The sequence below is a fragment of the Kouleothrix sp. genome, from assembly GCF_046328425.1.
Lineage (GTDB): Bacteria > Chloroflexota > Chloroflexia > Chloroflexales > Roseiflexaceae > Kouleothrix.
Genome location: NZ_JAXLWP010000006.1, coordinates 230687 through 287583 on the forward strand (window position 1 = coordinate 230687; position 56897 = coordinate 287583).

At 68.7% G+C, this 56897-nt stretch carries 49 protein-coding genes and 1 riboswitch (2 of these 50 running past the window's edge); of the genes, 13 read left to right on the forward strand and 36 right to left on the reverse strand.

From position 1 onward, the window contains the following. From U0177_RS07110 to corA, 9 genes are all read right to left on the reverse strand, one after another. Positions 1 to 268, reverse strand: partial view of a DUF58 domain-containing protein gene (locus U0177_RS07110; protein ID WP_409569898.1) — the start only. 1061 nt of this gene lie to the left of the window's left edge; the window shows 268 of its 1329 coding nt (coding positions 1-268); the start codon lies at positions 266 to 268; its stop codon lies beyond the left edge, outside the window. Positions 269 to 542: 274 nt separating this feature from the next. Then, on the reverse strand, positions 543 to 1490 hold the full coding sequence (locus U0177_RS07115; RefSeq protein WP_409569899.1) for an AAA family ATPase: 948 nt from the start codon (positions 1488 to 1490) through the stop codon (positions 543 to 545). A 56-nt stretch (positions 1491 to 1546) separates the two neighbouring features. Continuing rightward, positions 1547 to 2476: a hypothetical protein gene (locus U0177_RS07120; RefSeq protein WP_409569900.1), complete on the reverse strand. Its 930-nt coding sequence runs from the start codon at positions 2474 to 2476 to the stop codon at positions 1547 to 1549. Between the two features lie 13 nt (positions 2477 to 2489). Then, a complete protein-coding gene (locus tag U0177_RS07125) occupies positions 2490 to 3323 on the reverse strand; it encodes a hypothetical protein (RefSeq protein ID WP_409569901.1) in 834 nt (277 codons plus the stop codon). Between the two features lie 8 nt (positions 3324 to 3331). After that, entirely contained in the window at positions 3332 to 4489 is a 1158-nt protein-coding gene (locus U0177_RS07130; RefSeq protein ID WP_409569902.1) for a DUF4350 domain-containing protein, read from the reverse strand. Between the two features lie 28 nt (positions 4490 to 4517). After that, on the reverse strand, positions 4518 to 5516 hold the full coding sequence (locus U0177_RS07135; RefSeq protein WP_409569903.1) for a DUF4129 domain-containing protein: 999 nt from the start codon (positions 5514 to 5516) through the stop codon (positions 4518 to 4520). Next, positions 5513 to 6481, reverse strand: a complete 969-nt coding sequence (locus U0177_RS07140; RefSeq protein ID WP_409569904.1) for a glycerophosphoryl diester phosphodiesterase membrane domain-containing protein — start codon at positions 6479 to 6481, stop codon at positions 5513 to 5515. The genes U0177_RS07135 and U0177_RS07140 overlap by 4 nt, the downstream gene beginning before the upstream one ends. 43 nt (positions 6482 to 6524) lie before the next feature. Continuing rightward, positions 6525 to 7562, reverse strand: coding sequence for a glycosyltransferase family 4 protein (locus tag U0177_RS07145; RefSeq protein WP_409569905.1), 1038 nt, complete (start codon positions 7560 to 7562; stop codon positions 6525 to 6527). A 21-nt stretch (positions 7563 to 7583) separates the two neighbouring features. After that, on the reverse strand, positions 7584 to 8597 hold the full coding sequence (corA, locus tag U0177_RS07150; RefSeq protein ID WP_409569906.1) for a magnesium/cobalt transporter CorA: 1014 nt from the start codon (positions 8595 to 8597) through the stop codon (positions 7584 to 7586). Between the two features lie 724 nt (positions 8598 to 9321). Between corA and U0177_RS07155 the strand changes: the two genes are divergently transcribed. After that, entirely contained in the window at positions 9322 to 11451 is a 2130-nt protein-coding gene (locus U0177_RS07155; RefSeq protein ID WP_409569907.1) for a hypothetical protein, read from the forward strand. Between the two features lie 229 nt (positions 11452 to 11680). Here the strand turns inward: U0177_RS07155 and U0177_RS07160 are convergent, their stop codons facing one another. The 7 genes from U0177_RS07160 to U0177_RS07190 all read right to left on the reverse strand — a co-directional run bounded on the left by U0177_RS07160 (position 11681) and on the right by U0177_RS07190 (position 18507). Then, the gene (locus U0177_RS07160; RefSeq protein ID WP_409569908.1) at positions 11681 to 12997 is read right to left on the reverse strand and encodes an Nramp family divalent metal transporter; all 1317 of its coding nucleotides are present in this window, start codon (positions 12995 to 12997) and stop codon (positions 11681 to 11683) included. Between the two features lie 290 nt (positions 12998 to 13287). Then, positions 13288 to 14562, reverse strand: a complete 1275-nt coding sequence (locus U0177_RS07165; protein WP_409569909.1) for a magnesium transporter — start codon at positions 14560 to 14562, stop codon at positions 13288 to 13290. A gap of 270 nt (positions 14563 to 14832) precedes the next feature. Next, a riboswitch (M-box (ykoK) riboswitch) is annotated at positions 14833 to 14995 on the reverse strand. 20 nt (positions 14996 to 15015) lie between these two features. Further along, entirely contained in the window at positions 15016 to 15618 is a 603-nt protein-coding gene (locus U0177_RS07170) for an HD domain-containing protein (RefSeq protein ID WP_409569910.1), read from the reverse strand. 98 nt (positions 15619 to 15716) lie between these two features. Then, a complete protein-coding gene (locus U0177_RS07175; RefSeq protein WP_409569911.1) occupies positions 15717 to 16961 on the reverse strand; it encodes a zf-HC2 domain-containing protein in 1245 nt (414 codons plus the stop codon). Continuing rightward, positions 16951 to 17523, reverse strand: a complete 573-nt coding sequence (locus U0177_RS07180) for an RNA polymerase sigma factor (protein ID WP_409569912.1) — start codon at positions 17521 to 17523, stop codon at positions 16951 to 16953. Before U0177_RS07180 ends, U0177_RS07175 begins: the two co-directional genes overlap by 11 nt. Before the next feature lie 38 nt (positions 17524 to 17561). Further along, a complete protein-coding gene (locus tag U0177_RS07185; protein ID WP_409569913.1) occupies positions 17562 to 17927 on the reverse strand; it encodes a c-type cytochrome in 366 nt (121 codons plus the stop codon). Beyond that, positions 17920 to 18507 (reverse strand): hypothetical protein, encoded by a 588-nt coding sequence (locus tag U0177_RS07190; RefSeq protein ID WP_409569914.1) that lies wholly within the window; start codon positions 18505 to 18507, stop codon positions 17920 to 17922. Before U0177_RS07190 ends, U0177_RS07185 begins: the two co-directional genes overlap by 8 nt. A gap of 421 nt (positions 18508 to 18928) precedes the next feature. Between U0177_RS07190 and U0177_RS07195 the strand changes: the two genes are divergently transcribed. Next, positions 18929 to 20209, forward strand: coding sequence for a hypothetical protein (locus U0177_RS07195; RefSeq protein ID WP_409569915.1), 1281 nt, complete (start codon positions 18929 to 18931; stop codon positions 20207 to 20209). A 45-nt stretch (positions 20210 to 20254) separates the two neighbouring features. On the opposite strand, the gene U0177_RS07200 is transcribed toward U0177_RS07195, so the two are convergent. The 4 genes from U0177_RS07200 to U0177_RS07215 all read right to left on the reverse strand — a co-directional run bounded on the left by U0177_RS07200 (position 20255) and on the right by U0177_RS07215 (position 23857). After that, positions 20255 to 21334, reverse strand: a complete 1080-nt coding sequence (locus U0177_RS07200) for a DUF4097 family beta strand repeat-containing protein (protein WP_409569916.1) — start codon at positions 21332 to 21334, stop codon at positions 20255 to 20257. Positions 21335 to 21460: 126 nt separating this feature from the next. Next, on the reverse strand, positions 21461 to 21703 hold the full coding sequence (locus tag U0177_RS07205) for a hypothetical protein (protein ID WP_409569917.1): 243 nt from the start codon (positions 21701 to 21703) through the stop codon (positions 21461 to 21463). Between the two features lie 12 nt (positions 21704 to 21715). Further along, positions 21716 to 22627: a helix-turn-helix domain-containing protein gene (locus U0177_RS07210; protein WP_409569918.1), complete on the reverse strand. Its 912-nt coding sequence runs from the start codon at positions 22625 to 22627 to the stop codon at positions 21716 to 21718. A gap of 129 nt (positions 22628 to 22756) precedes the next feature. Continuing rightward, entirely contained in the window at positions 22757 to 23857 is a 1101-nt protein-coding gene (locus U0177_RS07215; RefSeq protein ID WP_409569919.1) for an ArsR/SmtB family transcription factor, read from the reverse strand. Between the two features lie 531 nt (positions 23858 to 24388). Between U0177_RS07215 and U0177_RS07220 the strand changes: the two genes are divergently transcribed. Beyond that, entirely contained in the window at positions 24389 to 24877 is a 489-nt protein-coding gene (locus U0177_RS07220) for an NYN domain-containing protein (protein ID WP_409569920.1), read from the forward strand. On the opposite strand, the gene U0177_RS07225 is transcribed toward U0177_RS07220, so the two are convergent. Beyond that, complete coding sequence (locus U0177_RS07225; protein WP_409569921.1) at positions 24874 to 25698, reverse strand: hypothetical protein; 825 nt, start codon at positions 25696 to 25698, stop codon at positions 24874 to 24876. The genes U0177_RS07220 and U0177_RS07225 overlap by 4 nt on opposite strands. Before the next feature lie 212 nt (positions 25699 to 25910). Between U0177_RS07225 and U0177_RS07230 the strand changes: the two genes are divergently transcribed. The 4 genes from U0177_RS07230 (at position 25911) to U0177_RS07245 (ending at position 31055) form a co-directional block, all read left to right on the forward strand. Continuing rightward, a complete protein-coding gene (locus U0177_RS07230; RefSeq protein WP_409569922.1) occupies positions 25911 to 26675 on the forward strand; it encodes an inositol monophosphatase family protein in 765 nt (254 codons plus the stop codon). Between the two features lie 12 nt (positions 26676 to 26687). Next, positions 26688 to 27740 carry a radical SAM protein gene (locus tag U0177_RS07235; protein ID WP_409569923.1) on the forward strand — a complete coding sequence of 351 codons (1053 nt, stop codon included), beginning with the start codon at positions 26688 to 26690 and terminating at the stop codon, positions 27738 to 27740. A 398-nt stretch (positions 27741 to 28138) separates the two neighbouring features. Next, entirely contained in the window at positions 28139 to 30583 is a 2445-nt protein-coding gene (locus tag U0177_RS07240) for a penicillin acylase family protein (RefSeq protein WP_409569924.1), read from the forward strand. Between the two features lie 76 nt (positions 30584 to 30659). Continuing rightward, positions 30660 to 31055: a hypothetical protein gene (locus U0177_RS07245; RefSeq protein WP_409569925.1), complete on the forward strand. Its 396-nt coding sequence runs from the start codon at positions 30660 to 30662 to the stop codon at positions 31053 to 31055. Positions 31056 to 31059: 4 nt separating this feature from the next. Here U0177_RS07245 and U0177_RS07250 read toward each other — a convergent pair whose 3' ends face one another. From U0177_RS07250 to U0177_RS07300, 11 genes are all read right to left on the reverse strand, one after another. Continuing rightward, positions 31060 to 31887 carry a Vms1/Ankzf1 family peptidyl-tRNA hydrolase gene (locus tag U0177_RS07250; protein WP_409569926.1) on the reverse strand — a complete coding sequence of 276 codons (828 nt, stop codon included), beginning with the start codon at positions 31885 to 31887 and terminating at the stop codon, positions 31060 to 31062. Positions 31888 to 32179: 292 nt separating this feature from the next. Continuing rightward, complete coding sequence (locus tag U0177_RS07255; protein WP_409569927.1) at positions 32180 to 32848, reverse strand: HAD family hydrolase; 669 nt, start codon at positions 32846 to 32848, stop codon at positions 32180 to 32182. 44 nt (positions 32849 to 32892) lie between these two features. Further along, a complete protein-coding gene (locus U0177_RS07260; protein ID WP_409569928.1) occupies positions 32893 to 33330 on the reverse strand; it encodes a LysM peptidoglycan-binding domain-containing protein in 438 nt (145 codons plus the stop codon). A gap of 425 nt (positions 33331 to 33755) precedes the next feature. Beyond that, the gene (gene xerD / locus U0177_RS07265; RefSeq protein WP_409569929.1) at positions 33756 to 34697 is read right to left on the reverse strand and encodes a site-specific tyrosine recombinase XerD; all 942 of its coding nucleotides are present in this window, start codon (positions 34695 to 34697) and stop codon (positions 33756 to 33758) included. Between the two features lie 449 nt (positions 34698 to 35146). Beyond that, on the reverse strand, positions 35147 to 36184 hold the full coding sequence (locus tag U0177_RS07270; RefSeq protein WP_409569930.1) for a dihydrodipicolinate reductase: 1038 nt from the start codon (positions 36182 to 36184) through the stop codon (positions 35147 to 35149). Positions 36185 to 36250: 66 nt separating this feature from the next. Next, entirely contained in the window at positions 36251 to 37261 is a 1011-nt protein-coding gene (gene dusB, locus U0177_RS07275) for a tRNA dihydrouridine synthase DusB (protein ID WP_409569931.1), read from the reverse strand. A gap of 201 nt (positions 37262 to 37462) precedes the next feature. Beyond that, positions 37463 to 39280, reverse strand: a complete 1818-nt coding sequence (locus U0177_RS07280) for a TolB family protein (RefSeq protein ID WP_409569932.1) — start codon at positions 39278 to 39280, stop codon at positions 37463 to 37465. A gap of 81 nt (positions 39281 to 39361) precedes the next feature. Next, positions 39362 to 40048, reverse strand: coding sequence for a LuxR C-terminal-related transcriptional regulator (locus U0177_RS07285; protein ID WP_409569933.1), 687 nt, complete (start codon positions 40046 to 40048; stop codon positions 39362 to 39364). A 245-nt stretch (positions 40049 to 40293) separates the two neighbouring features. Further along, positions 40294 to 41274: an AAA family ATPase gene (locus U0177_RS07290; protein ID WP_409569934.1), complete on the reverse strand. Its 981-nt coding sequence runs from the start codon at positions 41272 to 41274 to the stop codon at positions 40294 to 40296. A 233-nt stretch (positions 41275 to 41507) separates the two neighbouring features. After that, positions 41508 to 43325 (reverse strand): bifunctional metallophosphatase/5'-nucleotidase, encoded by a 1818-nt coding sequence (locus U0177_RS07295; protein ID WP_409569935.1) that lies wholly within the window; start codon positions 43323 to 43325, stop codon positions 41508 to 41510. Positions 43326 to 43964: 639 nt separating this feature from the next. Then, complete coding sequence (locus U0177_RS07300) at positions 43965 to 44585, reverse strand: CGNR zinc finger domain-containing protein (protein WP_409569936.1); 621 nt, start codon at positions 44583 to 44585, stop codon at positions 43965 to 43967. Positions 44586 to 44918: 333 nt separating this feature from the next. On the opposite strand from U0177_RS07300, the gene U0177_RS07305 reads away from it, so the two are divergent. Further along, entirely contained in the window at positions 44919 to 47024 is a 2106-nt protein-coding gene (locus tag U0177_RS07305; protein ID WP_409569937.1) for an ABC transporter permease, read from the forward strand. Positions 47025 to 47123: 99 nt separating this feature from the next. On the opposite strand, the gene U0177_RS07310 is transcribed toward U0177_RS07305, so the two are convergent. The 3 genes from U0177_RS07310 to U0177_RS07320 form a co-directional block, all read right to left on the reverse strand. Then, on the reverse strand, positions 47124 to 47618 hold the full coding sequence (locus tag U0177_RS07310) for a zinc-binding dehydrogenase (RefSeq protein ID WP_409569938.1): 495 nt from the start codon (positions 47616 to 47618) through the stop codon (positions 47124 to 47126). Then, entirely contained in the window at positions 47612 to 48067 is a 456-nt protein-coding gene (locus U0177_RS07315) for an alcohol dehydrogenase catalytic domain-containing protein (RefSeq protein ID WP_409569939.1), read from the reverse strand. The genes U0177_RS07310 and U0177_RS07315 overlap by 7 nt, the downstream gene beginning before the upstream one ends. 335 nt (positions 48068 to 48402) lie before the next feature. Continuing rightward, the gene (locus tag U0177_RS07320; protein WP_409569940.1) at positions 48403 to 49287 is read right to left on the reverse strand and encodes a GNAT family N-acetyltransferase; all 885 of its coding nucleotides are present in this window, start codon (positions 49285 to 49287) and stop codon (positions 48403 to 48405) included. A 63-nt stretch (positions 49288 to 49350) separates the two neighbouring features. On the opposite strand from U0177_RS07320, the gene U0177_RS07325 reads away from it, so the two are divergent. From U0177_RS07325 to U0177_RS07340, 4 genes are all read left to right on the forward strand, one after another. Then, complete coding sequence (locus U0177_RS07325; protein ID WP_409569941.1) at positions 49351 to 50511, forward strand: glycosyltransferase; 1161 nt, start codon at positions 49351 to 49353, stop codon at positions 50509 to 50511. A 340-nt stretch (positions 50512 to 50851) separates the two neighbouring features. Beyond that, positions 50852 to 52519: an anaerobic glycerol-3-phosphate dehydrogenase subunit GlpA gene (glpA, locus tag U0177_RS07330; RefSeq protein WP_409569942.1), complete on the forward strand. Its 1668-nt coding sequence runs from the start codon at positions 50852 to 50854 to the stop codon at positions 52517 to 52519. Positions 52520 to 52593: 74 nt separating this feature from the next. After that, entirely contained in the window at positions 52594 to 53829 is a 1236-nt protein-coding gene (glpB, locus tag U0177_RS07335) for a glycerol-3-phosphate dehydrogenase subunit GlpB (RefSeq protein ID WP_409569943.1), read from the forward strand. A 60-nt stretch (positions 53830 to 53889) separates the two neighbouring features. Further along, positions 53890 to 55170: an anaerobic glycerol-3-phosphate dehydrogenase subunit C gene (locus U0177_RS07340; protein WP_409569944.1), complete on the forward strand. Its 1281-nt coding sequence runs from the start codon at positions 53890 to 53892 to the stop codon at positions 55168 to 55170. Between the two features lie 250 nt (positions 55171 to 55420). On the opposite strand, the gene U0177_RS07345 is transcribed toward U0177_RS07340, so the two are convergent. Beyond that, positions 55421 to 56305, reverse strand: a complete 885-nt coding sequence (locus tag U0177_RS07345) for a hypothetical protein (RefSeq protein ID WP_409569945.1) — start codon at positions 56303 to 56305, stop codon at positions 55421 to 55423. Positions 56306 to 56479: 174 nt separating this feature from the next. Here U0177_RS07345 and tpx point away from each other — a divergent pair, with 174 nt between their 5' ends. Next, positions 56480 to 56897, forward strand: partial view of a thiol peroxidase gene (gene tpx / locus U0177_RS07350; RefSeq protein ID WP_409569946.1) — the 5' portion only. The gene runs 95 nt beyond the window's last position; 418 of the gene's 513 nt are visible here — the first part of the coding sequence; its start codon is at positions 56480 to 56482; its stop codon lies off the right edge, out of view.

Genomic DNA, 56897 nt, shown 5'->3' on the forward strand with positions numbered 1-56897 from the left:
GCACCTGCAGGCTCAGCGCGCGCGGGCTGCGGTTGGCCAAGAGCAGCGTCACCAGGTTGTCGGCGCCGATCGAGAGCTTGGTGTCGTTGATCCGCTCGGCCTCGATCGCGTCGGGCCTGGGCGTCACGAAGTAGTCGGCCGCCACCAGCGCGCCGACGGCCAGGGTGTAGGCCAGCGCCAGCCACAGCAGCGTGGGGGCCAGCGCCACGCCGGCCACCAGCAGCGACCCAAGCAGCAGAAATATGAGCAGGCGGAAAGTGGGGATCATACACGCTCTGAGCTGTGAATATCCATTAGGAGTTACGCACTTGCGTGATTCGGCTTCCTTATGGTACGGGATTGAGCCTACGGCAGCGTGGTACTTGTTCATCTTCTGTGTCCATTTTCCGCACTCCGCGCGGAAAATGGACACGATATGGAGATTATAGTATCGCTCTGCCGAAGGCTGAGGGCGCCAACTGCGTAGGTTCTAATCGAGTTGCGAGCTACGATACCAGGCGAGCCTGGCGACGTTCTGCGCCGAAGCCAACAGGCGGCACGCGCTACCTCGGCACCTCGATCTTCGCCAGAATGCGGGTTATCGCCGTGTCGGCGTTCATGCCTTCGATCTCGGCCTCGGGCTTGAGGATGACGCGGTGGCGGTACACCGGCCGCACCAGGAACTTGACATCGTCGGGGACGGCGAACGCGCGGCCTTGCATGGCCGCCCAGGTCTTCGCCGCGAGCAGCAGCCCGATCGAGGCGCGCGGCGACCCGCCCAGCAGCAGGTCGAGGCTTTTGCGGCTGGCGAGGGCGATATCGGTGATATATTTCAAGATCCCATCGTCGACCTGCACGGCGGCGATCTCGGCGCGGCACTGCGCCAGCAGGTCGGGGGTAAGCACTGGCTCAAGCCGGGCAGCCTCGAGCCGGCGCGCGTCGAAGCCCTGGTGGTAGCGCCGCAGCACCTCAATTTCCACGTCTTGCGGCGCGTAGCTCACCAGCACTTTGAACAGAAAGCGGTCGAGCTGGGCTTCGGGCAGCGGGTAAGTGCCCTCGTACTCGATCGGGTTTTGGGTGGCGGCGACGAAGAATGGCTCGGGGAGCGCCAGCCGCTGGCCCTCGATCGTCACCTGGCGCTCCTCCATAGCCTCGAGCAGCGCGCTCTGGGTTTTGGCCGGCGCGCGGTTGATCTCGTCGCCCAGCAGCACGTTGGTGAACACCGGGCCTTTGCGCAGGCGGAACTGGCTGCTGGCGAGCTCGAACACCTGGGTTCCGATCACGTCGGAGGGCATCAGGTCGGGCGTAAACTGCACGCGCTTGAACTCGGCCTGCGTGAGCGCCGCCAGCGTCTTGGCCATCAGCGTCTTGGCGGTGCCGGGCACGCCTTCGAGCAGCACGTGGCCGCCGCTGAGCAGCGCGATCAGCATATGGTTGAACGGCTCTTCCTGGCCTACCAGCACCTTGCCGGCCTCGGCGCGGATGCGCGTGGCGATGTCGTGTGTGAGCATATTTCCCCCCGAAAGCCAGCAGCCAGAGGCGCGCGGGCTGGCTTCTCATGTCCGTTCTACACTGAAGCTTCGGCCTTGCACCACTCATTCACCTTGGCCTGCAGGTCGTCGCCGTCGAAGGCGGCGCGGTTGTGGCGGTAGAGCAAGGCCATCCAGATCGGCAGCGGCGGCAGGATCACCATGAGGCCGAGCGCCCAAGCCACGGCCGCAATCGCCTGGGTGGCCGGCGAGTCGCCGAGCGCGTAGATCAGCGGCAGCGGCAGCAGCACGCCGATCGTAGCGCTGACCGTCAGGCCGGCGGCGGCCAGCAGCAGCGCGCCGATCAGCCAGGCTAGCAGGTTACGCCCCAGCCGGTACACGATCAGGTCGATGCTGCGCTGCAGGCTCGCGCCGAAGGGCAGCTGCTCCTGCACCCATGGCTGCAGGCCATAGAACAGGCCGCCACCGCTGGCGCCCGAGAGCATCAGCGAGCCGTAGAAGCCGAACAGCGCGATGCCGACGATTGCAATGCCGGCCGGCACGGCCCCGGCTCGGCTGCCGGCAACCAGCGCGCCAATCAGGGCGAAGCCGGCCACGTACATCGGGCAGATGCAGATCACGCTCAGCATTGAGGTAATGATCTGCGCCAGCATAGCGAAGACGATCGTGAAGCAGCCCATGCCGGCGGCGCGGCGCGGCGCGATCGCCAGCGCCGCGCGCAGCCGCACCGGCTGGCCGCTGGCCGCCGTAGCTGCGGCGCGCGAGAGCCCGCCGATCAGGTAGATCAGCAGCGGGAACAGCAGCAGCAGCGCGGCGAGCAGCAGCAGCGCCGGCCAGGGGCCTTCGAGCCACGACGCCGCGACGATCAGCAGGCCCGTGGTGATTGCCGCCGGGATGCACCAGCACGCGGTGATCAGCAGAAAGCCGGTGAAGTTGCGCCGGTACAGGCTCAGCCCCTCGTCGAGCAGCGCCATGGTTGGCCCGATTGTGTCAAACCAGCGGTTCATGGGCCACCAACGATCATAGGTCGAACTCAAGCGCGAGGCCCGCGGCGTCGATGCCGATCCGGCGCAGCTGCAGTGCCAGGTCGGCCGGCGGGTCGCCGGGGATCTCGAAGCGCGTAGGCAGCTGCACGATCGGAATGCTGCCGAGTGTTTCGGTGAGCCGCGCCACCAGGTCGTTGGCCAGGCGCGCGGGCAGCGGCGTGCGGCCGATGCTGACTGCGCCGTCGCTCACGTGTACGAACAGGCGGTTCTGCGCGTCGACCTTCAGCGCGGCGAAGACGTTGACTTCGATCGGGAAGCTGGCGTTCTGCGGGCCGAGGCCCAGCTGCATGCCGCCGAGCTTGAGCGCCATGGTGCCCTGCAGGCGCGCCACAATCCGCGCGCGCCGGTCTTCGAGCTCGAGCGCGATCGACTGGCCGCGCGTGGTCACGTCCATCCAGCTCTGCGCGGGGAACACGAACGTCTTGCCGGTGAAGTTGCTCTGGGCATACAGCTGCAGCGCCTGCTGCAGCGCGGGCTTGGCGATCGTCAGCGTCAGCGCGGGCGGCGCGGCTGTGCCGGCGGGCTCGGGCGCGGGCGGCTCGGCGGGCTCGGGCGGCGGGGTGATGATCACCTGTGGCTGATCGAGCGTGGTGCGGCCGGCGCGCAGCGCCTGGATCAGCGCGTCGGCCAGCGGCGCGTCTTCGCCGGCGGTTGGCAGAAAGCCGCTGAAGAACTGCGGCATGATATTCAGCAGCTTGAAGACCTCAAGCGGGCTGATCATCATCAGCGCGGCCAGCAGCGGGTTCTCGCTGAGCCGGCGCATCAGCGCCTCAAGCTCTTTGCGGCTGGGGAACAGTAAGTCGAACATGGTCGCTCCTAGCGCTGCTGCGCGAACGCCTCGGCCATGGCGTCGGCGTCGGCTACGGCGCGCAGCAGATCGGCCTCGCTTGGGTGCTCGGCGCGCAGCCGGCGCAGCAGCCCGGCCACGGCGGCCTGGTCGATCGGGCGGGCGCGCGCCAGCTCGGCCACAAACTCGTCGTCGTCGAGGCGCGGGTTTACGCCATCGCGCTGCGCCAGCCGGCGCTTGAGCGCAGCGTGATAATGGCTCAGCATGTAGGCGCGCTTGCCGCCGCGCTGCAGCAGCCCGGCCATGCTCTCGACATACTCGGCGATGCTGCGGCGCGCAAGCTCTTCGCGCAGCGGCACCGGCCGTCCGAAGCGCCGGCCGCTCAGCAGCAAGTATACCCCAATCGCCAGCACGGCGTAGGCTGCGGCCCAGCCCCACGGGCTGCTGAAGATCGCCCGGCCCGCCGAGGGCGGCGTGAAATAGCCGTGGTGATACTCGTCGAACTGGATGCGCCCACCGGCCGGGACGCGCCGCAGCAGGTTCAGCACCAGCGCGGCGTTGTCGGCGTCGCGCAGCCCGGCGTTGCTGAACGGAAAGGCGCTGGAGCTGAGGTAGGCGTAGCCGCTGCCAACTTTCACGCCGGCCAGCAGCAGCGCGTCGGGCGTGCCAAGCAGCGCTGCGAAGTCGTCGCGGCGCGGCACCAGTACGCGGGTAGCCCGCAGCGGCGGCTGGCTCAGCGGCGGCTGGTCGAAGGCCGGCTGGGCCGGCGCGGCCTGCTCGATTGTGCCGGTGTACACGGCCGTATCGAACTTCAGGTCGGCGAGCAGCGCGTTCTGCGACGCGAACAGCGCGTCGTGGTCGACCGCCATGATCAGCGTGCCGCCGCGCTCGAGCCAGCTCAGCACCTGCCGCGAGCGCGCGCGGCTGATCGGCTGGCTGGGGTTGAGGATGATCAGCGCGGCGTCGCGCTCGGCGAGCGCGAACTCGCGGTACTCGAGCCGCCGGCTGTCGTAGCCGAGAGCGCGCGTCCAGTCGTACAGCGCCTGCGCGCCGGTGTCGGAGCTGGAGTGCGTCGTCGCCTCGGGCTGGTCGGTGTCGGGCGGGCGGCGCGCCGGGCCGAATATGATGAAGAGCGCCAGCGCGGCGAAGAGGCCGGCGATGATCATAATGTCTTGCCGGTTTTTCATCGGGTACCAGGTTGGTAGAGCACAGCCTTCACGCCACTTCCTCGCCGCGCAGCGCCTCGACGGCGCGCTGGTAGGCGGCGAAGCCGGCCGCGTCGATCGGGCTGTGACCGTACCAGACGCGGTCGAACGTATCGACGACAGCGGCCAGGCGCGCGCGCAGCGCCGGGTTTTCGCGCACGCGCTCGAGGTACTCGCGGTTGGTCAGCGCCCGGTCGTAGCGCAGCGTCCCGCGCTCGTCGAGGCGCAGCAGCGCGGCGAGGTACAGGTAGCGCACGGCGCTGCGGTAGTCGCCGCCGCGCGCCAGGCTGCCGGCCTGCTCGCGCGCTGCCGCGGCGGTCAGCGCGGTATCGATGTCGTCGGGCGCGCTGGCGCCGCCAGCCACGCTGCGGCGCAGCCCGCGCGCGAGGTAGCCGATCACCAGCGCCAGCAGCAGCGTCCCGCCGACCGCGAACACCCAGGCGATGCCGCTGCTATTGGCCGCCACGGCGCTGCCCAGCGGGCGGAACAGGCGCTCAAGCGCGCGCCCGATCCAGCCGAGAAAGGCGCGCACCCAGCTGGGCGTGTCGGGGGCGGCGCGCGTGAACGGCGGCGCGCCGAGGATGGCATCAAGGCGCGCGCGCGCATCGGCGGGCGCGACCGAGTCGGGCTGGGCCAGCGCGTCGAGCACCGCGCCGAGGCGCACACCAATCGCCGCGATGTCGGGGTTGCTGGCGCGCAGGGCCTCGCTGAGCCAGTGGTTATCGGCCGGCACCACGGCGCCGTCCGTCAGGCGCACGCTGGTTGTCGCCTCCAGGCGGGCGGCGGCGTCTTCGAGCCCCAGCCGGTCGCCGCGCTGGGCCGCAGCGTGGGCCTCGCGCAGCCAGCCGGTGTAGGTTGGCAGGTCGGGCGGCGCCGCCTGGGCCTGGGCGTGTGGCAGCGCCGAGGGCCAGCAGCTCAGCAGCAGCCCGATCAGCACAGCCTGCCAGCATCCGCGCAGCCGGCTGCGCCGGCGCGGCGCACGGTTTTTGGGCGGTGGTTTGCGGCTCATGGGCCTGCCTGCTGGGCTATCAGCTCGAGGTCGTAACCCTCTTTGCGCATGCGTACGTCGTAGTATAGCAGGGTAAAGATAATGAACTGCAGCGGCAAGACCAGGATGAGCACGGCGTAGGTGGCCAGCAGGTTGAGCCCCTGCGACAGCGCCAGGTTGTCGAAGGCGAACGCTGCGGCGGCGGCCAGCGCCACCATCGGCAGCTGCACGACCGTCGAGATCAGCCATACGAACACATACACCAGCAGCACCATCCCCACGCTGCGCCAGAACGACAGGCCCACCAGCCGCCAGCTGCGGCGCAGGCCCGCCAGCGAGCCGTGGCCCTCGATCACGATCGCCTGGGTGGTGAACAGCAGCCGCACGTACAGCAGCAGCGCGCCCAGCATCAGCAGCAGCACCAGGCCGATCAGCCCGAGCGCAGCCACAAACGTGAGCGCGGCGTTGGGCTGGCGGCCATCCAGCAGGCCGGTAGACCAGAAGGCCGCGAAGGCACAGCCGGCCACCAGGCCGAAGGCCAGCAGAAACAGCACGAACGGCACGAGCGAGGCGCCGATCAGCGCGAGCACGCGCCTGGCGCCGATGCGGTAGGCCGCCACGATCGAGATCGGCTGGCCGAGGTAGCTGCGCGCGATCGCGTTCGCCAGCGCGCCGGTGATCAGGTTGTACACCACCAGGTACTGCACCACGCTCAGCAGCACGATCAATGCGTAGTAGGCTATGATCTGGCTGAATGAGAAGATATCGAATGGGCTCGGGCCGGGCGCCAGCGGCCGGCTGGCCATGCGCTGCAGCGCCTGGGCATAGGGCATCTGCGCCAGAAACTGCACGATCGCCATGGGCACCTGCAGCAGCGCCACGATGCCGACAAACGTCAGAAAGTGGCGCCGGTACAGCCGGAAGGCGGTGTCGAGCATGTCGGCCAGCGCCATCGGGCGCAGGCGCGGCTGGGGTGTTTGCTCCATTGAGTGTGTCCTCCGCGCGGCTGTGCGCCGCAGGGCCGGGCGATCACAGCACCAGCGCGTCGACGACGCCATCCCAGCCGATGCCGGACACGTGCGCAGGGCCAGCCGCGCCAAGCCGCGCGGCCAGCGCCTGGTCGGCCGCCAGGCGGTCGATCTGGCCGGCGATCGCGTCGGGGTCGGGCGGCGCCACCAGTCCATTCACGCCATCCTCGACGAACTCGAGCACGCCGCCGGCGTCGGTGCTGGTGATCACCGGGCGGGCCGCCGCGAGCGCCTGCACGGTTGTAAAGCCGTAATCTTCGTCGAATGGCGCGTAGTACACCGCGCGCGCGCCGGCGTACAGCCCGATCAGCTCGTCGTCGCCGACGTAGCCGCGGAACTCGGCGCGCGCCCCCAGCCCCAGGTCGGCGGCCAGCCGCTCGAGCCGCGCGCGCTCGGGGCCTGCACTTATGAGAACGCAGCGCGCGGCGGTTTTGGTGCGAGCCAGCGCGCGCAGCAGCAGGTCGAGCCGTTTGGCGGCGTCGAGGCGCGCGTCGGAGAGGATGTACTCGCCGTAGGGCCCGGCGCGCAGCCGGCTGGCGTAGCGGCTTGGCGGGTACAGCGGCGTGCTGCCGAGGCCGTTGAAGCGCCGCAGCCGCTCGCCGACGTTGCGCGAGATCGTGTAGCGCCGCGCGGCCTCGCCCAGCAGCGCGCGATCCATGCGCAGCAGCTGCTCGCGGATGGCGCGGTCTTCGGCGGTGTTGGCGAAGTCGCTGAAGGGCGTGCCATACCAGTCGTAGGCCTGGCGGTGCTGGTGCACCAGCCATACCACCTTGCGCGGGTGGCGCACGGCGTACGATGGAAACTTAGTGCAGATCACCTGGTCGACCGGCGCGGCGTTGACGTGCGTGAGGTCGAGCAGGCGCCAGGCCAGCGCCGACTGGGCGATCTGCTCGTGCGGCTGCCAGGCGAACGGCAGGCTCACCACGTCGACGCTATGCCCGCGCTCGCGCAGTGCGTCGCGCAGGCCCTCGACCAGCAGCTCGGCGCCGCCGCGCACGAACGGCACCTGGGTGGCGCAGATCAGGATGCGTTTGGGCATAGTTGCCTTCGCTTGTGCAGGCTAGAGCCAGCGCCGCCGCCGGAAGAACAGCAGCAGCGCCGTGCTCACCACCACCATCAGGGCCAGCGCCAGCGGGTAGCCGAAGCGCCAGTGCAGCTCGGGCATGAACTCGAAGTTCATGCCGTAGATCCCGGCGATCAGCGCATCGCACATCAGCACGATCGACGTGATCGTCAGCACTTTGACGATCTGGTTCAGCTGGTTCGACTGCAGCGACAGAAACGCGTCGAGCGCGCTCGACAGCAGGTCGCGGTAGGTATCGATGCTGTCGGTGATGCGCACGATGTGGTCGTACACGTCCTGCAGGTAGAGGATGGTATTGCGCTCGAAGATCGGCACCTCGCGGCGGATCAGCACGTTCAGCACGTCGCGCTCGGGCGCCACCACCCGCCGCACCGTCAGCAGGTCGCGCTTGAGGCTGAACACCGACTGGAGCGCCTCTTCGCGGAAGTGCTCGAAGATCTGCTGCTCGATCTCTTCGACCTGGTCGGCCAGCTTGTCGAGCACCGGGAAGTAGTCGTCCACGATCGCGTCGAGCAGCGCGTAGATCAGCGCGCCGGCGTCGTTGTTGAACTCGGCGGTGCTGGCCTGCCAGCGCGTGAGCGTCTCGTCGATCGTCGTGATCGGGCCGTGGTGCACGCTCACGAGGTAGTTGGCGCCGATGAACAGCCCAAGCGCATGGCTGCGCAGCCGCCTGGCGGCGTCGTCGTAGTTCAGCTGGTAGAAGACCATGAAGTAGTACTGCTCGAAGGTTTCGAGCTTGGGGCGCTCGTGGTGGCGGGTCGCGTCTTCGATCGACAGCGGGTGGAACTGAAACTCATCGCGCAACAGCTGGATGTCTTCGGCCTGCGGGTTCTGCAGATCGAGCCACACGAATGTGCCGGGCTGGGTCAGCAGCTCGCTGATGCGCGACGGGTCGACGTGCGATTCGCACCTGCCGGCGTGGGCGCACACCACCATGCGGCGTGACTCGACCGGCGGCGATGCGGCGGGCGACTGAGGCTTCGGCGGCATAGCGTGCTGGCTCCGTGCATATGTGAATTCCTGGGCCTATTATACGCGCAGTATTCGAATAATGGCTTTAGGAAGTACGCGGTCGGCGCCCTCAGCCTTTGGCAAAGCGCTACCTTCCTTTTGGGCGTGTGCGTTTTTCCGCGCGGAACGCGGAAAATGGACACAGAACAAGTGTTCAGCCGAATTTGGTATTACGCGGTGGCGCGGCCGCGCACAGGTACGAGCGTGCCGAGGTATGCCTCGATGTCAAAGATGTTACTCGGCGATCGGGCGCGCGGCAGGCTGGCTGGCGCCGCATTCTGATGCGCTTTTCGCATCGCAACGCGCTATTTTTTAATCGGCGCTTTACGCCAGCTGCGCCAGCGCTTAACAAAAGTGTCACTTCATCTTGATAGGTGCTTGGCGTATACTGGGCGCTAATGTTGCACCAGCCCGTAGGTAGCTTGCCTCTGTATGGCCCTTTCAGGGGCTGCTTGAAAAGCAGGGAATACGCGGGGCGCAGCCTTGCCGTAGGCCCGCGTGTTGGCCATAGATGGCCCACTTTTAGCCCTTTGACACGGCTATATCGCGCCAGCCCTCGCTTTCAAGCAAGTTCTCAAGGTGTTTTGTGCCAGCGTTGGCACGCGGCCTGTGCGCGTATGCCCAGCTATCGCTGCGCCAGGCTTGGTTGTTCGTATGGGAAAACCAGCGATTGAAAAATGAAATGTAGACGGAGTGATTAGGTATGCGGCGCTATCAGCTTGTATGGCTTCTGAGTGTGTTTGGCACCATGGTCGCGATGCTCGCCAGCCCGTGGGTTGGCACGGCGCCGCTGGCGTATGGCGCGGCGCAAGAGCAGGCCGGCTATTCCGATTTCTCTTATAACTATTCCAATGTCGTGACGCCCACCGCCGACAAGCCGCAGAGCAAGCTGTGGTTCAACGACGGCTTCTGGTGGGCCAGCATGTTCAACAATACCAACAGCCCACGCCCGGCGTTTCATATTTACCGCCTCGACCTGGCGACGCAGAACTGGATCGACACCGGCACCGAGATCGACGAGCGCCCCAGCACCCAGGGCGATTTCCTGTGGGACGACACCAGCGGCAAGCTGTATGCCGTCTCGGGCAGCTACTCGGTCGACGGCCGCTACACGCGCTACGGCTACGACCCGGCGCAGAAGAAGTATACCCGCGAGGTCGGCCCTGTGGTGGTGCGGCCGGGCGGCGGCGAGTCGATCTCGCTCGAGCGCGACAGCACTGGCAGGCTGTGGGTCACGTTCACCCAGTCGAATCAGGTGTACGTCAACCGCAGCACCAGCAGCGACGCGGTGTGGGGCACACCATTCATCATCCCCGGCGCGCGCACGATCGACCCCGACGATATCTCGGGGATCGTCTCGTACCGCGACGCCAGCGGCGGCAAGATCGGCGTGCTGTGGAGCAATCACGTGGTGCCGTCGTCGATGTATTACGCGATCCATAAAGACGGCGACGCCGACACAGCCTGGCAGCCGATCGAGACGATCTACACCGCCAAGTGCGCCGCCGACGACCACATGAACATTAAGTCGATCCAGGCCGACTCGACCGGCACGATCTACGCGGTGGTGAAGACTTCGTTTGGCGATAGCGGCTGTGGCGGCAACGGCACCTCGCCGCTGATCCGCCTGGTGGTGCGCAAGCCCACCGGCGTCTGGACGGCCACGACCTTCGGCACTGTCGGCGACGACCACACCCGGCCGATTCTGCTGCTCGATACGACCAACCGCAAGATCTACATCTTCGCCACCTCGCCCACTAGCTGCGGCGTGATCTACATGAAGTCGACGAGCATGGATGCGCCTAGCTTCCCGGCCGGCAAAGGCACGCCGTTTATTCAGAGCAAAACGTACACCTGTATCAACAACGCTACGTCGACCAAGCAGACGCTGAATGCCTACACCGGGCTGGTGGTGCTCGCGGCCGACGAGAGTAAGTCGTGGTATTTACATAACTACCTCTCGCTCGGCACGCCGCAGCCGCGGCTGCTGTTCAACCAGGAGCCGGCGAACACGCAGCTGAGCCAGGCGTTTGGCGCGCAGCCGGTGGTAGTGGCGCAGAACGCGCAGGGCAAGCCCGACAGCACGTTCAACGGGCCGATCACGCTCTCGATCAAGAGCGGCACCGGCACGGCCGGCGCAGCGCTGCTGGGCACGGTCACGCGCAACGCCGTGAATGGCGTGGCCAGCTTCACCGACCTGGCGATCAACAAAGCCGGCGGCGGCTACCAGCTGATGGCCAGCGCCGCCGGCTACCTCGGCGCAACCAGCGTTGCGTTCGACATCACCAAGATCGACCAGGTGCTGGCGATCGAGCAGATCCCGATGAAGCGCTACGGCGACCCGGCCTTCAGCGTCAGCGCCACCGCGCTGATCAGCGGCACGTCGCAGCCGAGCGGCCTGGCGGTGAGCTATGCCGACGCGAACCCCAGCGACGCCTGCACTGTCGCGGGCAGCAGCGTGCAGATCACCGGCGTCGGCGCGTGCACCATCCGCGCGAGCCAGGCCGGCGATGCGACCTACGCGGCGGTGACGGCCGATACGACGGTGACGGTGCAGAAAGCCAACCAGTCGATCGTCTTCCCCGACATGCCGATCAAGCGCTTCGGCGACCCGCCGTTTGCGGTGAATGCCACGGCGACGTCGGGCCTGGCGGTGAGCCTGAGCGCCAGCGGCGCGTGCAAAGTCAGCGGCAATATGGTGACGCTGACGAGCACCGGCACCTGCACGATCCGCGCATCGCAGGCCGGCAGCGCCCTGTACAACCCCGCGCCGGACGTGTCGCGCGACGTGCGCTCGAACTACATGACCTACTTGCCGGTGGGCCAGAGCTAATTGCGGCGCATTTGGCCGGCCGCTCAAACTCACTTCGTTTGATCACTTGCTTTTATGCCCTGCCCGGCTTCGCCGGGCAGGGCATAAAAATCTGGGGCGGCTGTGCCGCCCCCGAACCCCCACCATAGGCTTCGCCGGGCGGGGCATCTTAAAATTCAAGGGCGGCTGTGCCGCCCCCGAACCCCCACCAAACAGCACGCGATCAGCCGGATGTGGTAACAAGCAGCTGCTAAACGAACCACCCCAGCACTGTGATCGCAATCAGCGAGATCGAGAGCAGGCTGACGACGATCGTAATTGCCCAGGCCAGCGCATTGTAGCCACGGCGGTTGGTATGCTCGCCCATCAGCTCGCGGTTGTTCACCAGCGCGAGGATCGCGAACAGCTCGATCGGCAGCAGCAGGCCGTTCAGCACATACACGCCCACCAGCACTTGGATCAGCGGCAGGCCGGGGATGAGCGCCAGCAGCGCGCCCACCACCACCAGCCCGGTGAACAGGCCCATGAAGATCGGCGCCTCGCTCCACGAGCGCGATACGCCGCGCTCGAACCCCAGCGCCTCGCTCATCACATAGGTTGTGGCCAGCGGCAGCACGCCGGCCGCCAGCAGCGAGGCGCCCAGCAGCCCCAGGCCGAACAGCAGCCGCGCGTATGGCCCGGCCACCGGCTCGAGCGCCACCGCAGCGTCGGCGGCGGTTTCGATCGCAATGCCGCGCGGGAACAGCGTGGCGGCGGTGGCGATAATAATGAACGACGCGACCAGCCCGGCAAACAGCGTGCCGACGAACACGTCGAAGCGGGTGTAGCGGTACTCCTCGGGCGTCACGCCTTTCTCGACCACCGACGACTGGACGTAGAGCTGCATGTAGGGCGAGATCGTCGTGCCGATCAGCGCGATCAGCAGCTGCAGGTAGCCGACCTCGAGCGGCGGGCGCGGCAGCGCGGTGGCCACAAGCACCTCGCCCCAATCGGGCCGCGCCAGAAAGGCCGCGCCGATATACGCGAAGAAGCCGAGCGTCAGCACCAGGAAAATCTTCTCGACGCGGTCGTACGAGCCGCGGGTGATCAGCAGCCACACCAGGCCGGCGGTGACTGGCACGGCGACATAGCGGCTGACGCCGAACAGCTCGGCGGCGGCGGCGATGCCAACAAACTCCGAGACGATGATGCCGAAATTGGCGACGAACAGCGTGAGCAGGATCAGCGCCGTCACGCGCAGCGAGAAGTTCTCGCGCACTAGGTCGGAGAAGCCTTTGCCCGTCACCGCGCCTAGCCGCGCGCTCATCTCTTGCACCACGCCGACGCAGATCGTGACGATCACCATAGCCCAGAGCAGGCCATAGCCGTATGATGCGCCGGCCGAGGCGTAGGTGGCGATGCCGCCGGCGTCGTTGCCGGCGCTGGCGGCCAGCAGGCCCGGCCCAAGCGCCAGCAGGTAGGGCCAGAGCGTGCGGCGGCGCCTGCGCAGGCGCTCGCGCACCGTGTCGGGCGGGGCGGCCGGCTCGTGTGCTGCGATGGCCTGGGCACTCTCGTGATCGTGTGCCACGCGTGTACTCCATTTCTAGCCGCCGAGGCCGACCCACCCCAGCATTGTAATAGACTGTAGGACTTACGCAGTTGGCGGGCTTAGCCTTCGGTAGAGCGGTACTACCTCGTTTATTGTATGGGTTTTTCCGCGCGGAGTGCGGAAAAACTCAGACAGAAGATGGAGAAGTACCATGCTGCCGCAGGCAAATGCGCCCGATTGCGGGAGCCGGACAAGGCAACTGCGTAAGTCCTATTCCAATAAAGTCTCATGATGATCAGCAAGATCACAGCGAACTGACGACGACCGCGCTACCCGAAGGCGCGCGCGCCACGGCGCTGCCAGATCTCGGGCAGCATCACCGCCAGCGCATCGTCGACGGTGACAATGCCGATCATGCGGCCGGTCTCGTCGAGCACCGGCACGGCCAGCAAGTTGTACTCGGCGAGCACGCGTGCGGCGTCTTCGGCCCGATCTTCGGGGCTGACGGTCGGCACATCGTCGTCCATTATCTCGGTGAGCGGCGTGCCGGGGGCGGCCAGGATCAGGTTGCGCAGCCGCACAATGCCGTGCAGGTAGGCCGGCTCGTCGTCGGCCAGCGGCGCGGAGGGCGTGGCGCCGTCGGGCTGATCGCCGACGACATACACCGCCAGCAGCGGGTCGGGCACCTCTTCGAGCGCGCGGATGAGCTGCAGCGCCTCGCCTACGCTGGAGCCAACGCGCACGCGCACGAAGTCGGTGGTCATGATCCGGCCGGCGCTGTCTTCGTCGTAGGCCAGCAGCTGCTGCACGTCGGCGGCCTCTTCGGGCTCCATGCGCGCCAGCAATTGCTCGGCCACCTCGTCATCGAGATCTTCCAGCACGTCGGCAGCGGCGCTGGGCGCCATCTCTTCAAGAATATCGGCGGCGCGCTCCTGATCCATGCCCTCGAGCAGGTCGGCCAGGCGCTCGTCGCTGACTTCCTCGAGTGTCTCGGCGGCGGTCTCGTCGTCGAGGGCCGCGACGATCTCGGCGCTCTCGCGGTACGAGAGCGCGTCGACGATGCGCGCCAGATCGACGGGGTTGATCTCGGAGAGCCGGTCGTACGAGACCTTGAGCTGCACCGGCGCGGCGCTAGCGAGGTACTGGGCCTCGCGCCAGTCGATGATCTGCCGGCCGATGATCCGGTCGGCCAGGCGGCGCGGCCCCAGCCGGCGCACCAGCGCCTGCGGGCTGACATCAACGCCGATCAGGCGGTAGGCGCTCTCGGTATGGGCCAGCTGCACGTCGTTCACGCGCACAATCCGGCGGCCGGTGATGTCGATAATCTGGTGGTCGAGCACGTCCTTGCGCAGCAGCACTTCGCCGTCGCGCCGGCCGAACGGGCCGAGGTTGACCGTCGAGGTGCTGAGCTTGGCGACGCCGTTGATCGACACGAGCTGGGATGCGGGAACAAAGAAGAGCCGCCGGCGATCGCGCACCACCAGGCCGCTGATCGGCGGGTACGGGTCGCCGCTGATATGCACGATCACGTCGTCGAGCCGGCCGAGCGGCTCGCCGCTTGCGCCGTGGACGGCGCTGTCGAGGATCGATGCGAGGAAGAGCATTGCGCGCCTCCGTCTGCCGCAGACTGCCGGCAAACAAGGCCCCTACGCCACTCACGCGCGGGGGCCGGAGGCGGCACGCGTCAGGCGCCGAGGAGGCGCGCCAGACGTGCGGCCGGCAACAGGCGCGCCCACGCGATGGGCGCAGCGGCGGGTTGCGCCGCCAAGTTGCGGATGTGAGCTACAGTGGAACTATGACCGCCGTCCATACAACTCCATCAAAACGCCCCCTCGCAGTGGGTGCAAGGGGGCGGAAACGCGGCTTCGCGCTGTCCTCTCCCCCCTGGTTGAGCTTAAGCACTCACACAACGTAGCGCCGTGCAGTCACCTTGACGTGACCCTTAGGCCGGGCCGCGCCGTGTGCCCCTTAGCGTCTTTCGACGGTTCGGGACAGTGACCTGTGTTTGTGTGAGCGCCGCGCCTAACGAAGGAGCGACCATCGGTACGTGATTTTTATCACTGCGTACAGTATACCCCGCGCGCCGGGCGCGTGTCAAGTGCCGCGCGCTGCTCGATCAGGATGGCGGCCAGCTGGCGCAGCGTGGGGAATTCGTCGTCCCAGCCCGCGCCGGCGCCTTCCCAGAACTCGGCCAGCGCGCGGCTGCCGGCGCGCTCGTAGGCCAGCGCTTGCGCGAGCATCTCGATCCGATCGAGCCCTTTGACGAGCCGGGCCTCGCGGCTGGCGCCGCGCGCGTATTCGTCCCACAGCGCGAGGTAGTGGCCGGCCTGCGGCAGGGCGCCGAACAGCTCGGCGGCGGCCTGGCGCTCGGCGGCGTGCTTGGCATCGGCGCCCAGCAGGCGCCTGGCGCTCGCCGGCAGGTCGCCCAGCAGCGCCTCGGCCATGTCGTGCACCAGCGCGATCGCCAGCAGCCTGCCCTGGTCGAGCCCAGGCTCGGCGCCGGCCACCAGCAGCGCCAGGGCTGCCACGCCGAAGGTGTGCTCGGCCACGCTTTCAGGCTGAGCCACGCCGCGCTGCAGCCAGCCGGTGCGCGGCAGCAGCTTGAGTGCCGCCAGCCGGGCGTAGAGCGATACGATCTCGCCGGAGTGCTGCTCGTCCATTGCGCCTCCTCTGCTGAAAGGGAAGCGCATTATCGCACGCCCGCGCGGCCGCCGTCAACGATTGCGTGTCGTAGGCTAGGGCGGCCGCCAGTGGCGCGTCAGGGGCTGCCAGGCACGAACACTCCGTCCCAGGGCTGCCAGTCGGCGCGCGCAGCGGTGCGCCAGGCCACGCCGGGCGCGGCCGAGCTGTAGCGCGTGATCGTGTTGTGGGCGAAGTTCAGGCCGAAGAAGCTGCCGCCCGGCCCAACCACCACGTGGTGCTGGTCGTTCGAGGAGTCGATCCGCGCGGTGGTGCTGAGCGTATCGCTCGCCAGCAGCTCGATGCCGCCGCTGGCGCCGTTGCCGCGCGGCAGCGCCAGCAAGCCGTTGGCAAGCAGCTCGAGATCCCACAGCGGCGGCAGGGCGTCGAGGGTGGCCGCGATGCTCGATCGGTCGCTGCTGGCGATCCGCCAGATCATTGGCCGCGCGTCGGGCGCGGCGCGCGTCAGCGCCACGTACACCTTCGCGCCGTCGCGGCTGATCGCCAGCCAGCCGCTGCGCGCCATGTCGGGCTGGGCCAGCGTCTGCGCAGTGCTAGCGCCGCTGCGCACGTCGATGCTCCAGACGCGCGCCTGGCTGGCGGCGAGCGCCAGCAGCGTCGCGCCATCGGGCGCAAGCGCCAGCGCGTTTGGGGTGGCGCGCAGATCGTAGGTGCGCGCCAGCGCCAGGGCTGGCCCGTCGAGCGCGAGCGCGGCCGCGCCATTGGCTGCCGCCACGTACAGCCGCGCGTGCGCGGCGTCGAGCGCGAGCGCGCCGGTGGCGCCGATGGCGGCCGGGGCCTCCCAGCGGTCGCGCACCGCGAGCGTGGCCGGGTCGAGGGCGACAACCGCCTGGCGCAGGGCCACGTACAGGCGGTCGCGCACGGCGTCGTAGACGATCGCGCCCGGCGCGCTGCCGATTGTGCCGGCGCGCAGCCATGCCCCGCTGGCGGCGTCGAGCGCGACAACCCGCCCGCCGCGATCGGTTACAAACAGCACGCCAGGCGCCGAGGCGCTGGTTGCAGCACGGCCTGTGCTCAGCAGCAGGGCCAGCAGCAGCAGCGCCGCCAGCCCGGCGGCGAGCCCGGCCACCGGGGCAAGCCAGGCAGATCGGCCGTGGCGCAGGCGCGCGCGAACCGCCGCGCGCACGTCGGGGGCCGGGCTGGCCGCCAGCGCCCGCTCGATCGTATGCGCGTCGTCGCGCAGGCGCGCGAGGCGCGCCGCACACGCCTGGCATGCCAGCAGGTGCGCGCGCAGCTCGGCGTGGTCGGCCGGGGCGAGCGCGCCGTCGAGGTAGGCCGCCAGCCGCGCAGTATCAGGATGCATCGTCGTCCTCCCCGGCGCCATAGGCGGCCCGAAATGCCGCGCGGCCTCGGCTGATGCGCATGCGCACGGTGCCCTCGCTCAGGCCCAGCAGCGCGGCAACCTCGGCGTACGAGAAGCCGGCCACCAGGTGCAGCAGCAGCGGCGCGCGCTGCTGCGGCGGCACGCGCGCCAGCGCTTCCGCGACGTGGGCCGATGCGATGGCGTGCCGATCGGGCTCGGGCGCGGCGCTGCGCAGCCCGATCGGCAGCGGCAGCCAGCCCACCAGCCTGCGGCGGCGCAGCGCCGAGAGCGCCTGATTATGCGCGATGCGAAACAGCCAGCTGCGCAGCATGCCTGGCTGATCGAGGCTGCCGATGGCGCGAAAGGCGCGCAGAAAGGTTTCTTGCAGCAGATCGCGCGCCTGCTCGGGGTCGCCGAGCAGGCCGCGCAAGTAGCGGAACAGTGCCGCCTGGTGGCGCTCCATCAGGGCTGCGAATGCGTCGTCGTCGCCTGCGCGGATGCGCGCGACCAGCAGCGCGTCGGCGTCGTTCGGTTCGGCTCGTGGTGCGCCGGCCTCGCTCACGATCGGCGGCTCCTGTGGCTGTGTGGCTCCGCGCTTGATTATAGCCTCAGCAGAAACGTGCTCAGCGCGGCGATCTCGCGCTCGCTCAGGCCGAGCTTGGGCATTGCGGTGCCCGGCCGCACCGCTGGCGGGTCGGCCAGCCAGCGTTGGAGGAACTCGGCGTCGCCGCGGTAGCTGCTCAGGTCGGGCGTGCCCTCGCCGCCGAACTGGCCCGAGCGGGCGACTGCGGCGTGGTGGTGGCACGCGACGCAGCCCTTGGCGACAAAAAGCGCCTTGCCGTAGCCAGCTTCCGCCCCAGCTGGCGTGGCCGGCGCGGGCGCGGGGGATGTAGCCGTCGCCGGCAGCGCTGAGGCGACCAGCAGGGCCAGCCCGAGCGCGGCAAGCGCCAGGCTGAGCTTAGCCATGCGAGCCTCGCAGTTTCCCGGCTCGCACGCGCTGGCCGGCGAGCAGCGCCACGAGCGCGGCGAGCAGCAGGGCCAGCCCGGCCCAGCGCAGCAGCGTGGCGCTGGCGAGCCCGCCCCCGGCCGGCGCGGCGGGCTGGCTGGCCGCCGGCGCGCCAGGCAGAACGGTGATCGGTGCTAGCTGCATCGCGTCACTGTTGCCGCCGGGGTTATCCTGGATGAAATAGCCCAGATTGTCGATCGACCAGTTCCAGGCGCCCGCGCGCGGAAATGTGACATCGGCGACGAAGTGGCCAGTTGGGCCTTCCTGGCGGGCCGGGAAAGCGAGCGGCGCAGCGTCGCCGGCCTGGGAGATCGTCAGGGTCGGCCGGATCGGCAGCTGGTCGGTACCGAGATTGGTGGGCGTGTGCCCGTGCTGGCGCACCACAAAGCCGATCCGGATCGGCTGGCCGGCGCGCACCTCCTGGGGCAGCTCGTCGAGCGTGACCATCGCCCAGCCGCCGGCTAGCGCGGCCGGCGCGCCGGCCAGCAGCGCCACGAGCGCCGCGATCATGCCAATCAACGCGTGTCGCCTCATCGTCATGAGTTCCTCCTTGTCGCCGCAATGCGACGGTTCGAAAAGGCCTGCACCAGTATGACGCACGGCATAACGAAATCCTCACATTGCTTGACAAGCATGCATGCTCCGGTATAATGGCGCTCAAGCATGGATCAAAGTGATAGACCCGGGCGCTATGCTCAGCGCCGCAGCGTACCACTGTGTGAGTGGGCTCCCCGGCACGAGCAGCGCGCGCCCGCACAATCAGATTCACTGCCCGCATCGGCCACACCGGCATTCCGCTATGGAATGTTCCCCTTCCCGGATCCCTTCGCGACCCTTTCATTCTCGCAGGCCGGTTGCTTACGCGCTGTGCGCGCTGTTTGCCGTGCGCGGCGTTGGTTTCATCTCGTGAGAGGATAATAGTGTGTTGATATTTCGGCGCCCCCTTGCAGCGGCGTCTCTGGTGCTGTTGTACGCAGCAGGCGCGATCGCGCCCGCGCCTGCGCCCGCGCGCGCGCAGGCCGCCCCGCCGGCCGCGCCCACCTACACGGTGTTCGCCACGCGCGAGGGCCTGGTGGGCCACCGTACCGCCAACGGGCACCGCATTCGCCCGCGCGACCGTTTTGTGGCGCTGCCTTCGTCGGCGGTGCTCAGTAGCGACGGCGGCAATGAGTTTCAGGTGCGCGTGACCTACCGCGACCGCAGTGTGGTGCTGCCGGTGTGGGATGTCGGCCCTTGGAACACCCGCGACGAGTACTGGCAGCCCCAGCGGCGCTATGGCGACCTGCCGGCCGGCCTGCCGATGGCGCAGGCCGCCTACCAGCACGGCTACCACGGCGGCCGCGACGAGTTCGGGCGGCGTATTCGCACGCCCAACGGTATTGATATCGCCGACGGCGCATTCTGGGACGACCTGGGCATGACACAGTCGGACTGGGTGCAGGTGACGTTTTTGTGGATGGGAGCGGACACCGGCGCGCCGCCGGCGAGCGCTGCTCCTGCCGGCCCGGCCGCCCCGCCAGCCGAGCCTAACGCGATCGTCGTCGACGATGGCGGCGCCGGCTATGGCGGCGAAGCTGCAGTGCAGTGGTACGACGCCGACTGTGGTGTGGGCGGGCGGCACGCCTGGACGTACGGCACCCCCGACGCGGCGCAGAGCGAGAACCGCGCGCGCTGGGCCGCGCGGCTGCCGGGGCTGGGCTTCTCCGAGGCGTTCGCCTACATCCCGGCGTGTGGCCGTCCGGCCACGCAGGCCGCGCGCTACCGCGTACAGCACGACGGCACGGCGCGCGACGTGACGATCGACCAAGGCGCTGCCGGCGATCGCTGGGTGTCGCTGGGGGTGTACCAGGTGGCCGACCCGGCGGTGGCGATCGAGCTGAGCGACGTGACGGGCGACGACGGGCGGGCAGTGCGCTTTGACGCGGTGAAGTGGCTTCCGCGCGAGGATGTGGCCGCGCCCGAGGCGCGCGCTACCGAGGCGCAGCGCCAGCCCGACGGCAGCGTGCTGGTGCGCTGGGGCGGCTCCGACGACGTGAGCGGCATTGCCGCGTTCGATGTGCAGGTGCGTGCTCTGCCCGATGGCGGCTGGAGCGACTGGCTAGGAGGCGCTACGACGCTCGAGGCGGCGTTTGTGCCGCCTGGCCCAGGCGGCTACGCCTTTCGCGCCCGCGCCACCGACTGGCTCGGGCACCAGCAGCCGTGGCGCGACGCCGACGATGTGCGCGTCGAGATCGGCACGTAGCCGGCCGGGCCTCTGGAGCACGGGCGCAGCAGCGCGCTCATGGCGCTAGCGCGCCTCGACGGTGATCTCGCCGCTGGTGGTGTTGAGCGTCAGGCTGGCCGCGCCGCTACCGGCCACGCCCTTCAGGCTGTTGCGCCCGCTCTCGGCCTGGGCCAACTGGAAGTCGCTGCTGACCTCGCCGCTAGCCGAGCTAGCGTCCAGCTTGAAGCTGCTCTGCTCGGGCAGCTCGAGCTGGACGTTCCCCGAAAGCGTGCTGACCTGGCTGGCGCCAGCGCCAAGATCGCCCTGGAACTCGACATTGCCGTCGCTGGTCGAGATATTCAGCTGGCTGGTGCGCGCGTCGTTCACAGTCACATTCCCCGAGACAGTGTTGATCTGCAGCTGGCCGCTGGCGCCGTCGAGCTCGACATTGCCGCTGGTGCTGCTGATTGCCGCGCCGCCGACCTGCCCATCGGTCAGCTCGACATTGCCGCTGATCGTATCGACCTTGAGCGCCCCGGCGATGCCGTTTAATTCGACATTGCCGCTGGTGGTGCCAACCGTCAGCCCGCCCTTCAGCTCGTCGCCGCGCACATTGCCGCTGAATGTCGTCAGCGTCACTGGGCCGCTCAGCCCGTCGACCGTGATCTCGCCGCTGGAGGTTTTGATGTTGGCCTGGCCGCTATGCGGCACGTCGATGCGGTAGGTGATGTTGTTCGAGCAGAAGAAGCAGAAACTGGAGCGGCGATTTTCGGTTACGCTCACTGTGTCGCCGCGCTGGCTCACGTTCACTTCGTAGTCGCCCTGCGAGCCGCCGCGCTGGACCGCCACGATCTTGATCTCGTTGCCGTCCCAGGCGTGTACTTCCACATTCGACGCCTCGACTGCGAGCTCGAGGGCGCTGCCGCGCACCTGCTTATCGACCAGGGTGTAGCTGCCACTGCCGAGCGGGAAGCCGCGGCCCAGCATCTGAAACGCCAGCAGCGCCAGGCCGACCACCACGAGCGCGATGCCCAGGCCGGCGTTGCGGCCGCGCTGCGGCGCGCGCCGGTAGTATGCTTCGTCGGGAAGCGGCATAACCGGCGCTGCGACGGCTGGTGCGGTTGGTGCGTCGAGCGTGTGATCGTATGTTTCCGGGTTACTCATAGCGTCCTCGTGTGTATGTGTGCTCGGCTGCTGGCCGAGATTGTTCCGCCACCATTACTACACCTAAGACGCTCGACTGGCCGGCAGGGTTGCGCGGCGCAGCGCATACAAAACGGGTACGGCAGGCTAGGCGGCGCCGCCGCACGGGTCGATCGCGATAGGCGGCTCGGCCGGTGGGCTGTAGCGCGCCTCGAGGCCGGCGCCCCAGGCGGCCAGGTGCCGGCCAAGCCGCGCCAGCAGCGGCCCGTAAAAGCGCGGCCGGCGCCCGCGCGCCGTGGCGACGCTCCGGCCGAGCGCCAGCTGCCGCTCGTAGCGCTGCAGATCGTCGCGGCGCGCGTAGGCTATCTGCTCGTCGATCCAATCAGGCATGGGTGTGTCCTTTCAGCTGCCCTCGGCCTGCGGCGCGCTGTCGCGCAGCTGGCCCAGCAGCTCGTGCAGTTCGTCGATCTCGGTTGTGCTCAATACATTCCATGGCGTGTAGAACAGGCGATCGGTGGTTTCTTCGGCTTGCTCGCGCCTCTCGCGCCCGGCCAGGCTTGGGTCGAATGCTTCGCCGGAGGGCACAATCCAGCCGCGCTCGCGCAGATCGGCCAGCGCTTGCTCGATCACGGCGGGGTCGTGCCGGCGGCGCTCGAGGCGCTGCTGAAGCGCCGCGAGCGTGTTGGCCTCGCCGCGCCAGATAAGCGTCAGGATCTCCCAAGCCGGGCCGTCGACCGTGAGCGGCTGCCAGGCGGCCTGGTGCGCGTCGTCGCGAAAGTGCAGCAGGTCGGTGGCGTACTGGTCGAGCCGCGCCGCCGCCGACGCGCCGGCGCCGGGGTCGGTGAGCCGGCTGCTCAGCAGGTGGAACTTGCCGGCCGGCTCAGGCGTGGCTAGCATAGCTTCCACCACGCGCTGCAGCAGATCGGCGGCGCGGCCGAGCCGGGCCTCGGGCAGCGGTTGGTAGCCGGCCAGCGCGGCGTGTACCGCGCCGAAGGTGTTCTCGAGGCTGGCGCGGCCGCGCTCAGTAAGCCAGTACGAGCCGGACGGCTCTTCGGCCAGCAGCCCACGCTCGGCCGCGCCGGCCAGCAATTCGGCCAGCCCGGCGCGCCCGAGGTATGGCATCTGGCGCTGAAGCAGGCTGCGCGTGAGCGCCTCGGGCTCGGCGCCTCGTGCCAAAAGCAACAGGTTAAGATCGGCCGGCGCAATGCCTGCCTGCTCGTTCGCGGCCTGCATGGCTGCGTCGTAGCGCGTCGCAAGCGCCCGCACCGCCGGGCCGAGCAGCGCGAAAATGTCGGACTGCGTGGCTGTTGTCATGGTCTTGCTCCTTTCGCCTAGGGTTGCAAACACACGCCTCCACGCGGCGCGGCCGAAGCCGGCGCGCCGGGCGGGGGGCCATACGGATTGGCAAGCATGGAGATGCCCTGCAAGGCTTGGAAATCGGCGTCAGCCGCCTGGCTGCGCCAGAAAGCGCTCGAGCGCGCCAAACGTGTCGCCGATGCGCTCGCGGTTAAGCGCGTAGCACTTGGCGATCTCGCGCCGCCGCTCGGTGATGTAGCCGGTGGCGCTGAGCTGGCGCAGGTGCCGCGACGTGGCGGATTGCGTCAGGTCGAGCAGGGTCATGATGTCCTGCGCGCACAGCTCGCCGTGCTGGCTGAGCAGCGCCAGAATGCGCAGGCGCGTGTCGTCGGTGAGCGCCCCCAGCCGCACGAGCAGATCCGAGCGGCTGAGCGCCGACGCGGCGGTGGGCGCGCCGTCGGGCAGGCGCGCGCCAAACACCACCCACAGCGTTTGCCCGCTGAGCGACTTGCGCAGGTATGGGCCGATATGCGCCGACGGCACAAAGATGATCTGGCGCGCCTCGGCTATCAGCCGCTCCCACTTTTCGTCGGGCTCCTGGCCGGTGATCAGGCGCATGGCCTCAATGCCGCTTTTGCCCGCCAGGCCGATGCGCTGAAACGCGCTGGCCGACTCGCTCAGCATTGGCGCGACGTGCTCCCACTCGGCGGCGAGGCCGCCCTGCCACAGCTCGCGCAGGTGCCCAACGATCAGCCGCTGCATGGCCGGCGGGTCGTTCAGCAGCGCGTGGGCCGCGCGCTCGATCGCCTCGTCGATGTCGCAAAAGTATGTTCGCAGAAACGCCAGGTATGCGTCGACATCGGCCAGCAGCCCGGCCGGCTGCGCCAGCTGCGCGCGCGTGGGGTTGGTGGGAACGTGCGGCCGCACAATCTGCCCCAGCAGCCGGTCGCGCAGATCGGCCGGCCGGCTGCTTTCGAGGTCGGCCAGGTAGGCCTCGAAGCTGGGCCAGCGCCGCTCGGGTTGCACTGCGAAGTACAGCCCTTCGAGCACCAGCCGGTTGCGGTGCAGCTGATCGGGCGTCAGCCGCGCGGCCGCCCGGTTGACCCAATCGCCCAGCCCGGAGTAGCTGCCAACCTTGTCGATCAGCATCAGCGTGCTCAACATGTTTACCGCCGGCTCCACCGCCACTGTCAGCTCGGCTGGGGTGCTGCGCGTCAGAACGTCGTCGCTGGTAAGCGTTGCCGGCATTGCCTTGCCTTTTTGCAGATTATGCGTTTATTTAGATTATTCGGTTAAGTGACTAAATTGATTCTACGCTCTGGTCGTGCGTTTGTCAAGGGGCCGGCGGCAAGCCTTACAAGCTTTACAAGCGATGCTGATGTATAATACAAACCTGTGATTTTTTTCTTTAGACTCGGCAGTTGCTGATCGTCCGACGGGAGGCTTGGAAGCTCGCATAACCTGCAAAGGCACCCGTTTTTCGCGCTCTGGCAGCGCCGCCGGGCTGCCAGAGCGCGAAAAAGCAACTGCGGGGGGCGGCACCGCCGCCTCCGCCCCCAACTCAGCGCGATGATGCGGGCTTTCCAAGACGCTTAATGCTCTGTCAACAAAGTTCTTTCGTAGTGGCGGCACCAACGAAACACAGTGTCATGCTGAACGAAGCTCCGCTCCCACGACGCCGAATCATCGAGCGAGTGAAGCTTCGCTCACCATGACAATGAAATACAAGGAAACTTCGTTGACAGACTACTTAAGCGCGCCGCCAGCCAGGGTTTGCCAATGCCGCTGCTGATCGATGGGCACAATCTAATTGGGCAGGTGCCGGGCATTAGCCTGGCCGACGCCGACGACGAGGCGCAGCTGGTGCTGCTGCTGCGGCGCTATAGCACGGCCAAGCGCGGGCGCCAGGTGGTGGTGGTGTTCGACCGCGGGGTGTACGGGCATCCGCAGCAGCTCAACGGCTACGGCATCACCTGCTTCTTTGCGCGCTCGCCGCACGACGCCGACGCCGAGCTAATCAAGCGGATGCGCGCGCTCAAGCGGCCGCGCGATTGGGCGCTCGTCAGCTCCGACCGGGCGATCGCGCGCGTGGCCGAGGAGTGCGGCGTGCGCGTGATCGACGCGCGCGCGTTTGCCCGCCAGCTGCGCGCCGGGCCGGCGGCCAATGCGCCCGGCGCGCCCGAGAAGCCCGAGGCGCGCCTGAGCGAGGCCGAGATCGAAGAATGGCTTGAGCTGTTCCGCAAGCGGCCGGGCGGGGCGGGCAGCTAGGGCGCTCGCTTCGCTTCGCAGCGCACCAGGCGCTTGCCCTGGTCGGTGTGGTACTCGTAGGTGCGCCCCTGCGCGCTGAGCACCAGCCGGTAGCCCGGCGTGATCACCTGCAGCGCAGCCTGGCCTGGGCTGGGGCAGCCCAGGCTGCTGTCGTTCCACTCGACCGGCTCGGCCGCCACCATCTGAACATCGCTTTCGGCGATCTGCAGCTCGCGGGCCAGCGCCGCGCGCGCCAGGTCGGCTATAGCGCGCCCAGCGTCGTCGAGCGGCGCCGGGCTGTCGCCTCTATGCCGCTCGACGCTGGCGCCCGCGCCGAGGTCGGCCGGCTGGCCGTCGGCGCACAGGATCAGCTGGCTCGTGCCCATGCCGGTGTGTACCTCGTAGCTCTGGGCCTGGTTGTCGCTGGTGAACACCAGCCGGAAGCCGGGCGTGACGACTTGCGGGTAGGCCATGCCGTCAGCCGGGCAGCCAAGCGCGCCGTCGGGCCACTCTTCGCGGTTGGCGCTTTGCAGCTCGATCTGCGCGGGCGGCCGCTTCAGGTAGGCCGCCAGGCGCAGCTGCGCCGCCTGCACGAGCTCGTCGGGCGGGCGCACCGACGTGCCGCCCGCGCCCGGCGGCCGCGCCACCGGCGAGGGCGCTGGCGTGGCGGAGGCTGCCGGCTCGGTGGTTGGCGCTGGCGTGGGCGCAGGCTGGCTGGTTGGCTGGCCTGCCGGTGTGACGGTGGCCGGCTGCGCCGTGGGTGCGCTGGCGCCGCCTGGCTCGGCCACGCCACAGGCCGCCAACGCAAGCGCCGCGAGCAGCACGATCGCGATTTTACGCATCAGAAACTCCCTGTTACAATAGGCCCTCGGGCCGGATGTGCAGCGAAATGGTACGTGCATCGTATATAGCACCTTGGTCGGCTGTGCTTCACACAGGGGCGCGCTATACCGCGCCCGCACGCAATCTGCGGAATTGAACCTTTGTTATACTCACGTGAGCAGCGCCCTGCATGGAGACGGCGCCAGCCGCGCGGAGGTTCCCACACAAGCATATGCTAGCGTTTGCGATAGACCTGGCGCGCCAGGCTGGCCAGCTGCTGCTCGATGGCCTAAGCCGTCAGCGCCAGATCGACCTGAAAAGCCCCTACGAGCTGGTGACCGACATGGACCGCGCCAGCGAAGAGCTGATCGTCGAGGCGATCCGCGCGCGCTTCCCCGACCACGCGATTCTGGCCGAAGAGAGTGGCGGCGCGTTTGGCGATGGCCGGCCCACCTGGCTGATCGACCCGATCGACGGCACCAACAACTACGCCCACGGCTTCCCGTTTTTCTCGGTGTCGCTGGCGCTGTGGGACGCCGGCCGGCCGCAGGTTGGCGTGGTGTTCGATCCAACCCGCGACGAGCTGTTCACCGCGCAGGCCGGCGCGGGTGCCTTCTGCAACGCCCAGCCGCTGCGTGTGTCGCGCATCGGCACGCTCGCGAGCGCGCTGCTCTCGACTGGCTTCCCCTATGATTTTGGCTCGCGCGACGACAACAACCTGCGCGAGTTCAGCCGCGTGCAGGCGCGCTGCCAGGGCGTGCGCCGCTGCGGCTCGGCCGCGCTCGACATTGCCTACGTGGCCATGGGACGGCTCGAAGCGCACTGGGAGATTGGCCTGAAACCCTGGGATACCGGCGCGGCCGCGCTGCTGCTGCTCGAGGCCGGCGGCCGGATCACCGATAGCGCGGCCGCGCCCTGGCACCCCTGGAGCCCGCGCGCCGTGGCGTCGAATGGCCTGATCCACGACGAGCTGCTCGAAGTTCTTGGCTGGCGCTAGCGCAGGTGAGCCATGGCCTACTACCTTGAAGATCAGATCGACGGCCTGGTGCTCGGCGAGCGCCGCCCAACGATCAACGAATATTTCCTCTCGTCGTACAGCATGGCGATCTACGACGGCTGCGAGTTTGGCTGCCCATACTGCGACGGCTGGGCCTACCGCATGCGCCCGTTCAACGAGACGGTGCGCATCGCCACCGACCTGCCGCTGTTGGCCGACCAGGAGCTCGACGCGCTCGATCGCGGCGACCTTGTCGGCATCACCGCGCTGACCGACCCGTACCAGCCGGCCGAGGCGACCTACCGCCTGACGCGCCAGTTCCTGCAGCGCCTGGCCGAGCGCGGGCAGCCGTGCCTGATTCTTACCAAAAGCCATACCGTGCTTGAAGATCTGGTGGTGCTCGAGCAGATCAACCGCCAGAGCCTGGCGATCGTTATGTTCACGCTGCTGACGATCGACCCGTACCTGTCGGGCAAGCTCGAAGACAAAGCCTCGGCTCCGGCGCTGCGCCTCGACGCCATCAGCGAGCTGAAGCGCGCCGGCATCCCTGTGGGCGTGGCCTACCTGCCGGTGATCCCGTATGTCACCGACACCGACTACATGCTCAGCACCACGCTGCACGCGGTCGTCGAGGCCGGCGCCGATTTTGTGGTGTGGGACTACCTGAATATTCCCAGCGAGCGCCACCGCGCGCGCATCAACGACATGATCGCGCGCATCGGCACCTACCCGCCGAGCTACTACCGCGATCTGTATGGCACCCAGCCGCTGCCCGACGCCACCTACCGTGCCGAGCGCGACCGCGAGCTGCTGGCGCGCTGCGATAGCCTGAACCTGCCGGTGCGCGCGCCCTACGCGCTCTACAGCGGCAAGCTCAAGCCGCAGAACGAGGCTGCGCTGCTGCTGAAGCATACCGCCTTCCGCGATGCCGTGCAGGGCCGCGTGCATATGGCCCGCCTGAACCGCGACCTCGCCACGCTGGTGTATCGTGGCACCGCGAGCGAGGCCCAGCTGCGCGAGAGCCCGCTGTACCTGACGCTCAAGGAGATCTTGGGCCGAATATAGCTCATTATTGTTAGGAGTTACGCACTTGCGTGCTTCGGCTTCCTCACGGTACGAGATTGAGCCTGCGGCAGCATGGTACCTGTTCATCTTCTGTGTGCGTTTTCCGCGCTCCGCGCGGAAAACGCACACGTCCAAAAGGAAAGTACCGCTCTGCCGAAGGCTGAGCACGCCAACTGCGTAAGTTCTAATTGTGTTAGAAGCTGTCTGAAAAGGGTGGTTTGGAAGGACTTCGTTCCTCCAGTTCTCACTCTTTCTGGGGGTGGCGGCCACGAATGTGGCCGCCCCCCCCAGAAGGGAAGTGCGAGGGGCATAGCCGCTCGCGCACCCCCTTGCAAACGGGCTCTGTTGACAGCGTGCTAATGCGCGCGAGAAAAGAAAGCATACACGAGGAGGCGACGATGAAGTTGCTGCTGCGGATCCTGCGCTGGGCGCTGATCGTGCTGGTGCTGGCGCTGCTGCTGGTGGGCGGCGGCGGGTATGTATGGCTGCGGGGCGCGCTGCCGCAGACCACCGGCAGCCTCAAGGTGCCCGGCCTGAGCGCGCCGGTCGAGATCATCCGCGATACCGACGCAGTGCCGCACATCCGCGCCGCCAACGAGGCCGACGCGCTGTTCGGCCTGGGGTATGCCCACGCCCAGGATCGGCTCTGGCAGATGGAATTCCAGCGCCGCGTCGGCAACGGCCGGATCTCGGAGTTCGCCGGGCCGTCGCAGCTCGACACCGACAAGTTCTTGCGCACGCTTGGCACCGCGCGCGCCGCCGCTAGCGCCTGGGACACGCTGCCCGCCGCGTCGCGCGCGCCGATCGAAGCGTATGTCGCCGGCGTCAACGCCTTTATCGCCAGCCACAGCGGCCGCCAGCTGCCGGTCGAGTTCACCATCCTCGGCATCACCCCCGAGCCATGGCGCCCGCAGGATGTGCTGGTGTGGGGCAAGATGATGGCCTGGGACCTGGGCGGCAACTGGGGCGGCGAACTGCTACGCAGCAGCCTGACCGACAAGCTCGGCGCGGCAAAGGCTAACGAGCTGATGCCGGCGTATATCGATGGCCGCCCGATCATCTTGCCCGAAGGCAACAGCACCAGCGGGGCCACAAATCACGAACCGCGCAGCGCACAGCGCGCGCCCGCGCCCGCTGGCTCGTATTCCTCGGCGGCCAGCCGCCTGCTCGCGATCAACCAGGTGCTGAAGGACGACTTTGGCCTGGGCGGCACGGCCATCGGCAGCAACAACTGGGTGATCGGCGGCGCGCGCACCACCACCGGCAAGCCGCTGCTGGCCAACGACCCGCACCTCGGCGCGCGCATCCCCTCGATCTGGTACCTGGCGCATATCACCGGCGGCGCGATCGACGCGATCGGCGCGACGCTGCCGGGCGTGCCGGGCATTGTGATCGGCCACAACCAGCGCATCGCCTGGGGCGTCACCAACACCGGCCCGGATGTGCAAGACCTGTTCGCCGAGCATATTAACCAGCAGAACCAGGTTGAATTCAAGGGCGCGTGGGAGCCGCTGCAGATCATCCCCGAGGTGATCAAGGTCAAGGGCCAGCCCGACGTGACGCTGAACGTGCGCGTTACCCGCCACGGCCCGCTGATCTCCGACGTGCTCCAGGGCGTGAATGAGCCGCTGGCGTTCCGCTGGACCGCGCTCGACCCCGAGGATCACACTATTGCCGCGTTTCTGGGCATTAACCGCGCCCAGAGCTGGGCCGATTTCACCGCGACGCTGCGCGACTACTCGGCGCCCATGCAGAATTTCGTGTTTGCCGACGTCGACGGCAATATCGGCTACTACGCTCCCGGCAGGCTGCCCATCCGCGCCGCCGGCGACGGCACCCGCCCAACCGAGGGCTGGACCGGGGCGAACGAGTGGACCGGCTACGTGCCGTTCGACGAGCTGCCTCACGCATTCAACCCACCGCAGGGCTATATCGCCACCGCCAACAACCAGGCCGTGCCCAACAGCTACCCGCACCTCGTCAGCACCGACTGGGCCGCGCCCTACCGCGCCGAGCGGATCGTCGAGCTGATCGAGAGCAAGCCCAAGCTCTCGCCCGACGACATCGCCGCCATGCAGGCCGACCAGCAGTCGACCCTGGCGCGCCGGCTGCTGCCGCTGATGTTGGCGGCCAAAACCGAAGACGCGCGCGCCAAAGCCGCGATCGAGATGCTCAAGGGCTGGGACGCCACCATGAAGGGCGACAGCGCGCAGGCTGCGGTGTACCAGGCCTGGTATGCGCAGATCGCGCCGCACCTGCTGAAGGACGACCTGGGCGACCAGCTGTGGAATCAGTACGCCGACGAGCGCAACTACATCGCCATGCTGCTCGACACCACGCTGCCGAATAACGCCAGCCCCTGGTGCGACGACACGCGCACTCCGGCGGTGGAAGATTGCGCCACCGAGCTGGGCGCGGCGCTTGTGGATGGCCTGGCCGATATGAGCAAGGCACAGGGCAGCGACGACATCAAGTCGTGGCGCTGGGATCGCGTTCACCACGCGATGTTCCCGCATAATGTGCTCGACGGCGTGGGCGCGCTCCGGCCGATCTTCAGCCGCAGCGTGCCGAATGGCGGCGACGGCTTCACCGTCGACGTTGCGCCGCCGAGCACCTCGGACATGTACAACCAGTACCACGTGCCGTCGTATCGCGAGATTATCGACCTGAGCAACCTCGACTCCTCGCGCTTCATGCATACGGTTGGCCAGTCGGGGCAGGTGCTGAGCGGCGATTACGCCAACCTGATCGAGCGCTGGGTGCGGGTGGAATACATGCCCATGCGCTACGCCAAGGCCAGCGTCGACGGCGCGACTGCGGCGCGGCTGGTGCTCACGCCGTAGATAAACGAACTGTAAAGCTCAACTGGTGCCTCCGTTGGTATACTGAGCATAAACTGTATCGCCAACGGAGGCCGCCATGACAAACTGGCTGCAGGCACGTTTCTGGCTGCTGATCGGCAGCCTCCTGGTCATTCTTATTACCAGCGCCTACCTTGCCTTTGTGGTGCTGCCACGGCTCGGCCAGCCCGCGCCGGCGCTGATCGGCGGGCTTGTGCACAACGACGCGCAGGACCTCGGCGGCGCCGACGGCGGCGATTTTCCACGCGTGCGGCTGGGCGGCTGGAGCGCGGTGGCGATGCTGGCACTGCTGCTGCCGCTGACTGTTGGCCTCGGGCTCGCCGTCACCAATCGCGGCCGCGACCTTTCGCCTACCGAGCGGGCGGTCTGGCTGGCGATCAGCCTGATCAGCCTGGGCTTGTTCTTCTTCACAGCCAACGTGGCCAGTACGTTTGTTGGCGCGCTGCTCGGCTGAGCCGCTACGCCCCGCCCACCGCGCGGGCGGCGACGGCGTCGCGGTAGCGCAGCAGCGCGCCGACGCCACCCTGCGCCGCCAGGTACTCGCTGCCCTCGACGATCTCGACCGTGGCGCTCTGCTGGAGCGCGCGCGCCGTAAAGGCCTCGCGCAGATCGACCGGCTGAAGCTCGGCGCCGTCGTAGGGGCAGCTGCTGCGCTGGCCGGCCCACAGCATGCCGCAGCTCGGGCACTCGCCGCCCACACCCGCAAAGCTGCCCAGCATCAGCAGCGTGCCGACCGGGCCCTTGCTTAGCGCCAGCGCTACGTCGGCCACCCCCAGCGCGCCAAGGCCGTCTTTGGCGGTCATCTGCCGCTCGAGCTCGGCCAGCGCCTCGGCCTCCTGGCGGCGCTCGGTCTCGCGCAGCATAGGCTCGACCGTCGCGAGAATCGCCTTCATGCTGCTGTTGGGATCGAGGTGGATGTAGTCGATCAGCTTGGCCTTGATCGGCTCGGGCAGCGTGCTCATGATTGCGCCCTTGATCGAGTCGTTGCCGGCAATGATCACGTGCTGCGCGTCGTAGCGCTCGATCACGCGCTCGAGCTCGGCGGCCATGTCTTTGACGTGCGCTCTGATCAGGTTCTCGGTGCGGCGCTGGAATAGCATCTGGGCCTGGCCACCCTGGTCGAAGCGCTTGATCCGCTCGGCCGCCTGCGTCTCGCTCACGCGCTCGGCCTGATCGAGCGCGATCACGAAGATATACGCCTGCTGCCCTTCCACAAGCGCCACCGCGCTGGTCTCGTAGTCGTCGATCGCGCGCGCCAGCATACGGTGAGCATAGGCGTTTGCCACAAGACACAAAGTCTCGAAGGCGCGCGGCAGCCGCATATTCTTGGGACTTACGCAGCTGCGCTGTTCGGCTTCCCGAAGCCGCGCATGGTGACTGCGGCAGCAAGGTACTTTGTGATCATCGTGTGCGGTTTTTCCGCGCGGAGTGCGGAAAAACCGCACACAGCCAAGCGGAGCGCGGAAATTGGACACATTCAAAAGGAACGTACCGCTCTGCCGAAGGCTGAGCACGCAACTGTGTTTGTCCTAATTCTATGAGTCTTTGTGCCTCTGTGCTATTTGAAGTGCACTGGTGCTAGCCGCCTATCAGGCGGTCAAAGGCGTCGTCGGGCAGCTCGGCCAGCGTATCGACGGCAAGGTCGGCCGTGAGGCCCGCGTGCGACGTTCGCACGCCGATCGCGCGCATGCCGCCGCGCCACGCGCCCTCGATGCCGGCCGGCGCGTCTTCAACCACCACACAGCGCGCAGGTGGCACTGCCACGCGCTCGGCGGCCAGCAGAAACACCTGCGGGTCGGGCTTGCCGCGCTGCACGTCCTCGGCGCTGGTGATCGCGTCGAAGAATGGCTCGATCGCCAGCGCGGCCAGGATGGCCTCGACATTCAGGCGCGGCGCGGCCGAGGCGATTGCCTGGCGCCAGCCAGCCTGGCGCAGCCGCTCGAGCCAGTGCGCCACGCCTGGCAGCAGCGCGACGCCGCGCTCGCGCACCAGCTCGCGGTAGCGCGCCTCTTTGGCGTCGCTGATGCGCGCGATCGTGGTCGGCGCCACGTCGTCGCCAAGCCAGCCGCGCAAGATCGTGTCGTTGCGCTGCCCGAACGAGGCCACAAAGCGCTCGTAGGTCAGCGCCATGCCCTCGCCGGCCATGGTCTCGCGCCAGGCCAGCCAGTGGTACTCGGCCGAGTCGAGCAGGGTGCCGTCCATGTCCCACAGCGCTGCGCGTGGGGCTGCGTCGTTTGCTGATTGCATAGGTGTGTCGTTTCTTTCTTGCCGAAAAAGCTTGCGCGTGCGCGCTACGGCGACGTGCCCGGTGTGCGCGTGGCCACGCCGGTGGCGGCGGGCAGCGGCGCTGCGGTGGCCAGCTCGAGCGTGCCGCTGATCAGCGACGGGATGATCAGCGTCTGCCCGACCTGGATGGCGTTCGGGTCGGTCAGATTATTCGCGGCCATCAGCTCTTCGACGGTGGTGCCGAAGTCTTCGGCAAGCTTGCTCAGCGTGTCGTTGGGCTGCACTACGTATAGCCCGGCCGGCGTGGGCGTTGGAATGAGCCGCACCGCGTAGGCGGTGGCGGTGGCGTCGATATTCTGGGTTGGTGCGGGCGTGATCTCGATGATCGTGGCGGCGGTGGGGCGCGGCTCGCTTGGCGCTGGCGGGGCGCATGCCGCCAGTGCCAGCGCTGCGGCCAGCGCGGCCAGTCGCGCGAGTGTCGGCTGTTGGGCGATATTCGTCATTGCGATCGATTTCTACAAGGCTCAACCGGCATGCCATGGTTGGCGGGGCGGCCTTCGCGGCCACCTGCGCGGGGCGGCGCGGATTGTAGCAGCAGCTGGTGCGCCTGTCAACGGCCCTGGCCCTTCATCGCTGATCTTGCGCGGTATGTTATAATCTCGGCAAGTGACCGCTGCTATGGGCCAAAGAAAGGAGCATCAGCATGGGTGACAAATCGCCGAAAAATACTTCCAAGCAGAACAAGCAGAAAGAGGCAAAGAAGAAGCCGAAGTAAGCTTCTTGGCAAGCCAGGTTCTGCTCCAGGGAGGGTAAGCGATGGCGTAGGCGCCATCCTTGCCCTCTCGCTTTTTGCCGCCTGGCCGGCACAAAAAATCGGCGGGGCCGGGCGCCGCGCCGATGCTGCTGGCGGGTGGCGGTGAGCCGCGCGCTACTCCTCGGCCACCACTTCGTCCTCGACGACGGCGCCATTGTCGTGGTGCAGATCGAGCGCGGGCGACTTGGCGGCGCGACTCTGGGCGTGGTTGTTGAGCTGGGTGTAGATCTGGGTGGTTGAGATCGAGGCGTGGCCCAGCAGCGCCTGCACCGAGCGGATGTCGGCGCCGCCGCTGAGCATATGCGCGGCGAATGAGTGCCGCAGCGTGTGAGGCGTCAGGTCGCCGATGCCCAGCGCCTCGGCGTAGCCCTTCAGGATGAGCCAGAAGCCCTGGCGCGTCAGCCGCTTGCCGCGATGGTTCAGAAACAGCGCGTCGGTCTTCTGGGCCGCGCCGCGCGCCAGCTGCGTGCGCGCGATGTCGAGGTACTCTTCCATGGCGGTGGTGGCCGAGCCGCTGATCGGCAGGATGCGCTCGCGCCCGCCCTTGCCGACGCAGCGCACGCTCTCGGATTCCAGGTTCATATCGCGCAGGTTCAGCGCCACCAGCTCGCTCACGCGCATCCCGGTGGCGTACAGCAGCTCGAGCATGGCCTTGTCGCGCAGGCGCTCAGGCGTCGGGTCGCGCAGCGGCAGCTCGAGCAGCTCGTCCACCTGGGTTGGCGTCAGCGATTTTGGCAGGTAGCGATCGACCTTTGGCGAGTCGATCTGCTCGGTTGGGTCGGCCGGCGCCAGCCCCTCGGCCTTGAGAAACGCGAAGAACGATTTTACCGCCGCCGTGCGGCGCGCCACCGTGGAGTTGGCGTAGCGGCGCTCGCGCAGAAACAGCAGAAACGCCAGCATATCGTCGTGCGTCACCGATGCCCACTCGGCGATCTGGCGCGCGCGCGCGAATTCGCCGAACTGCTCGAGATCGGTGCGGTAGGCGGCTGTCGTATTCGCCGAGAGCCCGCGTTTATCGGACAGGCTGCGCAAAAACAGCTCAACTTGCTCGTCCATACCTTCTCCACAGCGCCGGTGTTACGCAGCCGGCTGTTTGGGCGAGTGCGGTGCGCTTGCGCCGATGCCGATAGACCCCGCGACCTCTGGGGTTTGCTCAGGCTGTGTTGAAAGAGACAGGGAGTTCGCAGCGTGCCGCATACCGTTGGCGTATGTTACCGCAACCCCTCGCCTATGTCAACCGAATGGCCGGGCATACCAGGGCTGGTGCAACGTTGGCCCTCACCCCCCTTATACCAAATCCGGCTGATCGCTTGGATTATGGTGGGGGTTCGGGGGCGGCTTCGCCGCCCCGAAATTTCTTTTTCTTGTGGGGCGCCCGGCAAAGCCGGCTACAAACACAAGTAATCAAACGGAGTTGGTATTACCCCTCCCCTGACAGGGGAGGGGTCGAAAGACGTTGCACCAGCCCTGACGGGCATACCGGGGCTCGCGCAGCCTCTGCCCTGTCAGCGCGAGCGCGCCAGCAGTGGGGGCTCGGGGCGCTGTTGGTAGTGCAGCGGCGGCAGCGACAGCACCGTGGTGAGCCCAGGCGCGGCCGCGAGCACCTGCGGGATAGCGTGCACGATCAGCGCGGCGGTGGCCTGCTCGCCCTGCAGGCCGCCCTGGATGATCATATCGAGCGGCGGCGTGGCGTCGATATAGATCGCATCGTGGGTCTTGCGCGAGCCAACCGCCTGCTCCCATGTCAGCGAGATCACGTCGCGCCCGTGCATCCAGCCGCGCGCGTTCTGGCGCACGCCGGCCACCTGGCCCGGCGCGATCGTGCCGTATGGTGTGGCGAGCCACTCGCTCGCGATGATCGGGTCGATCTGCTCGGTGAGCCGGTACAGCTGCCAGCCCAGCCCGTCGGCGATCAGGCCGATCGATTCGGCCAGGCCGACATGGCGCACGCCGCCGTGCGCGACGTGCTCGCGAAACTGGTCGATCGACAGCCCTGCGCCGATGCGCTGGTGCACCATCGCGCGGCGGCTGGTGGCGTCGATCACGCGCGTGACGCTGATGCGCTTGATGTTGACGCACGGCGCGGTGAGCATCAGCGGCAGCAGATCCATGACATAGCCTGGGTTCACGCCCGCGCCCACCACGGTGGCATTGCCCGCGAGCGCGCGGCGATGCAGCTCGGCCGATGCGGCCGGCTCTTTGGCATAGGGGTACACCAGCTCTTCGCACGTCGAGATGACGTTGGCGCCGGCCACGATGCACTCGAGCAGCTGCGGGTATGCGTCGTGGAACCGCGAGGTGGTGGCGTGGATCACCAGATCGGGCCGCGCGCGCCGCAGCAGCTCGCCCGGCGTGTCCGACACCTGCAAGCCAAGCTGGTGGTCGAGCCCAATCACGTCGCCGAGGTCGCGCCCGACTTTCTGCGGGTCGCGGTCGATCCCGCCGACAAGCTCAAGCCCGCGCTGGGCGCTGGTGAGCTGCGCGACTGCGCTGCCGATCGCGCCGAGGCCGTAGTGTACAACCCGAATTGGATGCGGATGCATCGCGGCACCTCCTGAAGGAGGTTGGAGCTAGGGCAGTGTGTATGCGGGAGGGCTTCAACCTCGTGCTTACACCAGCGCCGCCTCAAGGTGCGGCGCAAAGAAACGCTCGATATGCTCGCGCGCCTCGTCGGGGGTCGCGGCGCGCTGCACCGAGGCGCGCAGCACGGCGCTGCCCGGCAGGCCCACTGCGAACTGGCCGATCAGCTGCTTGAGCTTGTTGAGCGCCAGCCGCTCGCCCGTCTCGGCCTGGCAGATCTCGAGGTAGCGCAGCAGCCACTCGCGCTTGTCGGCCGGGCTGGGTGCGAACGGCTCCTCGCCGCGGCGCAGCTGGGCGATCTGCTGGAAGATCCACGGGTTGCTCATGGCGCCGCGCCCGATCATCACGCCGTCGGCGCCGCTGGCGCGCAGCCGCTCGAGCGCGTCGGTGGCGTCGCGCGCGTCGCCATTGCCGATCACCGGGATGCGCACCACGCGCTTGACTTCGGCGATATGCTCCCAGTTCGCCAGGCCGTTGTAGCCCTGGGCGCGCGTGCGGGCGTGCAGCGCCAGCGCGGCCACGCCAACCGACTCGGCCATGCGCGCGGTGTCGCAGTAGTTCAGGCTGCCTTCGTCCCAGCCCGAGCGGAACTTCAGCGTTACCGGGATCTGCACGGCGGCCTTGACGGCGCGCAGCAGCTTTTCCATCTTCGGCAGGTCGCGCAGCAGCGCCGAGCCATGGCCGCCGCCAGTGACTTTCGGCGAGGGGCAGCCGCAGTTCAGATCCAGAATATCGGCGCCAAGCTGCTCGACCAGGCGCGCGGCGTTGGCCACCAGGTCGGGGTCGTTGCCGCTCAGCTGCATGGTGATCGGCCGCTCTTCGGGCAGAAATGCCAGCTGGTGATGCTGCCGCAGCATGCGCGGGCTGACGCTTGCGGCGTTTGTCATCTCGCTGCTCACCAGGCCGCAGCCGCCGAGCCCGAGGATCAGGCGGCGGAAGATGCTGTCGGTGACGCCCACCATCGGCGCCAGGATGATGTTTGGCCGGATGGTGATGTGCTCGATCGAATATTGTGTAGGAAGCGCTGCGTACTGATCCATGGCCCCTATTGCCTTATCTGCTATCGGCGTATTATAGCACTCCGCGCTGCGCCGTGCACCCTGCCGCGCTGCTGGCTCCGGGGCTCGTGCAAGTCGCTTGGCCTCACCCCCTCTCCTGAATGGAGAGGGAATCAAAGGCAGGCTGGTGGTTTCGGCAAAGCCAAAACCACCAGCCTGCTACCCGCATTTCAATCAAGCTTGTTAGCGCGCAAGGCCGCCGATCGCGCCAGGCGCCTCGGCGAGTTTGGCGCGCTGGCCGCTGCCGCCGACATCCCAGAACCACAGCGTGCTCGGGCTGGCCGGGCTCGGCGCCAGCGGGCCGCGCGGGCCTGCCGCCTGCTGCAGCGTCACATATGCCAGGCCCTTGCCCAGCGAGCGCGCCGCGCCAAAGCCGCCCAGCGTCGTGCCGGCGGCGATCGTCCGGTCGTCGCCGCTCTTGAGCGCGCGGGTGTGTACGGTGTAGCTCTGGGCCACGTCGCTGGCGCAGGCGCTGGTCAGGTAGAACAGCGTGCCGTCGTCGCCCCAGGCCAACGCGCGGCTCCAGAAGCCGATCGTGATCGGGTTTTGGCTCGTCAGCGCCGCGCCGTCCGCGCCGATCAGCAGCAGGTCGGCGCCGCCCTGGGCGCGCAGCACCTCGACGGCGATCGCCGCGCCGCCCGGTGCGGCCAGCGCGCGCCCGATCGCGCTGTAGCTGTTGCCTTTCAGCAGGTCGGCCCCGATGTCGCGCTCGGCGCCGTCGGCGCCGCGCACAAACAGGCTGCTGCGGCCATCCTCGGCGTTGGCGGCATACAGCAGCCGTCCGTTGTCGAGCCACTGCGGCGCGAAGCGGCTCCACTCGTCGCCGGGGGGCGTGGCGCGCTGGCCGCCGCCGCCGCTGGCCGGCACCGTCCAGATGCTCAGGCGCGGCGGGTTCGCGCCGGTTTCGTCGGCCGTAAACGCGATCGTCTTGCCGTCGGGCGCGAACACTGGCTCGTCGCACGAGGGGCTGTCGGCCGCGAGCGCCTGCGGGGCCGCGCCGTCGAAGTCGGTGATCCACAGCGTGCGCTGCGCGGCGCGGTCGCCCATGTCGGCGCCCGGCGCGACGGCGCAGAACACCACGGCGCGCGCGGCGGCGCTGGCGTCGATCGCGCCGATGTCGCCGAACTGGCCCTTGCGCGTGTCTTTGGTGAGGTTGCTGGCCTTGCCGCCGGCATACTTCCACACGTCGCCGCCCTGCACATAGAACAGCGGCGCGTCGAGCGTGGCGCCGCTGGCGGCCGGCAGCGCCAGCATATCGTTGTTGGCGCCCACCGCGCCGGCCTTGGCGACGTCGAGCACCAGCCGGGCCGGGTTTTGCTCGAGCTTCAGCCGGTAGGGCAGCGGCTGCTCCATGCCGAAGGCCAGCGTCGCCCCGGCGGTGGCGGCGGGGTCGGCGCGCAGCTCGATGCTCTTGAGCACCGTCGAGCTTGAGAGCGCGGCCGTGGCGCTGATCGTGGTGGCCTTGAAGGCGTCGTCGTGGAGCCAGCCGGCCAGGTCGATCTGCAGGCTATAGGCGGCGACCGCGCCGGCCGGCGCGCCGGTGTCGTCGGCGGCGGCGAGGCAGCGCGCCTCGGCGTGCGGCGCGGCCGAGTCGCCGGGCGAGGCCAGGCCGATCGTCACGCGCTCGAACGCGGTTTCCTGAGTTGTGGTGATCGCGGTGATGCGTGCCGAGAAGCGCCCGCCGTCGGCGCTGCCGGCCGTCTGCGCGCACAGGCTGAAGCCGGCCAGCGCCGGGTTGGGCGTGGCGGTGGGCGGCAGCGGCGTGGCCGTGGGCACGGCGGTTGGCGTGCTGGTTGGCGGTGGCGTGGCCGTGGGCGACGGGCCTGTCGTGGGCGTCAGCGATGGCGCTGGCGTGAGCGACGGCGTCGGCGATGGCGTGGTCGCCTCGAGCGTCTGCCGGGTTCTGATCTGTTCTTGCTCGGCGATCGACTGTTGCTCGCAGCCGGTGGCGGCGAGCAGCACGAGGCACACAAGCGCGGTGAGCGTTCGATGACGGTTCATATAGTAGGCAGTCGGGCAGTGGGCGGCAGGCGGCGGGGTGGCGCGTCGCGCGCGCCTTCCTTCGCTCACTGCCCATTGCGGCTAGTCGCCAGGCAGCACAACCTTGATCCAGCCGCGGCGCATGGCATACACCACCGCCTGGGTGCGATCGTTGACCGCCAGCTTGCGCAAAATTGACGAGACGTGGTTCTTCACGGTTTGGTTGCTGATATCGAGCAGGAGCGCGATCTCTTTGTTCGTCCGCCCGGCGGCCACTAGGTCGAGCACCTGCAGCTCGCGCGGCGACAGCGGCGAGTAGATGCTCTGCGCGTCGTCGTCGACGGCCATCTGGCGAAACGCCATCAGCACTTCGGCGGCCACGTCGGGCAGCGAGAGCACCAGGTCGTTGATCGGGTATTCGCCGCGCCGCACCTGGTTGATCACGCGCAGCAGCTTGTCGGGGGCGATGTTGCGCGGCTGGTAGGCCGCCACCCCGGCGCGGATCGCCTTGACCACCTGAAAGCCGTCCATCGAGGCGCTCAGCAGCACGATGCCCACGTGCGGGTGGGTGCGCTTGATCGCCCGCGCCACCTCGAGGCCGCTGACGCCCGGCAGATCAACCTCCATCAGGATCAAGTCGGGGTCGCTGTAGTCGACCAGCTGGATGGCCTGCTGGCCGTTGCTGGCCTCGCCGACGATGCGATACTCGGGCAGGCTGGCCAGGTAATGGCGTAGTCCCTCGCGAAAGATTGTATGGCCATGAACAAGCACGATCGAGGTTGGGCTCACATTCCCCTCCTCCGCGCGAGGTTCGCGTTGCGTGCGGCCGGGTTGCGCGCATTATACCTGATGAGAACGCTTTACACAAACATTGCGTGGCCCACTCGCCAGGGTGCCCTGGCGCACCGTGTGCGCGGCGTTCCGCGCGCCGCACGGTGCGCTGCATGCATGAACGGCTGCCTGAAAAGCAGGGAGTGCGGGGCGCCTCCCGCGCGCGAGCGTTGGTGGGCCGCAGGCCCTGCACGCTCTTCTCGTCAGCGCGCGACGGCTGCGGCGCCGCGGTCGAAGCGCCCGGCGCGCGCGCCCGGCACCGCCACAGCGTTGAGAATATCGTTCATCACCACCGCCGCGCTGACATTGCGGATGCGCGCGGCCGGGCTGATGATCAGGCGGTGGCCCAGCACCGGCTCGGCCAGCAGCTTGACGTCGTCGGGGATAACGTAGTCGCGGCCGTTGAGCGCGGCGGCGGCCTGGGCGGTGCGGTAGAGCCCCAGCGAGCCGCGCGCGCTCGCGCCGAGGTACACGTCTTCGTGGTGGCGCGTGGCGGTGGCGAGCCCGACGATATACTCTTCGATCAGCTCGTCGACATACACCGACTTGATCTGCTCTTGCAGCTCGAGCAGCTGCTCGGCCGAGAGCACTTGCTCGACGCTGTCGAGCGGGTGGCTCTGGCGCTGGCGCCGCAGGATGGCGATCTCGTCCATTTTCTCGGGGTAGCCCAGGTGCACGCGCAGCAGAAAGCGGTCGAGCTGCGCCTCGGGCAGCGGGAAGGTGCCCTCGTACTCGATCGGGTTCTGGGTGGCCAGCACGATGAATGGCTTGGGCAGGGCGTAGGTGGTGCCGTCGACGGTGATCTGGCGCTCTTCCATGGCTTCGAGCAGTGCGCTCTGGGTTTTGGGCGTGGCGCGGTTGATCTCGTCGGCCAGCACGATCTGGGCGATCACCGGGCCGGGGCGGAACTCGAACTCGCGGCTCTGCTGGTTGAAGATCGAGATGCCGGTGACATCCGAGGGCAGCAGGTCGGGCGTGAACTGGATGCGCTTGAACGAGCAGCCCAGCGAGCGCGCGATCGTTTTGGCCAGCGTGGTCTTGCCGGTGCCGGGCACGTCTTCGAGCAGCACGTGGCCTTTGCACAGCAGCGCGATCAGCACAAGCTCGACGGCCTTGCGCTTGCCGATGATGACCTGCTCGACATTGGCGGCGACGCCGTCGACCGCCTGTTTGATGTCCTGCATAGCGCCTCTTGGGGGTTCGTGAATATCAAAGGCCGCTCGCGCGCGAACGACCAGCAAGGGCTTGCCATGCCGCCGCGCGGCCTGCGCGCGGCTGGCTTGCGGCAGTATACCACACGGGCTTGCGCAAACCAAGCCTTTCCGATGCGCCCGCTCACGATTTTACATTCTTAACGCCAGCGGCAGGCGGCGCGCAGATGCGCGCCGCCCGCCGCTGGCCGCTCGCGGGCCTTGCGCTACTCGGCCGGCTCTTCGGCGGCTAGCGCCTCGGCGGGGGCGGCGAGCGCCGGCTGGGCGCGGCTGCGCAGCCGCACGCCCGCGCCGATCGCCCCGGCGCCCAGCGCGGCCAGCAGCCAGGCCGGCGAGATCTCGCCGCCGGTGTTCGGCAGCCGCGCCGGCTTGCCGGCCGCTGGCGCGGCGGCCCCCGGCAGCGTGCCGCCGGCCACAACCCGGCCCTCGACCTGCGGGTTCACCGGCGAGTGCGCCGCAACATACTCGGCGGTCACGTCGATGTCGAGCAGGCCGGTGTCGATCTTGTTCGTGCCCTGCCCGAACACGGTGTAGCCGTCGCCGCCGGCGATCAGGAAGGCGTTGGTGACGACGCGGTAGCTGCCGTTCGGGTCGAGCGCGGTGTAGCCGCCTTTGCCGTCGGCGATCTGTACGCCGGTGACCCGGTCGCCGGCCGGGCGGCTGGCGTCGAAGCTATAGCGCATCGCCGCGACCTGCGGGAAGCGGCCGGCCACCGTCTCGACCTGGCTCACGCCGTTTTCGAGCGCCTGCTTCAGCTGCGTGCCCGTCAGGGTGACGAGCCCGATCGTGTTGCCGAACGGCTGCACGTCGAGCAGCTCGCCCAGCGTGATCTGGCCGGCGTCGATGCTGGTGCGAATGCTGCCGCCGTTCATGATCGCCACCTGCGCGCCGGCCGGGCGCGTCTTCTCCAGCATTGCGTCGGAGATCAGGTTGCCGAGGTTGGTTTCTTTGGTGCGCACGTCGGCGCGGTTGCCGTTGAGCGCTACCGCCGCCTCGCCGGCCGGCTTGGTGCGTAGCCCGGCGATCGGCTGCGCCAGCACTTTGATCCGGTTGTCCAGCGCGGTGTCGGGCGCGATGCTGGCGGCTACCTCGGTCGGGCGCGCGCCGAGCACATTGGTAATGTCGCCATTCGCGTCGAAGCCCACCGTCAGGTCGCCCAGCCAGCGGCCCCACTCCCAGTCGGTGGCCATCACCACCGGCTTGCCCGAGGGCGAGGCGATCACCTCGGGGTAGGGGCGCGCGGGGTCGGCCGGCTTGATCATCGGGCCCATGGGCGTGTGCGAGTGGCCGCCGATGATCACCTGGATGCCGTCGACCTGGCGCGCCAGCTCGCGGTCGAAGGTGATGCCGATGTGCGTCAGCGCGATGATCTTGTTGATGCCCTGGGCCTTCAGGTCGGCCACGGCTTTCTTCGCCGCCTCGATGTAGTTTGTGAAGGTGATGCCCGCGCCGGGGCTGGAGATCGCCGGCGTTTCTTCGGTGGTGAGGCCGAAGATGCCGATGCGCTCGCCGCCCACCTCTTTGATGATCCACGGCTTGTACAGGCCATAGATCGGCGTCGACGGGTCGGCGACCATGTTGGCGCTGAGCACCGGGAACTGCGCCTGCTTGATGAAGTTCGCCAGCGGCGCCGGGCCTTTGTCGAACTCGTGGTTGCCGATGGTCATGGCCTCGTAGCCTAGGTAGTGGTAGAACTCCAGGTCGGCCAGGCCAAGGTACTGGTTGAACCACAGCGTGCCCTGGAACACGTCGCCGGCGTCGATCAGCAGCTGGTTGCCGCCCTCGGCGCGGATGGCGTCGATCAGCACTTTGCGGCGCGCCACGCCGCCGTGGATGGGCGCGGGCGGGGTGCCGCCGACAACCGGCTCGATGCGGGCGTGGTGGTCGTTGGTGTGGATGATGCGCAGCTTGAATGTCTCGGGGCCGGCGGCGTGGGCGAACGAGATGCTGGTGCATGCCCAGGCCAGCGTGGTGCCGCCCACGGCCATGGTGCGGATGAACTTGCGGCGTGAAATTGTGGTCATAACCTCCCTCACTGTCGCTTGTAAACCGAACGCTCGGCGTTCGCGGTGGCGGGGCGCGATTGCCGCGCTGAAGAGCAGGAGCTGTAGAGGTGCTGCGGGAATGACGACGCTATCTTACCACAAGACATGCAAGGTTGTGTGATGCCGGCGTTAGGCCTGGTTTAATTCGTGCGTCTCTGCGTGCCACCGGCGCGAGGTCGCCTACAGGCGTACGCCGGCCGCGCCTGGTGGCTGAATGCGTGCAGTGCCGGCCCGGCCGCCCTGCGCGGATGCCTCAGGGCCAACCGGCAGGCTGTGCCGCGCCACGAGGCATGCGCCACCCACGCCGCAATAGCCACGGCCTGCTTTCCGCCGCCGCGCAGCCCCCGTGAGCGTGAAGTGGAGCCCGGCGAGCAGCGAGCGAACCCCGGCACGTGTGAAGTGAACCGCCGCGCGTGTGAGGTGAAGCCCAGCAAGCGCGGTGTGAAACCCAGCGAGCAGGGAGCGAACCCCGGCGCGTGTGCGGCGAAGCCCCGCAAGCGCGGAGCCAGGCCCGGCGCACGTGCGGTGAAGCCCCGCAAGCGTGAAGGGAAGCCCCGCGAGCGTGGAGCCAGGCCCGGCGAGCAGGGAGCCAAGCCCATGCCGGCCGGCGGCGCGCCATCAGCTGCGCGCGTGGCGCCTGGCGTAGTGGCGGCGCGCCTTGGCCACGTTGCCGCAGTCCTCCATCGAGCACCAGCGGCGCGTGTGGTTGCGGCTGGTGTCGAGAAACAGCCAGCTGCAGCTTTCGCACTCGCGCACGCGCGCCAGCTCGGGCGCCATCAGCAGCTCGGCAGCCGACCAGAGCGCCGGCCAGAGCGGCAGCTCAAGCGCGCTGGCCCCGGCGGGCCAGGCCCATGCCAGCCGGTCGCCCATGCTGGCGAGGCGGGGCGGGGTGGGCATGCGCGCCAGCGCCGCATTCAGCGCCGCCAGGTCGGCCTCGGCAGGCCTGCGCCCGGCGGCAATATCGCTGAACAAACCGTAGAGCGCGGCGCGCAGCACCACGGCGCGCGCCAGTGCCGCGCCGGCCTCGGCGGGCTGCGCCAGCGCCGCCGAGGCCGCGCCCTCGATCGCCGCCGCGTCGAGCGCGCCGGCGTGGCGCAGCCACACCACAAACGCGGCGTAGTCGCACCAGTACTCCTTGGCCACCGCGCGCCCCTCGAACACCGCGCTGTTGGCGAAATCGAGGCATAGACGCCCGCCGACCAGGCGGACATTGCCGGCGTAGGTGTTGTGCTCTTTCATGGGGTTGACAGTGCTGGGCTTTTGGGTTAGATTCTAACCGTCGTGATAGTTAGAGTATAGCATAGCTTCGCGCTCCACTCAATCGCGTGGCCTACGCGGCCAGGGCTGATGCACCGTCCTTCGGCCCCGCCCCTTTGCTCGCTCCCCTGGCTGGCCGGGGCGAGGCAGGCGGAAGAGAGCTTGACGTTGCGCAGGCCGCGTGCGCGGTGCAACTGTAGCGGCTTGTGGCCTCGAAGCCCTACAGCGCAGGTGGGCTAGGCACGGTTGTACCGCGCGCGCACCCACTGCGTAGCCCGCGCCAACCACCCCCGACCGGCAGACAAAGGACACACAATGAGCTGCGGCATCGACACAAGCTGCGCCGACCTGCTGTTGCAGATCCTGGTGATCGGCCTTTCGAACGGCGCGGTGATCGCGCTGAACGCGATCGGCGTGACGCTGGTGTACGGCGCGGTGCGGCTGATCAACTTCGCCTACGGCGACCTGTTTGCGCTTACCACAGTGGTGGTGGTGGTGATGGTGCGCGGGCTCGGCCTGCTGCCGGGCATGGCCGCGCTGCCGCTGTTTGGCGGCCTGGCACTGGCGCTGGTGGCCTCGATGGGCTTCGGCACCGCCCTCAACGTGGCGGTCGAGCGCGTGGCCTTTCGGCCGTTTCGCGGCGGCATGCGGCTGGCGCCGCTGATTGCCACCGTCGGGCTGTCGTTCATGCTCTACGAGGCCGCGCTGGTGTGGCGCACCTCCGACAAGTCGATCCCCGGCGCGCACCACAGTGTGCCCGGCGTGCCCGAGGTGCCGCGCCTGGGCGTCTACGACCTGCTGCCGAACTTCGACCTGGTGCGCGCGGCCGGCCTGCCGCTGCATGTCGTCTACACCCTGAAGGATCTGCTGGTGCTGCTGCTGGCGAGCGGCCTGGCGCTGCTGGTGGGCTGGTTCCTGCGGCGCACCCCGGCCGGCCGCGCGCTGCGCGCCTGCGCCCAGGACGCCGAAATGTCGCGCCTGTGCGGTGTCGACCTGAACGGCACCATCCGGCTGGCGTTCGCGCTGGGCGGCGCGCTCTCGGGCGCGGCGGCGTTTATCTTCACGGTCTACTACACGCACCCCTACACCGAGTACGGCGTGCAGAGCGGCCTGTTCGCGTTCACCGCCGCGATACTCGGCGGCATCGGCCGGCCGCGCGGCGCGTTTATCAGCGGGCTGCTGCTGGGCGTGTTCGCGGCGTTCAGCGACTTCTTCTTCGCCTCGCAGTGGACGCCGGTGCTGCTGATGCTGGTGCTGATCGCGGTGCTGACCATCCGCCCCACCGGGCTGCTCGGCGAAGACCAGAGCGAAGACCGGACTGCGCGCCCGGCCGCCGACGAGAGCGTGGGCGAGCGCCGGCCGTCCGGCGCAGGCGGCTGGCTCACGCCGGCGCTGCTGCTGCTGGCGCTGGCCTACCCGCTGCTCGACGCGCTGCTGGGCCTGCACTACCAGCTGGTGGCCACGCACATGCTGCTGTTCGTGCTGCTGGCGCTGGGCCTGAACCTGGTGCTCGGCTTCGCCGGCCTGCTCGACCTGGGCTACGCGGCGTGCTTCGCGCTGGGCGGCTACACCGTGGCCATGCTCACCGGCGGCCAGCTCGGCGCCATCCTGCCCACCCGGCTCGACTTCCTGGTGGTGCTGGCGGTCAGCACCGTCGTCGCGACGATCTTTGGCGTGATCAATGGCGCGCTGGCCACGCGGCTGCGCGGCGACTACCTCGCGATCGTGACGGTGGCGTTCGGCCTGATCATCCCGCAGGTGTTTGTGAACCTCGACCAGTGGACCGGCGGCGAGCGCGGGGCTGCTGCGCTGCCGCCGCCGCTGCTGTTCGGCTACAGCCTGCGCTCGCCCACCGAGGCGTACTATGTTGCGTGTGCCGGGCTGCTGGTGGTGGCGCTGGGCAGCCTGCGCCTGGCGCGCTCGCGGATCGGGCGCGCCTGGGCCGCGCTCAGCGCCGACGAGGTCGCCGCCGCCAGCTGCGGCGTCGACGTGACGCGCGCCAAACACCTGGCGTTTGTGATCGGCTCGGTGGTGGCGGGCGCGGCCGGCGCGCTGTTCGCCACCAGCTTCAGCTATGTCGACCCTAACCAGTTTGATTTTCGGATCTCGGCCATGGTGCTGGCGATGGTGGTGATCGGCGGGGCCGGCAGCGTGCCGGGCGCCATCCTCGGCGCGCTGCTGATCGCCGGGCTCGACCAGCTGCTCATCCCGCTGCTGGGCGCCTGGCTCGACGGCCTGCGCCAGGAGCGCGGCGGCGTGTTCGCGCGGCTGGACATCCGCGCGCTGAACGCGCTGTACTTCGGCCTGGCGCTGTACCTCACGGTGCTGCTGCGCGCAAAGCGCCAGGCGCGATCGGCGGGGGCGCGCGCGGGCCTGGGGCGCTGGCTTGGCCGCACCGCCGAGCCGCGCGAGGCGCTATAGCAGGGCTGTGGCCTACGCAGCAGGCGCGCTCTGCCATCGGCAGAGCGCGCCTTGATTGTTTCTCTGTGCTATGCTGCCGCAGGCGAGGCGCCGATACCCTCAGCTGGCGACCTCCAGCACCACGCGGCCGGTGGTGTGCCGGCCCTCGACCTTGGCGTGCGCGGCGGCGGCCTCGGCTAGCGGCAGCACCGAGTCGATCACCGGGCGAACCCGGCCCTGCTCCACCAGGTCGGTCAGTGCGGCCAGAATATCGTGCGCCGGGCCAAGCGCCATCGCGAACTGCTGGCGGGCGCCGCGCGCTGCGGCGGCCTCGGCGTCGGGCGGCTGCACCAACGACACGAGGATCCCGCCCGGCTTCAGCACGCCCCACGAGCGCGCCTGCGTGTCGCCGCCGACGGTGTCGAGCACAATATCGACATCGTGCACCGCGTCTTCGAAAGGGCCGGCGGTATAGTCGATCACCTCGTCGGCGCCGAGCTGGCGCACCAGATCGAGCTTTGGCCCCGAGGCTGTGGCGATCACATAGGCGCCGCGCGCTTTCGCCAGCTGCACGCCGACCGTGCCTACGCCGCCGGCGGCCGCGTGGATCAGCACTTTTGCCCTGCGCCAATGTTCGCCCCGTCGACGAGCGCGCGCCAGGCCGAGAGCGCCGAGTGGGGCAGGGATGCGGCCTCGGCGAAGCTGAGCGACGCCGGCTTGAGCGCCAGGTCGGCCGCGGCAATGCTGGCGTACTCGGCATTCGCGCCCAGGTGGGCCGGGTCGCTGCGGCCGTATACCTCGTCGCCAGGTGCGAAGTCGTCGACGCCCGCGCCGACCGACACGACCACGCCGGCCAGGTCGAGCCCAGGGATCAGCGGAAAGGAGTACGGGTACCAGCCGGCCATGTAGCCCGCGCGCGCCGCCGTGTCGAAAGGGTTCACCGTGGTCGCGTGTACGCGGATGAGTACCTCGCCATCGCCGACGCTGGGGCGCGGCGCGTCCTCGAAATGCAGATCGCCGGCACCGCCATACGCGTGCAGCTGTATGGCCTTCATGGTTGCCATCCTGTCCTCCTTTTCAGCCTCGCCACAAACCACAGGGTGCACACCCATGATACGAGGGATACGGCAGGAGTCATTGGTAATTCTACGTATTCCGTTTTTTCCGCGAGTGGAAGCGTACGTAGTCTTATCACGCCCGGCTGATCGCCTGCGGTATGCGGTGGGGGCGGTGGGGCGAAGGCGCCGCTTCGACGGCGGCCATCTGGGCGCGTGGCGTGCTTGCTGTATTCGGCGGGGCGGGGTGGCGAAGCCGCTCCCGAAACTTCGTTGTGCGATGGCCTGCCCGGCGAAGCCGGGCAGGCCATCGCACAACAAAAGCGATCAGACGGAGCTTTGGATCACAGATCGTAGCGCAGCACCGTCTGCTGCTCGCCGGTGCGGCGGAAGCCGAACCACTCGTACAGGCGCTGCGCGCGGGTGTTGTGGGCCTGGGTGTTGAGCGTCAGGGTGTTGGCGCCGCAGGCGCGCGCGAACTCGACGACCTCGGCCAGCAGGCGCACGCCGATCGCCTGGCCCTGCACCTCGGGCCGGGCCGCGATGCGCACCAGGTGCACCAGCCGGCCGCCGAAGTGGCTGGTGGCGAAGGCGTAGCCCAACAGCCGGCCGGCCTGCTCGGCCACCACGAAGTACGCCACCTCGAAGATCGCCGCGCCGAGCACGCTCTCGTCCTTGTGCCACTGCGCCGCAAAGCAGGCCCGGTCGATCGCCTGGATCGCCGGCAGGTCGACCGACTGGGCCGCGCGGATGCGCACTTGCTGGTTGCCGCGCGAGGGCACGTCGAGCGCGGCTTTCTCGTACACCACCACGTCGGTCTCGCGCACGTAGCCGCGGCTGGCGAGCGCAGGCTGGATCCACGTGTCGGAGGCCTCGTCGCCGGCGTAGAACAGCTGGCGCACCGCGCGGGCGCGCAGCAGCGCGTGAAATGGCGGCAGCAGCGCGTCGAGCGCCGGGCCGATCAGCAAGCCCTCGCCCACCGCCAGCACGCGCAGCCAGCTGGTGGAGTCGACGCTCCAGCCAGCCACTGCGGCGCCCAAGACATCGCCCGAGGTAGTGAGCACCAGCGCGGGCGCGCCGGCCAGCAGCGTAGGCAGGTGTGGCGCGGGGTAGCTGGTGTAGTGGTGCGTGCTGGTGCGCAGCAGCCGCGAGATCGCCCCGAGGTCGTCGGGCGTTGCTTCGCGCGTGGCCGCGTAGTTGAGATCAAGGCTGCGTCGGAACAAGCGCATGGCGGTTCATTTCCAAGGTGGCTGTGCCGCGCCTATGGCACCAGATTGCGGTATTATACATCAATGCTGCTGATATTTCCCGTTAGTTTGCTGTGCCTGCTCGTAGCCGGGCTGTACGCGCAGGATCTGCTGCGCGACGCGCGGGCGCCGCAGCTGGCGCCCGGCCCCGGCCTGCCGCGCGGCGGCCCGCTCATATCGGTGCTGATCCCCGCGCGCGATGAGGCCGCGCGCCTGGGCGGCTGCCTCGACGGGCTGGCGCGCCAGAGCTACCGCGACTTCGAGGTGATCGTCGTCGACGACCACTCGTCCGACGGCACCGCGGGCCTTGCGCGCGGCTACGCCGGCCAGCTGCCGGGCCTGGCGGTGCTGCCCGGCGCCGCGCTGCCGCCCGGCTGGGCCGGCAAGTGCTGGGCCTGCTGGCAGGCCGCCGGCCAAGCGCGCGGCGAGTGGCTGCTATTCCTCGACGCCGACGTGCTGCCCGCGCCCGAGCTGCTGGCGGCGCTGCTGGCCCGCGCCGATGCGCGCGCGCTGGCGCTGCTGACGCTGCTGCCGCTGCAGCGCATGGGCTCGCCGGCCGAGCGCGTGGTGCTGCCGGCGTTCTTCGCGCTGCTCACGAGCCTCTACCCGCTCGACCAGGTGAGCGACGCGGGCTCGCCGATCGCGTTTGCCAACGGGCCGTGCTTGCTGATCCGCCGCGACGCGTACGCCGCCGTCGACGGCCACCGCGCGGTGCGCGCCAGCATCCTCGAAGACACCGAGCTGGGCCAGCGCGTGAAAGCCGCCGGCTTCGCGATCGAGGCGGCGCACGCCCCCGACCTGATCGCCGTGCGCATGTACGCGGGCTGGCGCAGCCTGGCCGAGGGCCTGAGCAAGAACGCGGTGGCCGGCTACCGCAGCGGCGGCGCGCGCTCGGCCTGGGTTGGGCTGCGCCAGGCGCTGGCTGGCTTCACACCCTGGTACCTGCTCGGGCTGGGCGCGCTGCTCGCGGCCGCGCGGCCCCAGTCGGCGCTGGGCGGCGTGCTGCTGGCCCACGGCGCCGGCCTGCTGCTGCTGGCGCTGGCGTGCTGGGGCCGGCTGGCGGCGCGGCGCTACCGCGTGCCGGCGTGGCGCGGCGCGCTGCTGCCGCTCGGCACCGCCGCGTACTTCGGGCTAGCCGCCTGGGGCCTGCTGCGCCTGCGCCTGGGCCGTGGCGTTAGCTGGAAGGGCCGCACCTTCCGGGCGTGAGCGCGACTCAATGCGCCGGGCGACTAGGTTATACCAACTCCGTTTGATTACTTGTGTTTTCTTGTGCGGCGCCCGGCAAAGCCGGGCGCCGCACAAGAAAAATTTCGGGGGGCGGCGAAGCCGCCCCCGAACCCCCACCATAATCCAAGCGATCAGCCGGATTTGGTATTATGCCTCAGCCTGCTCGCCTTGCGCGCCGCCGGCGTAGCGATTTCGCTACCAGCGGTGCGCGTCGTGGCACCAAAATCGGGCCATGCTTGATGTATAATGTTCTGGCTTCATGCATCCTCGCAACGTTTCAGCCTCTTCCGCAAACCAATATGGAGGGGTGGTCATTCCCATGCGAACAATCACAACCGATGTGCTCGTGATCGGCGGCGGTGCCACCGGGCTCGGTGTGCTGCGCGACATGGCGCTGCGCGGCATTCGCGCCGCGCTGGTCGAGAAGGGCGACCTGACTCACGGCACCAGCGGGCGCTACCACGGGCTGCTGCATAGCGGCGGGCGCTATGTGGTGAAAGACAAGCAGTCGGCCACCGAGTGCGCCCACGAGAACGAGATCCTGCGCAAGATAATGCCGCACTGCCTCGAAGACACAGGCGGCTTCTTTGTGGTGACGCCCGCCGACGACGAGGGCTACGTGCCGCGCTTTCTCGCCGGATGCAGCGAGACGGGGGTGCCCGTCAACCAGATCAGCGTGCGCGAGGCGCTGCGCCGCGAGCCGCTGCTCAACCCGCGCATCAGCCATGTGTTCGAGGTGCGCGATGGCGCGGCCGACTCGTTTCTGGCGGCGCACTCGAACGCCGAGGACGCCATCCGCCACGGCGCGCAGGTGCTGACATACCACGTCGTCAAGGCGATCGAGCGCGATGGCGACCGGGTGGCCGGCGCCGTGTGCGAAGACATGCGCACCGGCGAAGAGGTGCGCTTCCACACCAGCTATATCGTCAACGCCGCCGGCGCGTGGGCCGGCAAGATCGCCGAGCTGGCCGGCGTGCAGGTGACGGTGGTGCCCGGCAAAGGCACCATGATCGCCATGAACCACCGCGTGCTCAACACCGTGGTGAACCGCTGCAAGCCGCCCGCCGACGGCGATATCATCGTGCCTATTCGCACCGTCGCGGTGATCGGCACCACCGACGTGCACGTGCCCGACCCCGACGTGTTCGGCATTGAGGCCTGGGAGGTCGAGCGCATGCTCCACGAGGGCGAGCAGCTGGTGCCGGGCATCAGCAAGGCGCGCGTGCTGCGTGCCTGGGCAGGCGTGCGCCCGCTGTATAAAGACCAGGACGCCGCCGACGATCGCGATATTCCGCGCACCTACAAGCTGCTCGACCACGAGGCGCGCGACGGGGTGAAGGGCTTTATCAGCATTGTCGGCGGGAAGTGGACAACCTACCGCATGATGGCGCAGGAGGCCACCGACGCGGTGGCGGCCAAGCTCGGCAACAGCGCGCCCTGCCGCACCCACCTCGAGCCACTGCCCGTCCCGCCCGGCACCGAGAAGCCCGCCGGCGGCTCGCGCGACCTGTTCTGGCTCGGCAAGCCGCTCGCCACCGTCGAGGCCGACAACAGCTACGGCGACTTGATCTGCGAGTGCGAGCTGGTCACGCGCGACCGCGTGATTGGCGCGATCACCACCGCCAAGGCCTCGAACATCGACGATATCCGCCGCGACACGCGCCTGGGCATGGGGCCATGCCAGGGCGGCTTCTGCACCTACCGCGCCGTGGCGCTGTGGAACGAGTTCAAGCGCGCGAGCGGCGCCCCGCTGCCCGAGCCCGAGCAGGCCAGCGCCGCGCTGCTGCGCCACTTCCTGCAAGAGCGCTGGAAGGGCATTACGGTGATCAGCTGGGGCGACCAGCTGCGCCAGGCGCGGCTCGACGAGATCATCTTTCTCGATACGCTCGGCGTCGATCTGCTGCCGCAGCCGGCGCCCGCAGGCCAGAACGACTCGACCATGGTCACAGCTCACCCGGCGATCGCCACGGAGTACCATACCGACTAAACAAGATGGCACGAGCGCCTGCTGAACCTTCGCATTGACGCCGTGCCAGCCTGTCATTGTGATCAGGATATACTATGCGCGACACTGTTGTCATTGGGGCCGGCTTCGCCGGCCTGATGGGCGCGTTGGCCCTGGCCGACGCAGGACGCCGCCCGCTGGTGCTGGCCAAGGGCCAGGGCGCCACGCATTGGACGAGCGGCACGATCGACGTGTGGGGCGCGGCCGACGGCAGCCTGCGCGATGCGCTGGCCAAGCTGATCGCCGCGAACCCGCAGCACCCCTACGCCCGCGCCGGCGTGGACGGCGTGGCGGCCGCGATCGACCGCTTTCGCGCGCTGGCCGAGGCCGCGCGCTACCCCTATGTCGGCAGCCTGGATCGCAATGTGCTGCTGCCTACCGCGCTGGGCGCGCTGCGCCCCGCGGCGTTCTTCCCCGCGACCATGGCCGCCGGCGATATGCGCCTGCCCGGCCCGGTGCTGCTGGCCGGCTTCCGCGAGCTGCGCGATTTCTTCCCGCCGCTGGCGGCCGGCAACCTGGCGGCCCAAGGCCTTGCGGCGCGCGGCGTGTACCTGAACTTGCCGCCGATCAAGCGCAAGCTCGACTTCAACACGCGCGTGTTCGCCCAGCTGTTCGACGACCCGGCCTTTCGCGAGGATGTCGGCCGGCAGCTGCGCGCGGCCCGCGGCGACGCGACGCGGATCGGCTTGCCGGCGGTGCTGGGTATTCGCGACCCGCTGGGCGCGGTGGCGCACCTGCAAGAGCTGAGCGGCGCGCAGATTTTCGAGATCCCGACGCTGCCGGCCTCGGTGCCGGGCCAGCGCCTGTTCGCGATCTTCCGCGACGCGATCGTGCGCGCCGGCGGCCGGATGCAGATCGGCGCCGAGGTGCTGCGCGCCGAGGGCGCCGAGGGCACGCTCGCGGCGGTGTACTCGGCCGCTGCGGCGCGCGAGCAGGCCCACCGCGCCGAGGTGTTTCTGCTGGCCACCGGCGGCATCGCCGGCGGCGGCGTGCGCACTGATTTCACCGGCGCGGTTTGGGAGACGGCGCTTGGGTTGCCGCTGCAGGCGCCGGCCTCGCGCGGCGAGTGGTTCGCGCCGCGCTTCCTGAACGAGTCAGGCCACGCGATCTATGGCGCCGGCGTGGCCACCGATGCCCGCCTGCGCCCGCTCGACGCGGCCGGCAGCGTGGTGTACGCCAATGTTGCAGTGGCTGGCTCGGCGCTGGCCGGCAGCGACGCGATCCGCGAGCGCTGCTACAGCGGCATGGCGCTGGCGACTGGCTGGCAGGCTGCACAAGTTCTTGGTTCTTAATTCTTCGTTTTGAGTCTGCGTTGGTCGCAGCTCAAAGCTCAACACTCGAAACTCAAAATTATGCAACACGATCATATCGAACTTTCGCTCGAGCAATCGCTCGATCACTGCATTAAGTGTAATATCTGCACGGCGGCCTGCCCGGTGAGCGCCGTCACCGACCTGTTCCCCGGCCCGAAGTATGTCGGGCCGCAGGCGCAGCGCTTCCGCAAGCCCGGCCAGCCCTCGCCCGACGAGTCGGTCGATTACTGCTCGGGCTGCCGGGTGTGCAACGAGGTGTGCCCCACCGGCGTGCGGATCATGGAGCTGAACACTCGCGCCAAGGCCGAGATCGTCGAGCAGCGCGGCCTGCCGCTGCGCGCCTGGCTGCTGGGCTACCAGTATATGTTCGGCAAGCTGGCGTGCGGGCCGCTGGCGCCGCTGGCGAACTGGGGCGCGAACAACCCGCTGCTGCGCCTCGCCGCCGAGCGCACCGTCAAGATCGCGCGCAAGGCGCCGCTGCCGAAGTTCAGCACCTACAGCTTCCGCTCGTGGTTCAAGAAGCGGCGAACGACGAATGACCAACGACCAACGAGCAGCGGCGATAGCCGTTCAGCCTCCGTCGCTGGTCGTTCGCCCAAAAAGCAGGTGGTGTACTTCCACGGCTGCTCGACGAACTACTACGAGCCGCGCGTGGGCCAGGCTGCCGTCGAGGTGCTCGAGCGCAACGGCTTCGAGGTGATCGTGGCCGACCAGGGCTGCTGCGGCCTGCCGCTGCTCTCGAATGGCGCGTTCAAGCAGGCGCGCAGCCACCACGAGTACAATGTGGCCCAGCTGCTGCCCTACGCCCAGCAGGGTATCCCGATCGTCGGCACCAGCACCAGCTGCACGCTGACGCTGAAGGAGGAGGCGCCCGAGCTGCTGGGGATGCACGAGACTGCGACGCGGCTGGTGTCGGAGCACACCTACGATATCTTTGAGTTCTTGCGGCTGCTGCACGAGCGCGGCGAGCTGAACACCGACTTCAGGCCGATCGAGCGCGAGCTGCCCTACCACGCGCCATGCCAGCTGCGCGCGCACAATATCGGCCGCCCGGCACTCGACATCCTTGAGCTCATCCCGGGCCTGCAGCTCGACGAGAGCAACGCGGCGTGCTGCGGTTTGGCCGGCAGCTACGGCTACAAGGCCGAGAAGTACCAGATCGCTATGGATGTGGGCGCGGGGCTGTTCGACAAGATGCGCACCAGCGGCAGCGACACCGGCGTGTGCGACTCGGAGATCTGCCGCTGGCAGATTGCGCACGGCAGCGGGCTGACCATGCGCCACCCGATCGAGATCCTGCGCGAGGCTTACGGCGATTAGCTGCCGCTCGCGCGGCGGGGGGCGGCTGCCGGCTATGGCCGGCAGCCGCCAAAAAGCTGGTCTTTGGGCTTGTGCCCTGGGCAAAACACGATCGATGCCTACCCCTCCCTCTGCCCCCTCCCCGCTGCGCGGGGAGGGGATTTTTGTTGGGGCTTGGCGGTTTCGGCGAAGCCGAAACCGCCAAGCCGTAGATCATTTCCCGCTCCTGACAGGGGTGGGGCAAGGCGCGATCGGCCATAGCCGTACAGGCTTACGGCCGCTTTCTGGCGGGGCGCTCGGTGTCCGGCTGCTCGCCCTGGCCCTCGCCGACCCACTGGCCGGCGTCGTAGGTGCCGGTGTCCTGGCGCGGGGCGGTGTCGTCGGTGTCGGGGATCATCTGGCCGCTAGTCCAGGCGTCGCCGGGCGTCTCGCCGCGGCCCTGGCCCTCACCAACCCACTGATCGGCGTCGTAGGTGCCGGTATCGCGGCGCGGGCCGGAGCCCTGGCCCTCGCCCACGAACTCGCCGCTGGTCCAGCGGCCGTCGCTGCGGCCGGCCGTGCGCGCCGCTGTGTCGGGGTAGTCGTAGACGCCGTAGCGCCGCTGCGCGCCAGCGCCGACTGCGGCCTCGCGGGCGACGCGCTGGCCGCCCGCGTCGTAGATCGCGATGCGCGGCGGCGCGTCGGCGCGCATGCTGTCGCGCACCGAGCTTGCGCCGCCGGCGCTGAGGATGCGCTGCACCTCGGCGCTGTCTTCGTCGTGGGCCTTCACCGCCACCAGCGTCTTGCCGCCGCGCACCTCTTCCTCGTAGCCGCGCGCCTCGCCCTCGGGGATGCCGCTGAAGTCGATCAGCGCGGCCGAGATGCCGCCGACCACCGCGCCCGTCACGGCGCCGGTGAGCGCCGCGCCCAGCGCGCCAAACGCCACAAACGGGCCGACGCCGGGAATGAGCAGCGCGGCCAGGCCCACCAGGCCGCCCCACACCGCGCCTACCGCCGCGCCCTCGCCCGCCGATACGTCCTCGCTGCTCGCGCCGGCGGCGCTGCTGTCGCGCGAGATGATCGATACATCTTCGAGCATCAGCGGGCCGTCGCGTAGTTCCTCAAGCGCCCGCCGTGCCGTGGTCGGGTCGTCGAATATGCCGATAATTGTGTTCATGGCTTGCTCCTTGTGTGGTTTCCACTGCCTACTGGCGCTATAGCAATCGCCGTGCCGTTTGACAAAGGCCGCTGCGCCGCCTAGAATGCCAGCTACGCCAGCACAATGCAAAACCGATCGCCGGGTGGGCGCGTATGCTACAGAGTAGTATTCGCGCACAAGGAGAACAACACAATGCCGCAGGAACGTCCCAATGCGTTCGATTTCTGGGGGCCGAAGACGCTGATCGGGCCCGAGCTGAAGCCTGGCGACCAGGCCCCGGCGTTTACGCTCTCGAAGATCAATGCCACAGTCAGCAGCCAGGATTTCGCGGGTAAGCCGCTGGTGATCAGCGTGATCCCGTCGATCGATACCGGCGTCTGCTCGCGCCAGACCCGGCGCTTCAACGAGGAGGCCGCGCGCCTCGGCGAGCAGGTGGCGATCCTCGCGGTCAGCGCCGACCTGCCGTTCGCGCAGGGGCGCTGGTGCGGCGCCGAGGGTATCGACAAGGTGGTGATGGCTTCGGACCACGTGGCTATGAGCTTCGGCGATGCGTATGGCACGCATATCAAGGAGCTGCGCTGGGAAAGCCGGGCGGTGTTCGTCGTCGACC

Coding starts and splice junctions, on each gene's coding strand:
- U0177_RS07115 (WP_409569899.1), bottom strand. CDS start 1,490: ATGCTCACACACGACATCGCCACGCGCATCCGCGCCGAGGCCGGCAAG.
- U0177_RS07120 (WP_409569900.1), bottom strand. CDS start 2,476: ATGAACCGCTGGTTTGACACAATCGGGCCAACCATGGCGCTGCTCGAC.
- U0177_RS07125 (WP_409569901.1), bottom strand. CDS start 3,323: ATGTTCGACTTACTGTTCCCCAGCCGCAAAGAGCTTGAGGCGCTGATG.
- U0177_RS07130 (WP_409569902.1), bottom strand. CDS start 4,489: ATGAAAAACCGGCAAGACATTATGATCATCGCCGGCCTCTTCGCCGCG.
- U0177_RS07135 (WP_409569903.1), bottom strand. CDS start 5,516: ATGAGCCGCAAACCACCGCCCAAAAACCGTGCGCCGCGCCGGCGCAGC.
- U0177_RS07140 (WP_409569904.1), bottom strand. CDS start 6,481: ATGGAGCAAACACCCCAGCCGCGCCTGCGCCCGATGGCGCTGGCCGAC.
- U0177_RS07145 (WP_409569905.1), bottom strand. CDS start 7,562: ATGCCCAAACGCATCCTGATCTGCGCCACCCAGGTGCCGTTCGTGCGC.
- corA (WP_409569906.1), bottom strand. CDS start 8,597: ATGCCGCCGAAGCCTCAGTCGCCCGCCGCATCGCCGCCGGTCGAGTCA.
- U0177_RS07155 (WP_409569907.1), top strand. CDS start 9,322: ATGCGGCGCTATCAGCTTGTATGGCTTCTGAGTGTGTTTGGCACCATG.
- U0177_RS07165 (WP_409569909.1), bottom strand. CDS start 14,562: ATGCTCTTCCTCGCATCGATCCTCGACAGCGCCGTCCACGGCGCAAGC.
- U0177_RS07170 (WP_409569910.1), bottom strand. CDS start 15,618: ATGGACGAGCAGCACTCCGGCGAGATCGTATCGCTCTACGCCCGGCTG.
- U0177_RS07175 (WP_409569911.1), bottom strand. CDS start 16,961: ATGCATCCTGATACTGCGCGGCTGGCGGCCTACCTCGACGGCGCGCTC.
- U0177_RS07185 (WP_409569913.1), bottom strand. CDS start 17,927: ATGGCTAAGCTCAGCCTGGCGCTTGCCGCGCTCGGGCTGGCCCTGCTG.
- U0177_RS07190 (WP_409569914.1), bottom strand. CDS start 18,507: ATGACGATGAGGCGACACGCGTTGATTGGCATGATCGCGGCGCTCGTG.
- U0177_RS07200 (WP_409569916.1), bottom strand. CDS start 21,334: ATGAGTAACCCGGAAACATACGATCACACGCTCGACGCACCAACCGCA.
- U0177_RS07205 (WP_409569917.1), bottom strand. CDS start 21,703: ATGCCTGATTGGATCGACGAGCAGATAGCCTACGCGCGCCGCGACGAT.
- U0177_RS07210 (WP_409569918.1), bottom strand. CDS start 22,627: ATGACAACAGCCACGCAGTCCGACATTTTCGCGCTGCTCGGCCCGGCG.
- U0177_RS07215 (WP_409569919.1), bottom strand. CDS start 23,857: ATGCCGGCAACGCTTACCAGCGACGACGTTCTGACGCGCAGCACCCCA.
- U0177_RS07220 (WP_409569920.1), top strand. CDS start 24,389: ATGCCGCTGCTGATCGATGGGCACAATCTAATTGGGCAGGTGCCGGGC.
- U0177_RS07225 (WP_409569921.1), bottom strand. CDS start 25,698: ATGCGTAAAATCGCGATCGTGCTGCTCGCGGCGCTTGCGTTGGCGGCC.
- U0177_RS07230 (WP_409569922.1), top strand. CDS start 25,911: ATGCTAGCGTTTGCGATAGACCTGGCGCGCCAGGCTGGCCAGCTGCTG.
- U0177_RS07235 (WP_409569923.1), top strand. CDS start 26,688: ATGGCCTACTACCTTGAAGATCAGATCGACGGCCTGGTGCTCGGCGAG.
- U0177_RS07240 (WP_409569924.1), top strand. CDS start 28,139: ATGAAGTTGCTGCTGCGGATCCTGCGCTGGGCGCTGATCGTGCTGGTG.
- U0177_RS07245 (WP_409569925.1), top strand. CDS start 30,660: ATGACAAACTGGCTGCAGGCACGTTTCTGGCTGCTGATCGGCAGCCTC.
- U0177_RS07255 (WP_409569927.1), bottom strand. CDS start 32,848: ATGCAATCAGCAAACGACGCAGCCCCACGCGCAGCGCTGTGGGACATG.
- U0177_RS07260 (WP_409569928.1), bottom strand. CDS start 33,330: ATGACGAATATCGCCCAACAGCCGACACTCGCGCGACTGGCCGCGCTG.
- xerD (WP_409569929.1), bottom strand. CDS start 34,697: ATGGACGAGCAAGTTGAGCTGTTTTTGCGCAGCCTGTCCGATAAACGC.
- U0177_RS07270 (WP_409569930.1), bottom strand. CDS start 36,184: ATGCATCCGCATCCAATTCGGGTTGTACACTACGGCCTCGGCGCGATC.
- dusB (WP_409569931.1), bottom strand. CDS start 37,261: ATGGATCAGTACGCAGCGCTTCCTACACAATATTCGATCGAGCACATC.
- U0177_RS07280 (WP_409569932.1), bottom strand. CDS start 39,280: ATGAACCGTCATCGAACGCTCACCGCGCTTGTGTGCCTCGTGCTGCTC.
- U0177_RS07290 (WP_409569934.1), bottom strand. CDS start 41,274: ATGCAGGACATCAAACAGGCGGTCGACGGCGTCGCCGCCAATGTCGAG.
- U0177_RS07295 (WP_409569935.1), bottom strand. CDS start 43,325: ATGACCACAATTTCACGCCGCAAGTTCATCCGCACCATGGCCGTGGGC.
- U0177_RS07300 (WP_409569936.1), bottom strand. CDS start 44,585: ATGAAAGAGCACAACACCTACGCCGGCAATGTCCGCCTGGTCGGCGGG.
- U0177_RS07305 (WP_409569937.1), top strand. CDS start 44,919: ATGAGCTGCGGCATCGACACAAGCTGCGCCGACCTGCTGTTGCAGATC.
- U0177_RS07315 (WP_409569939.1), bottom strand. CDS start 48,067: ATGGCAACCATGAAGGCCATACAGCTGCACGCGTATGGCGGTGCCGGC.
- U0177_RS07320 (WP_409569940.1), bottom strand. CDS start 49,287: ATGCGCTTGTTCCGACGCAGCCTTGATCTCAACTACGCGGCCACGCGC.
- U0177_RS07325 (WP_409569941.1), top strand. CDS start 49,351: ATGCTGCTGATATTTCCCGTTAGTTTGCTGTGCCTGCTCGTAGCCGGG.
- glpA (WP_409569942.1), top strand. CDS start 50,852: ATGCGAACAATCACAACCGATGTGCTCGTGATCGGCGGCGGTGCCACC.
- glpB (WP_409569943.1), top strand. CDS start 52,594: ATGCGCGACACTGTTGTCATTGGGGCCGGCTTCGCCGGCCTGATGGGC.
- U0177_RS07340 (WP_409569944.1), top strand. CDS start 53,890: ATGCAACACGATCATATCGAACTTTCGCTCGAGCAATCGCTCGATCAC.
- U0177_RS07345 (WP_409569945.1), bottom strand. CDS start 56,305: ATGAACACAATTATCGGCATATTCGACGACCCGACCACGGCACGGCGG.